Annotated in this window: 43 protein-coding genes and 1 other annotated feature (1 of these 44 only partly in view); of the genes, 17 read left to right on the top strand and 26 right to left on the bottom strand. The window is 45.1% G+C overall.

Annotated elements, in window-relative coordinates:
- Nucleotides 1–452: 452 nt before the first annotated feature.
- Nucleotides 453–731 carry an HPr family phosphocarrier protein gene (locus H8705_RS04150; RefSeq protein WP_262394592.1) on the bottom strand — a complete coding sequence of 93 codons (279 nt, stop codon included), beginning with the start codon at nt 729–731 and terminating at the stop codon, nt 453–455.
- A gap of 22 nt (nt 732–753) precedes the next feature.
- Nucleotides 754–2,460, bottom strand: coding sequence for a phosphoenolpyruvate--protein phosphotransferase (ptsP, locus tag H8705_RS04145; protein ID WP_262394591.1), 1,707 nt, complete (start codon nt 2,458–2,460; stop codon nt 754–756).
- Between the two features lie 370 nt (nt 2,461–2,830).
- Between ptsP and H8705_RS04140 the strand changes: the two genes are divergently transcribed.
- Entirely contained in the window at nt 2,831–3,592 is a 762-nt protein-coding gene (locus tag H8705_RS04140; RefSeq protein WP_262394590.1) for a DeoR/GlpR family DNA-binding transcription regulator, read from the top strand.
- Between the two features lie 83 nt (nt 3,593–3,675).
- Here the strand turns inward: H8705_RS04140 and H8705_RS04135 are convergent, their stop codons facing one another.
- From H8705_RS04135 to H8705_RS04115, 5 genes are all read right to left on the bottom strand, one after another.
- Nucleotides 3,676–4,641, bottom strand: coding sequence for a transketolase family protein (locus H8705_RS04135; protein ID WP_262394589.1), 966 nt, complete (start codon nt 4,639–4,641; stop codon nt 3,676–3,678).
- Nucleotides 4,642–4,645: 4 nt separating this feature from the next.
- Nucleotides 4,646–5,494, bottom strand: coding sequence for a transketolase (locus H8705_RS04130; RefSeq protein WP_262394588.1), 849 nt, complete (start codon nt 5,492–5,494; stop codon nt 4,646–4,648).
- 44 nt (nt 5,495–5,538) lie between these two features.
- Nucleotides 5,539–6,645, bottom strand: coding sequence for an SIS domain-containing protein (locus H8705_RS04125; protein WP_262394587.1), 1,107 nt, complete (start codon nt 6,643–6,645; stop codon nt 5,539–5,541).
- Nucleotides 6,646–6,672: 27 nt separating this feature from the next.
- Nucleotides 6,673–7,731 carry an SIS domain-containing protein gene (locus tag H8705_RS04120; RefSeq protein WP_262394586.1) on the bottom strand — a complete coding sequence of 353 codons (1,059 nt, stop codon included), beginning with the start codon at nt 7,729–7,731 and terminating at the stop codon, nt 6,673–6,675.
- A gap of 74 nt (nt 7,732–7,805) precedes the next feature.
- Nucleotides 7,806–8,264, bottom strand: coding sequence for a PTS sugar transporter subunit IIA (locus H8705_RS04115; RefSeq protein WP_262394605.1), 459 nt, complete (start codon nt 8,262–8,264; stop codon nt 7,806–7,808).
- A gap of 398 nt (nt 8,265–8,662) precedes the next feature.
- On the opposite strand from H8705_RS04115, the gene H8705_RS04110 reads away from it, so the two are divergent.
- The 4 genes from H8705_RS04110 to H8705_RS04095 all read left to right on the top strand — a co-directional run bounded on the left by H8705_RS04110 (nt 8,663) and on the right by H8705_RS04095 (nt 11,271).
- Nucleotides 8,663–8,953 carry a PTS sugar transporter subunit IIB gene (locus tag H8705_RS04110; RefSeq protein ID WP_262394585.1) on the top strand — a complete coding sequence of 97 codons (291 nt, stop codon included), beginning with the start codon at nt 8,663–8,665 and terminating at the stop codon, nt 8,951–8,953.
- Between the two features lie 79 nt (nt 8,954–9,032).
- Nucleotides 9,033–10,346, top strand: a complete 1,314-nt coding sequence (locus tag H8705_RS04105; RefSeq protein ID WP_262394584.1) for a PTS ascorbate transporter subunit IIC — start codon at nt 9,033–9,035, stop codon at nt 10,344–10,346.
- Between the two features lie 187 nt (nt 10,347–10,533).
- Complete coding sequence (locus tag H8705_RS04100) at nt 10,534–10,689, top strand: hypothetical protein (RefSeq protein ID WP_262394583.1); 156 nt, start codon at nt 10,534–10,536, stop codon at nt 10,687–10,689.
- 105 nt (nt 10,690–10,794) lie between these two features.
- On the top strand, nt 10,795–11,271 hold the full coding sequence (locus H8705_RS04095) for an acyl-CoA thioesterase (RefSeq protein WP_262394582.1): 477 nt from the start codon (nt 10,795–10,797) through the stop codon (nt 11,269–11,271).
- A gap of 112 nt (nt 11,272–11,383) precedes the next feature.
- Here H8705_RS04095 and H8705_RS04090 read toward each other — a convergent pair whose 3' ends face one another.
- From H8705_RS04090 to H8705_RS04070, 5 genes are all read right to left on the bottom strand, one after another.
- Complete coding sequence (locus tag H8705_RS04090; RefSeq protein WP_262394581.1) at nt 11,384–12,583, bottom strand: ABC transporter substrate-binding protein; 1,200 nt, start codon at nt 12,581–12,583, stop codon at nt 11,384–11,386.
- A gap of 118 nt (nt 12,584–12,701) precedes the next feature.
- Nucleotides 12,702–13,406 carry an ABC transporter ATP-binding protein gene (locus H8705_RS04085; protein WP_262394580.1) on the bottom strand — a complete coding sequence of 235 codons (705 nt, stop codon included), beginning with the start codon at nt 13,404–13,406 and terminating at the stop codon, nt 12,702–12,704.
- A complete protein-coding gene (locus tag H8705_RS04080; protein WP_262394579.1) occupies nt 13,396–14,190 on the bottom strand; it encodes an ABC transporter ATP-binding protein in 795 nt (264 codons plus the stop codon). Before H8705_RS04080 ends, H8705_RS04085 begins: the two co-directional genes overlap by 11 nt.
- Nucleotides 14,183–15,178 carry a branched-chain amino acid ABC transporter permease gene (locus tag H8705_RS04075; protein WP_262394578.1) on the bottom strand — a complete coding sequence of 332 codons (996 nt, stop codon included), beginning with the start codon at nt 15,176–15,178 and terminating at the stop codon, nt 14,183–14,185. The genes H8705_RS04080 and H8705_RS04075 overlap by 8 nt, the downstream gene beginning before the upstream one ends.
- A gap of 11 nt (nt 15,179–15,189) precedes the next feature.
- Nucleotides 15,190–16,062 carry a branched-chain amino acid ABC transporter permease gene (locus H8705_RS04070; protein ID WP_262394577.1) on the bottom strand — a complete coding sequence of 291 codons (873 nt, stop codon included), beginning with the start codon at nt 16,060–16,062 and terminating at the stop codon, nt 15,190–15,192.
- Nucleotides 16,063–16,390: 328 nt separating this feature from the next.
- Between H8705_RS04070 and H8705_RS04065 the strand changes: the two genes are divergently transcribed.
- From H8705_RS04065 to H8705_RS04050, 4 genes are all read left to right on the top strand, one after another.
- Nucleotides 16,391–17,071 carry a helix-turn-helix transcriptional regulator gene (locus H8705_RS04065; protein ID WP_262394576.1) on the top strand — a complete coding sequence of 227 codons (681 nt, stop codon included), beginning with the start codon at nt 16,391–16,393 and terminating at the stop codon, nt 17,069–17,071.
- A gap of 76 nt (nt 17,072–17,147) precedes the next feature.
- The gene (locus H8705_RS04060) at nt 17,148–17,618 is read left to right on the top strand and encodes a RidA family protein (protein ID WP_262394575.1); all 471 of its coding nucleotides are present in this window, start codon (nt 17,148–17,150) and stop codon (nt 17,616–17,618) included.
- A 21-nt stretch (nt 17,619–17,639) separates the two neighbouring features.
- Nucleotides 17,640–18,854 (top strand): threonine synthase, encoded by a 1,215-nt coding sequence (gene thrC, locus H8705_RS04055; RefSeq protein ID WP_262394574.1) that lies wholly within the window; start codon nt 17,640–17,642, stop codon nt 18,852–18,854.
- A gap of 100 nt (nt 18,855–18,954) precedes the next feature.
- Nucleotides 18,955–19,152 carry a hypothetical protein gene (locus H8705_RS04050; protein WP_262394573.1) on the top strand — a complete coding sequence of 66 codons (198 nt, stop codon included), beginning with the start codon at nt 18,955–18,957 and terminating at the stop codon, nt 19,150–19,152.
- A gap of 341 nt (nt 19,153–19,493) precedes the next feature.
- On the opposite strand, the gene H8705_RS04045 is transcribed toward H8705_RS04050, so the two are convergent.
- Nucleotides 19,494–22,163: a calcium-translocating P-type ATPase, PMCA-type gene (locus tag H8705_RS04045; protein ID WP_262394572.1), complete on the bottom strand. Its 2,670-nt coding sequence runs from the start codon at nt 22,161–22,163 to the stop codon at nt 19,494–19,496.
- A gap of 174 nt (nt 22,164–22,337) precedes the next feature.
- Here H8705_RS04045 and H8705_RS04040 point away from each other — a divergent pair, with 174 nt between their 5' ends.
- From H8705_RS04040 to gatB, 6 genes are all read left to right on the top strand, one after another.
- Complete coding sequence (locus tag H8705_RS04040; RefSeq protein ID WP_262394571.1) at nt 22,338–22,964, top strand: superoxide dismutase; 627 nt, start codon at nt 22,338–22,340, stop codon at nt 22,962–22,964.
- A gap of 54 nt (nt 22,965–23,018) precedes the next feature.
- Nucleotides 23,019–23,282 (top strand) — a binding site (T-box leader).
- A 162-nt stretch (nt 23,283–23,444) separates the two neighbouring features.
- A complete protein-coding gene (locus tag H8705_RS04035; protein WP_392392065.1) occupies nt 23,445–24,971 on the top strand; it encodes a sodium:solute symporter family transporter in 1,527 nt (508 codons plus the stop codon).
- A 233-nt stretch (nt 24,972–25,204) separates the two neighbouring features.
- Nucleotides 25,205–26,953 (top strand): aspartate--tRNA ligase, encoded by a 1,749-nt coding sequence (gene aspS, locus H8705_RS04030; protein WP_262394569.1) that lies wholly within the window; start codon nt 25,205–25,207, stop codon nt 26,951–26,953.
- 19 nt (nt 26,954–26,972) lie between these two features.
- On the top strand, nt 26,973–27,251 hold the full coding sequence (locus tag H8705_RS04025) for an Asp-tRNA(Asn)/Glu-tRNA(Gln) amidotransferase subunit GatC (protein ID WP_262394568.1): 279 nt from the start codon (nt 26,973–26,975) through the stop codon (nt 27,249–27,251).
- A gap of 7 nt (nt 27,252–27,258) precedes the next feature.
- Entirely contained in the window at nt 27,259–28,713 is a 1,455-nt protein-coding gene (gene gatA, locus H8705_RS04020; RefSeq protein ID WP_262394567.1) for an Asp-tRNA(Asn)/Glu-tRNA(Gln) amidotransferase subunit GatA, read from the top strand.
- On the top strand, nt 28,710–30,125 hold the full coding sequence (gatB, locus tag H8705_RS04015; RefSeq protein WP_262394566.1) for an Asp-tRNA(Asn)/Glu-tRNA(Gln) amidotransferase subunit GatB: 1,416 nt from the start codon (nt 28,710–28,712) through the stop codon (nt 30,123–30,125). Before gatA ends, gatB begins: the two co-directional genes overlap by 4 nt.
- Before the next feature lie 71 nt (nt 30,126–30,196).
- Here the strand turns inward: gatB and rbr are convergent, their stop codons facing one another.
- From rbr to H8705_RS03960, 11 genes are all read right to left on the bottom strand, one after another.
- Entirely contained in the window at nt 30,197–30,736 is a 540-nt protein-coding gene (gene rbr / locus H8705_RS04010; protein WP_262394565.1) for a rubrerythrin, read from the bottom strand.
- Between the two features lie 32 nt (nt 30,737–30,768).
- Nucleotides 30,769–31,149: a Fur family transcriptional regulator gene (locus tag H8705_RS04005; protein ID WP_262394564.1), complete on the bottom strand. Its 381-nt coding sequence runs from the start codon at nt 31,147–31,149 to the stop codon at nt 30,769–30,771.
- A 146-nt stretch (nt 31,150–31,295) separates the two neighbouring features.
- Nucleotides 31,296–32,888 (bottom strand): DUF1653 domain-containing protein, encoded by a 1,593-nt coding sequence (locus H8705_RS04000; RefSeq protein WP_262394563.1) that lies wholly within the window; start codon nt 32,886–32,888, stop codon nt 31,296–31,298.
- Nucleotides 32,889–32,900: 12 nt separating this feature from the next.
- Nucleotides 32,901–33,380 carry a Cys-tRNA(Pro) deacylase gene (gene ybaK / locus H8705_RS03995; protein WP_262394562.1) on the bottom strand — a complete coding sequence of 160 codons (480 nt, stop codon included), beginning with the start codon at nt 33,378–33,380 and terminating at the stop codon, nt 32,901–32,903.
- 81 nt (nt 33,381–33,461) lie between these two features.
- A complete protein-coding gene (locus tag H8705_RS03990) occupies nt 33,462–34,166 on the bottom strand; it encodes an ABC transporter ATP-binding protein (protein ID WP_262394561.1) in 705 nt (234 codons plus the stop codon).
- A gap of 12 nt (nt 34,167–34,178) precedes the next feature.
- Nucleotides 34,179–34,946: an ABC transporter ATP-binding protein gene (locus tag H8705_RS03985; RefSeq protein ID WP_262394604.1), complete on the bottom strand. Its 768-nt coding sequence runs from the start codon at nt 34,944–34,946 to the stop codon at nt 34,179–34,181.
- A gap of 1 nt (nt 34,947) precedes the next feature.
- Nucleotides 34,948–36,003 (bottom strand): branched-chain amino acid ABC transporter permease, encoded by a 1,056-nt coding sequence (locus H8705_RS03980; protein WP_262394560.1) that lies wholly within the window; start codon nt 36,001–36,003, stop codon nt 34,948–34,950.
- Nucleotides 36,004–36,012: 9 nt separating this feature from the next.
- Nucleotides 36,013–36,900, bottom strand: a complete 888-nt coding sequence (locus H8705_RS03975; RefSeq protein ID WP_262394559.1) for a branched-chain amino acid ABC transporter permease — start codon at nt 36,898–36,900, stop codon at nt 36,013–36,015.
- A 188-nt stretch (nt 36,901–37,088) separates the two neighbouring features.
- Nucleotides 37,089–38,312: an ABC transporter substrate-binding protein gene (locus tag H8705_RS03970; RefSeq protein WP_262394558.1), complete on the bottom strand. Its 1,224-nt coding sequence runs from the start codon at nt 38,310–38,312 to the stop codon at nt 37,089–37,091.
- Nucleotides 38,313–38,657: 345 nt separating this feature from the next.
- Complete coding sequence (locus H8705_RS03965; protein ID WP_262394557.1) at nt 38,658–39,224, bottom strand: NUDIX hydrolase; 567 nt, start codon at nt 39,222–39,224, stop codon at nt 38,658–38,660.
- A 12-nt stretch (nt 39,225–39,236) separates the two neighbouring features.
- On the bottom strand, nt 39,237–40,067 hold the full coding sequence (locus H8705_RS03960) for an L-ribulose-5-phosphate 3-epimerase (protein WP_392392066.1): 831 nt from the start codon (nt 40,065–40,067) through the stop codon (nt 39,237–39,239).
- Nucleotides 40,068–40,290: 223 nt separating this feature from the next.
- Here H8705_RS03960 and H8705_RS03955 point away from each other — a divergent pair, with 223 nt between their 5' ends.
- The gene (locus tag H8705_RS03955) at nt 40,291–41,481 is read left to right on the top strand and encodes a coenzyme F420-0:L-glutamate ligase (RefSeq protein WP_262394555.1); all 1,191 of its coding nucleotides are present in this window, start codon (nt 40,291–40,293) and stop codon (nt 41,479–41,481) included.
- A gap of 280 nt (nt 41,482–41,761) precedes the next feature.
- Nucleotides 41,762–43,351, top strand: a complete 1,590-nt coding sequence (locus tag H8705_RS03950; RefSeq protein ID WP_262394554.1) for a peptide chain release factor 3 — start codon at nt 41,762–41,764, stop codon at nt 43,349–43,351.
- Nucleotides 43,352–43,396: 45 nt separating this feature from the next.
- On the opposite strand, the gene H8705_RS03945 is transcribed toward H8705_RS03950, so the two are convergent.
- Nucleotides 43,397–44,164 (bottom strand): SDR family NAD(P)-dependent oxidoreductase, encoded by a 768-nt coding sequence (locus H8705_RS03945; RefSeq protein ID WP_262394553.1) that lies wholly within the window; start codon nt 44,162–44,164, stop codon nt 43,397–43,399.
- Between the two features lie 132 nt (nt 44,165–44,296).
- Nucleotides 44,297–45,501: the 3' portion of a BTAD domain-containing putative transcriptional regulator gene (locus tag H8705_RS03940; RefSeq protein WP_262394603.1), read on the bottom strand. 7 nt of this gene lie beyond the right edge of the window; 1,205 of the gene's 1,212 nt are visible here — the last part of the coding sequence; the start codon falls outside the window, past its right edge; it ends in the stop codon at nt 44,297–44,299.

The following is a 45,501-nucleotide window of genomic DNA, read 5'->3' as shown; positions in this document are numbered from 1 at the left end:
CGGATCTCTTGCCCCCTGCCGGATAGCATCCGCCTGCGCCTGGGTGATCACCTTTAAAGCTACATAGTTTTGGGCGGCGTATTTGCTTGTTTCTTCCGCCCCGGTTCCGTCCAGCTGCGGGTCGGTAATAAATCCTTCCCTATACCTTAATTGCAGCTCTTCGTATTTACTCATGCTATCCCTCCCGCTGCGATTAATTCTAATTCCTGTTCGGTGATCTTTTGTTCTGCCTCTATCCTACTCAAATCCATTTCTGTAATCTTCCTTTCCAGGGTTAAAACTTCCTCTTTTCTTAACTGCATGATTATTTCAGGAGACCTTAACCGCTGTTGAAAAAATAAGATTGTTCCATTTTTTATTTTTCCTATGACATATTCATAAGTTCGTCTGCTTTGCCGAACATTTCTATAAAAGGCAGCAACCGATTTTGGTTGCTGCCTTTTATAGAAAATTTATTCTCCAAATCCACTGTCCACCAGCGCGATTAAACTATCTACCGCTTCTTTTTCATCATCGCCTTCGGCAATGATTTCAATTTCACTTCCCTGTACCATCGCTAAGGTAAGGACGGAAATAATCGATTTGGCGTTAGCCAGGTTATCCTCTTCCTCCAAGCTCAGGTTACGGATATGGATCCTGCTGGTGAATTTCTTGGCCGCGTCAATAAACTGGCTGGCGGGCCTTGCATGGAGACCTGTACGATTGATGACTGTAGTTTTTCTGGAATACATATGAAACTTCACTCCTCTTTTATTAATCAGCGAAAGATTCTTTTAAATAGGCCGCAGTCTCTCCCGCGGATATGTTTTGTACTTGTTGGGCAATCGCTTCCATCTGGGGAAGAGTAAGCCTGGACAACGCCCTTTTTACGATCGGGACGCTTCCTATATTCATTGACAGTTTTCTTATCCCCAATCCTACGAGAACCGGCGCCGCCAAAGGATCGCCGCCCAATTCCCCGCATACGCTTAACGGTTTACCTGCCTGCTCAAACTGGCGGGCGGCATATCCTATCAGCCGGAACATAGAAGGATGATAACTTTGATAATACTCTGTAACCGCTGGATTCATCCGGTCGGTGGCTGTCAGGTACTGGCAAAGATCATTGGTCCCAATAGAAGCGAAATCTATCTCTTTTGCCACCAAATCGGCAATCATCGCTACTGCGGGAATTTCAATCATAATTCCTAATTTCACCTGGGGAGCATAGGGGATGTTTTCCCGGTCCAGTTCTTCTTTTACTTCCTCAAATATGGCTTTGTGTATATCCTCCAGACTCCCAACCATGGGAAGCATAATCCACAAATTCCCATATACAGAAGCCCGCAAAGCCGCCCGCAGCTGGGTGCGGAATACCTGCGGCTGGTCAAAGCACAACCGCAAAGCTCTCTTACCCAGAAACGGATTTTCCTCTTTGGGAAGAGTCAGGTAACTGAGCGTTTTGTCCCCTCCAATATCCAAGGTCCGCAGTACCACTGGGCGGGGAGCGTATTCCAACAATGCCTTTTTATATTGGACCATCTGCTCCTCTTCTGTAGGCAAGTGATCGCTTTCCATATAAAGAAATTCACTTCTAAACAGCCCAGCAAAGTCCGTATAGCGGGCCCCTTCCAACTCCTGAGGAGATACCGACCCAATATTCAGTCCGATGCTGATCCTCTCACCATCGGCGGTCAACGGTTCTTTATCCAGGTATTCTTTTACCTGATTTTGATAAACTGCGTAGCTTTCCTTCTTTGCCAGGTACTCTGTTTCCTGAGCCGCATCAGGATAAGTAATCAACTTTCCATCCACGGCGTCCAGGATTACCCTTTCTCCCTTTTTTACCTTTTCCATAAGCCCGGCAATGCCTAAAATTGCTGGGATTCCATAGCTTTTAGCAATAATCGCTGAATGGGAAGTTTCTCCGCCCACCTCGGTGAGAATCCCCAGGACATTTTTTCGATCCATGGTAGCGGTATCCGAAGGAAGCAGATCATGGGCCGCAATAATTACCGGTTTTTCCAGGGAGGAGATATTCTGCTCCGTCAGGCCGCAGGCAATGCGCAGCAACCGGTTTTTCACATCGTTTACATCCGCCGCTCTCTCCCGGATCATCTGGTCTTTGGCCTTTTGCAGTCTACGCATATATTTGGAAAAAATAGTTTCAATCGCCCATTCCGGAGTCATATGGTCATAAAGTATCCCGTCCCTGAGCTCCTCCGTGATATCCTCATCAAAAAGGATATCCCGGTGCGCGGTAAAGATATCCGCTTTTTCCGGATCAGAAGCTGTCAGCCGCTCACAAATCTCTTTAAGCTCTTTGTCCGCCGCGGCGCACAGCCGATCATAACGTTCCAAATGGCACTGGGGTTCCCCGCCGTCATAATAAGCTTCTTCCACATGCGGAATAAAAGCCTCATAAAGATAAATTTCACCGATGGCGATCCCTTTAGACACGCCGTTGCCTTGATAGATCATAACGCATAACCGTCCTCTCTCACTCAAGTAGGAGCTCCACCGTCAAGGCAGAATTGCCTATACAAAGATGCAGCTTTTTGAAATTAAATGCAATTATTTGTTACCATGATTATACCATGGGAATTTTCTGCAAGCAAATTAATATTTGAGGTCCGCTGAGGATATTTCGGAGTATTTTTGTGAAATAGTGCGTATTTTCCTGAAAAACCGCATTTTTTTTAAATAATAAAAGAAAAAATCATATAAAGTGTTGCTTTTTGCTGACATCATATTGTATTATAGTAAATGTAGAAAATATCAAATTTACAAAATAGATGCAAGCTTTGCTTCTATCTTTGCAAAAATATTGCATATTTCCAAGGAGTAGTCTATGATAGCGTCAGAAAGAGCGATTTATATTTTAAACCGGTTGAAAGAAAAAGAAACTGTCACCCTGAAAGAAATGTCGGATGAGTTAAACGTATCGGTGGCTACCGTACGCCGGGATTTTGAAAAATTGGATGAAAAGGGGCTTGCTATTAAAGTGCGCAGCGGCGCAACCAGAGCGACTGCGCCGGGAATCGTCTCTTCTCTTCCGCTGGTAACCAGCGAGAAGTCCAAAGAAAATATCGAGGATAAAATTGAGATCGCCCGAAAAGCCGCTTCTTATGTGCAGGACGGGGATTGTATCTTCCTGGACGGCGGTACTACCATCGCCCCCATGATCGATTTTATCCAGAATAAGAAAATTAAGATTATCACTCATAACCTGTTGGTACCGCAGCGGCTGCAAAATATGGATGTGGATATCTTTTTAATCGGCGGCCATTACAGCCATTTCCATGTAAGTACCGTAGGGGTATATGCGGAAAAGATGGTTTCCCAATTTCATTTTGACCATGCTTTTTTTGGCTGTTCCGGAATTGAACTGGTCCATCAAATGGCTTATAACGACGATATTGATACGATTCCGGTCAAGGAAGTCGCTATGAAGTACTCCAGCCACAATTATCTTCTGGCGGACGCCAGCAAGCTGGGAATTACTTCCTATTGCCGGTTTAGCCCCCTCTCTGCGTTTGATGTAATTATCAGTAACCGCAAGGCGAGCAATCACGCCAGTCTTCCTTCCAATCTGATCTTCGCCGATGAGTAACCCAAACGATCCGACTCATATCAATATTATAAGAACAAAGAGGCTTGGCGGCATGCGCTAAGCCTCTTTGTCTTGTGGGGAGTTTATTTTTCAAGCGCTTGCAAGATGTTATTTTCAAGATCTTGTGCTGTCAGTTTAAACTCTTTTTTCAACAGATCAATAATGCCAACCTGGCCAAATGTATCCTGGATACCAACCTTCAGCAGAGGTACGCCAATTCCGTTTTTCGCCAGGACATCCGCTACGGCAGAGCCTATTCCATTAATTACGCTGTGGTTTTCAAAAGTACAAACCAGTTTTTTGCCCTTGGCATGCTCAGCGATAATTTCTTCATCAAAAGGCTTAATGGTAACCGGGTCGATTACTTCTACAGATACGCCTTTTTCCCGCAGGGATTCTGCGGCGTCCAGAGCGTCGCTCATCAAATATCCGCTGGCTACCAGCAGTACGTCTGTTCCCTCCATCAACACCTGGCCTTTGCCCAACTGGAATTGGGAACCGGTTTCGTATACCTGGCGCACTCCCTTACGGTAAGCGCGGATGTAATGCACCGCTCCATCGTTGATTCCGGCAACCGTACGTACCATCCAGTCCAACTGTACCTGATCGCAGGGATCGCATACAATAGCGTTAGGAATTGCCCGCATAATGGCCAAATCCTCAAAAGCGCTGTGGGATCCGCCGTCAAAACCAGAGCAGAAGCCTGGGTCAGAAGCGTAAATATTAACGGTATTTTTGGAATAAGCACACGAGAGATAGAGCTGATCCAGCGCCCGGCGGGTAACGAAAGCCGCCATAGTGTGTACAAAGGGGGTATATCCTGCCAAAGACAGGCCCGCTGCTACTCCGAACATATTGGCCTCACAAATACCCACGTCGATAAAATGCTCCGGATGGGTTTTCTTAAAGCGGATAAAGAAGGAAGCTCCTCCCAAATCAGCATCTAAGATCATAATTTTCTTATTGGTTTTAAGAAGATCGCTCAGCGCCGCGCCATAGGCGTCCCTTAATTCCCCGCCTAATTCTTTGCTTCTTTCCTTTAACATCATAATCTTATTCCCCCTCCGTAATCTTCTTCAGCTCGGCGATAGCCGCGTCAATTACCGCTTTTCCTTCTTCAAAGACTTTAGGCGCGTGATTGTCAGGCATATCCTCATAGTATTTCACACCCTGGCCTTTGATCGTATCAAGGACAATACATACCGCCTGATCTTTCACTTTTTTGGCTAAATTAATCGCGTCGTCAATCGCTTCTTCATCTCCGCCGTCCACTGTGATAGTCCAGAAGCCGAAAGCTCTCATCTTATCCTCATAGCTGAATGGATTTAACACTTCCGTACAATAGCCGTCGTGCTGGCGTTTGTTGTTATCAATAAATACGATACAATTATTCAGTTTGTAGTGGGCTAAAAACTGGAAGGCTTCCCAGTTCTGGCCTTCATTAAGCTCACCGTCGCCAATACATACATAGACGTACTGGTCGTCACGGCCCATGTGACGAAGCCCAAAGGCGATCCCTGCCGCTACAGAACAGCCCTGTCCCAAAGAGCCGCCGGTCATGTCCACACCAGGGGTCAACAGCCGATCCACGTGAGAAGGGATATGGGTTCCAATGTCATCCATCGTAAGTAAAAGCTTTTTATCAAAAAAGCCTTTTTCCGCCAGCGCCGCGCATACGGTAGGCGCAGCATGAGCTTTGGACATTACCAAATAGTCTCTGCCTTCCCAACTGGGATTTTTAGGATCAAACTTCATCTGTTTTCCATATAGTACGGAGATCAATTCTGTTACGGACAGACAACCCCCGATATGCCCCATCCCCCGTTGTTTAAACATCTCCAGCTGATCGATTCTAAGCTGCGCTGAAAACTTTTTCAGTGCCTTTTGTTCCGTGTTTGTCATACTTTACCTCCTAATATTATTCTGCTCATCCGTGTGTATAGCTATCAGGTGCAATCATACGCCTGATAATTATCCGATTTTCCATACAGGATCGCTTTATATTCCTTCATAAGCGGGTGCTGTTTCCAGGTGGAATTGGTTTCTGAAACCGTGTATGCCATCATTTGTACAAACGCGAGAGTATACAAAGGAGAAATCATCTCTTCAATACGAACAGGTACCCTCATGACCTCATCCCCCTGGATATTGGGATTGTCTGTCAAAATAAATACCCGATCGGTGATAGCTTTTGCCGCATGATAGGATTGCTCAATCCTGGCGGAGGTTTCATCCCCTGGATCGATAAACACAAAATTATAATTGGGAGTCAGCTGGATCTGCGGACCATGAATCGCCTCGTCCACCTCGTACCCTACTGCGAGTATATGCACAGTTTCTCCAATTTTTACCGCCCCTTCCAAAGCGGTTCCATAGTTTGCGCCCGCTCCGATGAGATATACCTTTTCCATCGATAGGAGGGCCTTTTTATTTTTCTCAAAATATTCCTGGAAATGGTTGATGATATATTCATAATTTTCTACTGCCCTGCCCATTTCCTCTTTCTGCTGCTTTACCGTCTCCTGGCTGACGCTCCCCTTTTGGGCCGCGGCATGCAGCGCAAACAACATTAAGAAAGCGGCCTGGGTCACGACACCTTTTGTTACAAAATCCAGTTTTTCCCCGTACAGCCCAAAGTCAACTACAACATCCGCTTCTTTTTCAAAATCGCTGTGAAGATTGCCGGTAAGACCGATGGCCTGGATGCCCAGCCGTTTGCACAGACGCAGGGATTCTATGGTATTGGTGCTGCATCCGCTTTGGGAGATACAAACTACAAAGTCCTTGTCGGTGGCGTCGTGCTCATAATGATTAAAGGTAAAAGGAGTAACCACTTTTACCGGTACGCCTAAAAGTGTCTGCATATAGTACCGTGCGCAGTGGGCGGCATTGCAACTGGAGCCGCAGGCTACCAGCCAGATAGAGCGGTACTCTCTTTTTAAAAACAAATCTACCATAGGCTGAGTAAGCTGTTGACTTTCGGCAAGATTGCGCCGCACGGTATCCGGAGTTTCAAAGATATATTTCTTCATGGAGAGTTCTCTGGTGTCCATCCTATTCCATCCTTTCAGAGAATTCGTCTAAACAGTTACTGTTTTTTTGCTGACTCCCTTGGGAGAATCCGGGTTGAACCCACGGCTTAAAGAACACAGGCAGGAGAACATCTGACCAACTATCGCCCCTGCAAATACCCCGCGGATACCATCACAATTTTCCGGCAGCACAACCGAGGTATCTCCCATTTGAGCGATCTCCGGCTTATTAGAGACTACCGTACACCAAATATGGGTCTCCTCTTTCAAACGTTTGAGAAGGTCAATGGCACAATAATTAGTTTTTTCATCCGCAATAAAGAACATATAAGGTACAAAACGCATAGCGGTGGCAATGGGTCCGTGACGGTAGTCGGCTGAACCATAACATCTGGCGTCCAAATAACTGGTTTCCTGAATTTTTAGTTCCACCTCGTTTGCCAAAGCATCCATCAGGCCGCGTCCGCTGAGAATCATATGCTCGGTATTGCGGTAAAAACGCACTACGTCCCTTACCTGAGGTTCCAGCACTTTCAAAGAGGTTTCTACAATTTCTTCCAGTTCATCCAGCACCTGCAGCAGTTCCGGATCCTGGGATATGTAAGCGGCCAGCGCTGTGACGATAGTTACCTGAGTAAGATACGACTTGCCGGCGGTAATGCTCATTTCCGGGCCGCAGTGGTTATTGATTTTGTATTTCCCCGCCTGAGTCATCAAGGAGCCTTCTACATTGGTAACAGACACGCACAGGCCGCCTTGCTCGTCGCACTGCTTCATCACTTGATAGATGTCCTGTGCGCCTCCCGACTGGGAGACGGCGATCATAAGGACATTGGAATAGTCAATGTCGCTTTTGTAGGCAGTAACAACGCTGGGAGCACAAATACTTCCGATCATGCCGCAGCGTGTCTCAAACAGATAACGACCTACCAGATTGGCATGGTCGCTGGAACCGCGCCCAACAAAAACTACCGTCTTAATCCCGCGCCGCTTTACCTCCGCCGCAATCTCTTGAAATATCTCTCTGTTGGCTTTCAGACAATCTCTTACTGCAGTGGGCTGCTGGAAGATTTCTCTCCAAAAAATGGATGCGCTGGTATCGATCATGTTACATTCCTCCACTTAATTACTGATTTATTCTACTTTTTTAATATCAATAAGATCACAAAGGGCGGGACATACTACTTTAAATAAAGTTCATCCAGTGTCACAAGCTCCTGAGGAGATTTGACCTGCATCAATTTTTCAAGAAGTTCCTCGTCGGAAAGTATTTTAAAGAGCTGACGCATATTTTTAACGTGTTCATCCTCGTCTACCGCCGCAAGAGCAAAAAACAAAGAGGCGTCCTTTTCAGGATTTCCCGGCTCAAAAGACACGGGGTGCTCAAATTTCGCAAAAGCGATGGCGTTTTGAGAAACGCCCGGTGAACCTTTTGTGGAATGAGGAATGGCAAGACCCGGTATAATTACTATATAAGGGCCCAGTTCCTCCACACACTCGATTACCTTTTGGGTATATTCCTGAGTGGCGCATCCAGTTCTTACCAGAGGTTCACAGCTTTTTACGACAGCGTCCCTCCAGTCCTCGGCACTGTCATAAAAGGAAAATCTGTTTTTTTCTACAATCTCTTTTAACAGCATAGGCGTCACGCTCTTTTCTCCATTTTATTTGGTCCCCATGAAACTACAGTGATAGTATAACTCATTTTGCGACGAATTGCAATATCTTGCAGTAAATCTCTGCAATTTTTGAAATATTTTTACTAATTTGCAAAAATTAAAAGAAAAACTTAGACATATGTTACAAATTATCATATTTTTTGTTGCAATTAGCTCTGTTTTTTAATTTTTTGCCAATAAATTATTGACAAATCATTAAATCTATATTATGATTACAATGAAATCAACAGTTTTGGTGCAATATCTCGCTGTTTATTGTTGAATTAGCGAACTAAAACTTGCATATTTTATCAAAATATTGCATATTATTTATTTTGATTACCTTTTAATCGTAATAAATGAAAGGATGGTGTGTTCTAGTGCTTAGTATCCTAATGGTGTGTGGGAATGGATGCGGAAGCAGCCTGATTTGCCAGATGACAGTGGAGTCCGTTTTAAAAGATTTGGGGGTAAAAGCCCATATTGATCACAGCGATATGCTGTCGGCTTCCTCCAAGCAGGCGGATATCCTGATCGCAGGGATTAATTTCCAGCCTCATTTTGACAAATTCAAGGATTTTCCCAACAAAATCTATCTTAAATCCTTGGTGAGCAAGGATGAAATCCGTACGAAACTCGAGCCGCTTTTGAAGGAAAACGGCTGGTTATAATACTGGGGTTGTTTTGGAGAGTAGGTGTGGAATAACCAACGGCAAATAACAATGAAATAACAGACAAGGAGAGAGCTTTATGGGTATTTTGAATTTTATCATCGACAACATACTGATCAATGCATCGATGATACTCGGCCTGGTCGCCTTGATCGGCCTGCTTCTGCAACGGAAATCCGCCAGTGAGTGTATTAGCGGAACCTTTAAAACCATGATGGGATTTATGATCCTTTCTTCCGGCGCCGGCGTAATTGTTGGCTCCCTGGAAAACTTCAGCGTGTGGTTCGCCGCCGGCCTTGGCATAGACGGCGCGGTTGCATCGATCGAAGCCGTATTGGCGGTGGCGATGCAAGAGGCCACTATCGGGCGCGATATCGCCCTAGTATACGCTGGCATCTTTGTTGTAAATATTCTGATTGCCCGGTTTACTAAGTTCAAATATGTATTCCTCAACGGCGAGGCTCCTATTTATATGGCGATGATCAGCATTTTGTTCGGCGTGGGCCTGTGCGGATTAGGCCACACCGCCGCGGTTATTATCGGCGCCATCCTGGGCGGTATCTGCTGTATCATCTTCCCAGCAATGGCTCAGCCATTTGTTCGTAAAATCACAGGCAGCGACGATATCGCTCTGGGACATTTCTGTACGTTGGGTTACGTGCTTTCCGCCTGGGTTTCCAAACTGACTGGAGATCCGTCCAAATCTACGGAAGACACCAAGATCAGCACTAAGCTGTCCTTCCTTCAGGATACATATCTTGCTGTTGGTTCTGTAATGGTTCCTTTGTATATTCTTGTGGCTATCCTGGCCGGCCCGGAAGTATGTGCTGAAGCCGCCGGAAATAAAAACTATATTGTATACGCACTTTTACAGGGCATTACCTTCTGCGTAGGTTTGTTTATCCTTCTCACCGGTGTTCGTCTGCTGATCGCCGAGTTGGTTCCAGCATTTGCTGGTATTGCTCAGAAGATCGTACCAGGTGCTCGTCCGGCGTTGGACTGCCCGGTATTGTTCACCTATGCCCCTAATGCCATTGTATATGGTTTCGTATTTACCACCATCGGTACAGTAATCGGCATGTTCTTATGGCCTTTATTTGGTCTTCCTATGGTTATCCCTGGTATTATGAGTAACTTCTTCGCCGGTGGTACTGCCGCTATCTTTGCTAACGCTACCGGCGGCCGCCGTGGTACTATTATCGCCAGTATCGTACACGGCCTGTTTATTTCTCTTTTGCCTGCGTTGGTTGCTCCGTACCTGGGCCAGATCGTTATCGAAGGCCTGCCTTCCCTGGCCGCTTATACCATGACTGACGTAGACTGTGTTTCCATGGGACTGTTCTATAGCTGGCTGCTAAGACCAATCCTTGGATTTATGGGAATTTCTGTCTGAGTTTATTAATCGTTATCCCACTCTCTATGATCCAACCATATATATTTCCCCAGAAAAGCGTTCCGGAATGGTTATTCCGGAACGCTTTTATTTTAAGGTATCATCTGTCCGTTTTTTATTTTCTTCCGCTAGGCTCTCATGTATCTTTTCTTCCTGTTTTGCGAAAACTAAGTGGTGAGGTGATCATATGGCAATTAACTATTACGAAAACAATACGGATTTGAAGGATTATTTCCATACCCTTCCTCCCATGGTAAAAACACGAATTATCGAATCAGGAATCGAAGTTTCTACATTAGGGGAACTAATGCAGATAGCAGAGCATTTTAAAGAAAGTGACTAGTTTTGTTTGTACTGTGATAGAAATGTTGGTGTCATTTACTGTTTTCCCATTGAGGTTCCCATGGTATAATAAATATAATATTTGTTTTTAGGAGGCGTTTAGTTTATGGAACTTCAGCCGAAACGTGTTTCCGATTCCAAAACGGAACAGGTGCAAATTATTATGCCTGCCCAAATTAATGGATTTAAACGCCTTTTTGGAGGCCAGTTGGTCCAATGGATTGATATTGTGGCCGGGGTGGTGGCACGCCGTCACAGCAATCGAAACGTCACTACAGTATCTATTGACAACCTGCATTTTAAAGAAGCGGCCTATGTAAATAATACCATGCTTTTAGTGGGAAGAATTACCTATGTAGGCAATACCTCTATGGAGGTGCGGGTGGACACCTTTGTGGAATCTCTTTCCGGGGAAAAAAGGTTAGTAAACCGAGCATATCTTGTGCTGGTAGCTTTAGACGATACAGAGCGTCCCACCAAGGTCCCTGGGATCATTTTAGAAACAGAGGAAGAAAAAGCAGAATGGGAAGCGGGCGAAAAGCGTAACGCCCTGCGCAAACAGCGGATGATTGAACAGTATTAACGCCTGCCTTTTCTGTTTTTGAAAAAGTCTCGAGAGAAAAAACGGTTTCCAAATGAAAAACGGGAGATGAGCCTAAAGGCTCATCCCCCGTTTTATTTTAATTCTGTGAAAATTATTCCACTACGGTATACTGACCGTCTTTTACCTGAAGAATCAGAGCTTTGGCAGACGGGTTATCGCCTTTTTCGTCAAAAGAGATCATCCCGGTTACGCCCTGGTAATTGCAGTTTTCCCGAAGCCATTCAATCATGTTTTCTTTGGTTGCGCCCGCTTTGAACGCTTCCGCCGCTACATATACGGTGTCATATCCGCCCGCGCCCCATTCGCCAGGAACAATGTCGGAGAGTTCCTGATATTTCTTTACGAATTCTTGGACCTGTTCCCGGGGATTGGTAGCATCAAATGCAGACATGGTAATAAAGCCTTCGGAAGCTTCTTTCCCGGCAATTTCAATAAACTGAGGATTGCAGGTACCGCTTAAAGAGAACTGCTGAACATCATAGCCAAGAGCATACTGCTGTTTTACAAATAATGCGGAAGGGGCATACTCAGAGAAGCAGAAGATCGCATCCGCGCCCGCATCTTTGAAGTTGGCGATATGGGAATTGTAGTCTTTTTCAGTTTCCGCTTCAACGGCGGCGCTGGCTACTACTTCTATCCCTTTTTCCTTAAGCAGTTCTACGCAGGTTTCAAAGCTGCTGGTATCTACTTCCGCGGTAGTATAGAAAATCGCCGGAGCTTTGACGCCATAAGTATCTACTGCCAATTCTACCAGCTGAACCAAGTTTGCACCAGCGGTAGGACAAATTCTCAAGAAGTTTTTAAACCCTTGCTCGGTAAGATGGTCCGCAGTATTGGTTGCGGAAATTACAGGCAGACCCGCGCTTTCAAACATCGGATTAGAAGCCAGGGTACAACCGGAGGAGATCGGAGAAACTACGAAATCAAAATTGCCATCCGCAACTATTTTTTCTGCGCAGATAACCGCCTGGTTTGGGATCAGCTGATCATCGAATACTTCGTATTCCAGCATTCTTCCATTGATTCCGCCTGCGTCATTGATTTCTTGAACCGCCAGTTTAACGCCCCATTCCTGCTGAATACCGGTATTCGCAGAATCACCGGTCATTGCTCCCACAACCGCAAAGCGGATCGGGTCGCCGCTGTCCTGAGCAGGCGCTTGCCCATCTTCGGCAGGAGCTGCGTCAGAGGCCGGAGCCTGTGCGTCGGAGCCATTCTCCGCAGGCTGAGAACATGCGGCCAGTGAAAGAACCATAAGTACGGATAAAAATAGCGCAAGTAATCTTTTCATGACAAACCTCCAAATTAATATTTACATTTATTTCATAAGGGTTCTGCCCTTATGTATTAAAAATATCCTAAAGCGGATATCTTTAATTCCTTTTATTTTTGACATCCTTAAAACGGGATCAGCCTCCCAGGTAAGCCTTTTTGACGCTTTCGCTCTTGAGGAGCTCGGCAGCCGTATCTCCTGCCACAATATTACCCACTTCAATAATATAGCCGGTGTCCGCAATCTTCAGCGCCTGCTTTGCATTTTGCTCTATGAGAAGAATCGTCATTCCAGAATCCCGGAGTTCTTTAATAATATCGAACACCTCGCTTACCACAATCGGAGCCAGCCCCATAGACGGCTCATCCAGCAAAAGCAGTTTGGGACGGGCCATCAGCGCCCGGCAGATAACCAGCATCTGCTGCTCGCCGCCGGAGAGGGACCCGGATTTTTGATTTCTGCGTTCTTTCAGCCTTGGAAAACGTTCAAAAAAATTCTCTATATCTTTTTCTACTTCATTATCCTTACGGACAAATGCCCCCGCCTTTAAATTTTCATAGATTGTTTGCCGGGGAAATACCTTTCTCCCTTCCGGGCATTGGGAAATTCCCAGCCGGACAATCGCGTCCGTAGGCGTATTGGTAATATCTTTTCCATTAAAAATAATATTTCCGCTTACCGGGTGAAGCAGACCGGAAATTGTTTTTAACAGGGTAGTTTTCCCCGCGCCGTTAGCGCCGATTAAAGTGGTAAGCTCTCCTTCCTTGACATTGAGGGAAATACCTTTTAACGCGGAGATTTCTCCATATTTTACCGTTAAATTGTTAACTTCAAGAAGCATGGTCTTCCTCCTCTTCTTCCCTGCCAAGATAAGCCTGGATTACCTCTTCATTATTTTTTACCTTCTCCGGGGTATCTACTGTCAACAGGGTTCCGAAATTAAGCACTGCAATCCGGTCGCACAGGTTCATCATAAACTGCATGTTATGCTCGATTACGATAATATTGACTCCCCGCTTCATAATCCCTCGGATCAGTCCCATCAATTCAATGGTCTCGCTGTCGTTCATGCCGGCGCTGGGTTCATCCAACAAAATCAGTTTCGGATTGCTGGCCAGTGCCCGGCCGATTTCCACCTTCCTTTGGTAACCATAGGAAAGATTTCCGGCGGATTCCTGGGCAAACTCGTCGATTCCCAAATACTGGAGGATTTCATGGGCGTTTTTCACCGCCTGCGCTTCCTCTTGTTTTTCTTTTTTCGTGTTCATGCTGATATTCCAGATATTCGTTTTAATAACATTGTGCATTCCTACCATGATGTTATCAAGAACGCTCATCTCATTGAATACACGAATATTCTGGAAGGTCCGCGCCATCCCCTTCAGGCAGTATTGGGTGATATTCTTTCCTGTCATATCTGTTCCGCAGAAGATAACTTTCCCCTGGGTAGGACTGTCAAATCCGGAAATCACGTTAAAGAAGGTGGTTTTTCCTGCGCCGTTGGGACCGATAATTCCTAAAATTTCCCCTTCATACATGGTGAAACTTACGTCGTTGACCGCTTTCAACCCGCCGAACTGTTTAGTAATATTTGATACTTTTAAAAGTTCTTTTTTCTCAGACACCTGCATGTTCCCCCTTTCTGGCTCTTTTGCTCCAATTCTTTTTCACAAAAGCTACCAGCTGATCTTTCAGACCGCCGTCACCCATAATTCCCTTAGGGGCGAACAGCATCAATACCACCATCATAATTCCCATAAAGAGCAGGCGGTAATTGTAGAAGGAACGGGAGATTTCCGGAGCGATAATCAGGATCGCCGCGCCTACAATCGAACCAGGCAGGCTGCCAAGTCCGCCTAGAATCGCCATTTGAAGCATAATAATCGATTCATCCAGCGTATAGTTGGTGGGCGCCGTAAACATAGTATAATGAACCATCGCCGCCCCCGCCAGGCCGGTAAAAAAAGAGCCTATTACAAAGCAGAGCACTTTGTAGTTGGGAACATCGATGCCTGCGTAAGAGGCTGCGATACTGTCATCCCGGATCGCTTTAAACGCTCGTCCCACTTTGGAACGGGTAATTCTGCGAATAACAATATAACAAAGGATTAAAAGAATCAGGGAGAAATAAAACATGGATTGGTGGGAAGCCAAAGTAACTCCAAAAAAGCTTGGACGTTTGGTAGAAAGTCCAAACGCTCCATTGGTGATCGGGCGCCAGTTAATAAAGAATTTCCGGCAGATTTCACTGAATCCAATGGTGATTAATGTAAGATAGTCAAAGGAAGTATATCTGCACAAAATTCCTAACAAGCATCCGATCAGCGCTGCAAAAATCGCTCCGCCTAAAAAGCATACGATAAACGGAAGCCCCAGCCTATTAAAGGTTACTGCGGAAAAATAAGCCCCCAGCCCCGCAAATGCGGCGCGCCCAAAGTCCAGCTGACCGCAGAAGCCCACAATGAGGTTGACCGACAGTGCAATGATGGAATAAAGCATTACATTGCATATAATTTTCAAAGCGTATGTATTGGTAATATAAAATGGGATTAACAGCACCGCGACAGCAAATATCACTTTAATGATATTTACATAATTCTTCTGAATTTTCACAATGTACCCTCCTATATCTTCTCAGCAATTTCGGCAGGGAACATTCCCTTCGGTCTGATTAAAATGAACACGATAAAGATGAGCCATACAAATACGTCTTTATATGCCGATGATACATAAGCGGACACAAAAATTTCAGACAGTCCCAGCACCATCGCGCCGATGATGGAGCCTTTCAAGCTTCCGATACCGCCCCAGATCGCCGCCATCCACGCTTTCATCGTACCGTAGGAAAATCCGATCCCCATAAAAATGAACTGATAATAGGAGCAGAACAGGATGCCGCCAATTACGCCCAAGGCGGCGCCTATGCCATAAACCATAGCGATTACCTTATTGACCGGGATCCCCATCAAAGCGGCCGTGGGAATGCTTTGGGAAATACAAATAATGGATTGTCCCCATTTGGTGTATTTGAGCGCCATGCTGATCAGAACCATTAAAATAATTGCGATCGCCAAAATATACAGCTGCAGGGTACCGATCACCACGCCCCCTATGTTGATGGATTTTAATTCAAATCCCAAACTGAACGGATAGGTTTCCGCTCCCCAGATTGCCTGAATAAAGTTTCTCATAATATAGGCGATACCTACCGCCGAAATGGTAGGAACGATACGCCCCGCGTTTCTTACCGGCCGGTAAGCGAACCGCTCTACAATCAGGTTGAGGACAAAGCCTACTAGCATCCCCGCAAGAATCGCCAGCACCGGATGAATTTGCCACAACATAAGAGTATAGGTAACAAAGCAGCCCACCGCATACACATCGCCATGCGCGAAGTTGAGCTTTTCCAGGATACCGTATACCATATTGTAGCCGATAGCCAGAAGCGCGTACACGCTTCCTACACTTAATGCGTTAACTAGGTGTTGAAAAAACATCGTTAGATCTCTCCATCCTATCTTAATTGTGGCCCAAAAATATTTTTTGATTTGCTGTGATTATATCACATTATTTTTTAGATGTAAACTGTTAAATAAAACAAAATTTAATTAATAATATGTTAACATACCCCAATTTCAAACGAAAATTCTTTTCTTTTTCAATGTATTTTTTTGATTTTTTGGGGATTTTGGGGTAATTTTTCGAATTTATCAATTTTTTATCCCTATTTTTATAAAAATTTTTTTGATTTTCTACTTTACAGGTAAGATTTTTTTTGATACAATATCAAACATAAAGTAAGATTTTCTACAATGAGGTGAAAAGATGGACAACATCGTTTTTACAAAAGATGAATTTGAAAAACTCCTTACTCTTTTAGAGCTGCAGTTTGGTAAGAACTGCGAAATCGTCCTTCACGATTTGACAAAGCCCTATGACCATACGATTGAGGATATTAGAAACGGGCATATCACAGGAAGGAATATTGGAGATTGCGGAAGTAACCTTGGCCTGGAAGTAATCCGGGGCACGGTTAAGAATGGAGACAAATTTAATTACATCACCCATACCAAGGACGGAAAAATTCTGCGTTCCTCCAGTATTTATTTTCATAATAAGGAAGGCAACGCCATCGCCTCCTTGTGCATCAACTCGGATATTACCGAAACGGTAAAGTTCGAAAAATATCTTAATGATATGAATCAGTATTCCTGGGGGGAAAACGACCAAGCGGCTCACGAAGTGTTCGCCAGCAATGTAAACGAGCTGTTGGAACATTTTATTGAAGAAGCCCAGCTGGAGGTTGGAAAAGCCTTTGAAGATATGAACCGCGCGGATAAAATGGCCGTGGTCAATATCTTGGATAAAAAAGGCGCTTTCTTAATTACCAAATCCAGTGAAAAGGTCTGCGAGGTTTTGGGAATTTCCAAATTTACTCTTTACAATTATTTGGATATCCTTCGCAAATCCGATACCAGTGCAAATAGCGGTACGGAAAACGCATAAAAATTTTGCTTGCGCTTTCCGCCGACGGATATTTTATTTTTTAATTTTTATTTTATTAACAAACAGGAGGCTTCCCATGGATATTTATGAAAGACTGAGACAATTGGATTTAAAACTTCCCTCCCCTATTCCCGCACAGGGGATTTATACCCCTATTATGGAATTTCGGGATAATTTGCTGTATGGTTCTGGAATGGGGCCTAATAACGAGGGGCTTCCCCGCTATGAAGGAAAACTGGGCCAGGAGTTTAATATCGAACAGGGACAGGAAATTTCCCGGCAGGTAATTTTGAATATTCTTGCTAATATACATAGAGATATCGGTGATTTAAACAAAATTAAACGGTTTGTAAAGATGCTCGCCTTTGTTAACAGCACAGATGATTTCTGTGATCAGCCGGCCGTGGCCAATGGCGCTTCTTCCCTGCTTTGTGAGATTTTCGGCGAGGAGGCCGGTTTACCCGCTAGATCCGCTATCGGTGTAAACGTCCTTCCTGGAAATATTCCGGTAGAAATCGAATTGATCGCTGAATTAAAGGAAGAATAATATTTCAGGGGGGACCTTTTTATGTTCGCTACCCATCTTCGGTGCCGTGACTGTCAGGCCCAATATGATCTGAAAATGATGTATGCCTGTCCCAAATGCGGCGGACTGCTGGAGGTAGAATATGATCAGGCGAACTTACTAAACCCAGAACATATCCTGCATCCGGATAGTGATTTTTATGGACTTTGGAAGTTTCATCGTATGCTTCCCTTGAAGGATACAAAAAATATCGTCTCTTTAGGAGAGGGGGATACCCCTATTCTGCGGGCGGACCGAATTTCTCAGACATGGGAACTGCCTATCGATCTGTATTTAAAGGCGGAAATGCTCAATCCCAGCGGGTCTTTTAAAGACCGGCCTTCCACCATGGCGGTTTCTATGGCCAAGGAGCTGGGCCATAAAGCGGTGGTAGTGGCCTCTTCCGGAAACGCATCGGCGGCGGTGGCGTCTTATGCGGCAAGGGCTGGCATCCAATGTATTGTGTTTATTCCCAAAAGTACCGATCCGGGTAAAATCGTCCAAGCTCAGTCGTATGGCGCGAAAGTTTTTGCTGTAGACGGCACTTTCAGCGACGCTTATGACATGTCTATGAAGTGCGCTGTGGAATATGATTTTCCCAACTGTACCTCCACTTATGTTAATCCATATACTGTGGAGGCCAATAAAACAGTGGCCTATGAAATTTTTTACCAGTTGAAGGGGAATGTCCCTGATTATATTACCGTCCCCATTGGGACCGGTCCGCTGCTGGCAGGCACGTTCAAGGGATTTGAAGAGCTGCTGGCTATGGGGCTGATCACCAAACTTCCTAAAATGATAGGGGTCCAGGCCCAGCAGTGTATGCCAATTGTACGGGCTTTTACCGACGGTTCCCCTGTTTTGGCCTGGCAGGAGCCCATACATACCATTGCCGGCGGTATCGCCGATCCATTGGACGGTTATACCAAGGATGGAGAGACCACTTTAAAAGTCATCGACTTGTGCAGCGGCGCGATGGTATCTCTGACAGAAGAGGAAATCAAAAAATCTACCGACGCGGTAGAGCAATTGATCGGCCTGTATAGCGAGCCTACCGGGGCGGTATCCGTAGGAGCGGTTGAAAAGCTTTTCCATGAAAATGTTATTCCCGCCGGATCCAGCGTCGTCTGCCTTGTTACTGGTCATGGCTTTAAATTTACAAAACGCAGTTTTTCTTCTCCTAGTGTTATTCATACATTAACTGATCTTACCTTTTAATTGTTTTTGATTTTATATCTTTGCGGGGGCCTTTAAAAAGGCTCTCTATTTTTTTGTATTTTTATTTCCGTCCAAGAAATACTAAATACGAGGTGATTTTATGAAAAATTATGCCAATGGCCCCGAAATTCCTATGGGACTGGGAATGGCACTGGCGGAAAATCTACCGGCGATGGAGTATTTCTCTTCTCTATCCCCCCGCCAGCAGCAGGAGATCATCCACAAAACCCATCAAATCTCCTCTAAGGAGGAAATGCAGCAGTTTGTGGCTGGATTTACCAGCAGACCGCCTATGTAAACCAATGTATAACCCGATGAAAATTTCACATAGTAATAGCGGCAGGGTCATACCAAAGATTTTTCAAAACATGCATAACGCATGGGTATTAACCCTGTAAGGAAGGGACTAGACTCCCGTCCTTACATAGTAAGTTTGTAATTTTCATAGGACCTTGAATTTTACGTAATTATCCCAGCGCTACAACTATATTTTTTGAAGCTTTATTTGGAGACAAATCAGAGCGATGATATATAGGACGTTATGTCACAAAAAAGCAGAACAGTCTAGCGGTTCGCTAGACTGTTCTGCTTTTTCTTTGTTTCTTCCTTTTGCCGCCTATTTCATGGATACCCTTTTCTTTAAATTTCTCCCTGTTTTCCCTGAAAGCGCAGGACAAGCTTTCTTATCAGGTCCGCCGGAATCACCAAAAACGCGATCATTAGTACAACATGCAGTTCCGCTCTGGTCAAACTGGCAGTACGGAATAAGCTCCCTCCAAAATAGATCAGCAGTATCTGTACTGCGGAAACCGCCGCCATAATCACAATAAACGACCAGTTTTTCCACAAATGGGCAAATAAATTTAACCGATGCGTCCGAGCGTTAAAACTATTAAATACCCCGGAGAAAATAAATAGGGCAAAAAACGCTGTCATAAAATAAATGCTGTCCTCTTGATACCGGAAATATTCTTTTACCCATTCCAATTTTAAAAACAGTACGCACATGACGATAGTGAATAGTCCCATCCACACAATCTGGTGGATCATGGTGCTGTTGAGCACCGGTTCTTCCCTTCTCTTTGGTTTTTCCTTCATATATTCCTTCAGAGGAGGTTCCCCCGCGAAAGCAAGACCTGCTAAGGTATCCATAATAATATTAATCCATAGCATCTGTATTACTGTTACCGGTGTGTCTATCCCAATAAACGGACCGATAATAGACACCCCCACGGCGCACAGATTCATAGTCAGCTGAAAGACAATAAATTTTCGGATACTTTTAAAAATAGTCCTTCCATACAAAATCGCTTTTGCAATAGAGGCAAAGTTATTATCTAAAATCACAATATCTCCCGCCTCCTTGGCAACTTCCGTCCCGCTGCCCATAGCAAATCCCACATCCGCTTTTTTTAAGGCCGGGGCATCGTTGATCCCATCCCCAGTCATACCGGTGACCATATTCAATTCCTGCGCCAAGCGCACCAGCCTGCTTTTATCCGTGGGAAGCGCCCTGGCTACCACCCGAAGCCGTGGAAGTATTTGTTTGAGCTCCCCATCGCTCATCGAGGCCATTTCATTGCTGGTAATTACCGCATCCCCGGGACTGGAGGATGGCAAAATCCCGCTTTCTCGAGCAATTGCTACCGCTGTTTCCCGATTGTCCCCGGTGATCATAACCACCTGTACCCCTGCCTGCTGGGCCTGAGTCACGGATTTTTTCACCTGAGGGCGTATTTCGTCCCGTATTCCCACCAGTCCAATGAAGGTCATCCCTGTTAAGTCCGCAGCAGTTTTGACAGGTCCTGGAGCGGATGCAATAGCCAATACCCGAACTGCATTTTTTGTCATATCCTTCCATTTTTCATTAAGGAGAGCTTTCCCTGTGAAAGACTGTACTCTTCCTTTTTCGTCGTAATATCCTTTGCAGCCGGAAAGGATTTTTTCCGGAGCTCCTTTTACCAGATAAAGATCTTGTTCCCCTTTGATATGTACAGCGGAAAATTTCGCTTCGCTGGAGAAAGCAAGCATCTCCAGTTTTGTGTATTTTGGCGGCGCGCCGGGAAGCATATAGTCCATCAACGCCCGATCGGTGGCATTGCCTCCCAATGCGCAGCCCTGTGAAACTACGCTGGCAGTATTATAAAAACCGCTTAACTGCATCCACCGGTACAATTCCCGACAATGCCTAAAATCGCTCGCCCGTTTAAATTCTTTCCCGCTTCCTGTAATAAATCGGATAACTTCTAATTTGCCTTTGGTCAAGGTTCCGGTTTTATCAGTAAAAAGAATATTGATATTTCCGGAGGTTTCAATCCCTACCAATTTACGCACCAGCACATTGTCCTTAAGCATACGAAACATATTGGAGGAAAGTACTACGGTAATCATCATGGGAAGTCCTTCCGGTACCGCTACCACTACCACGGTAATCGCTAGAGTAGCTGCATGAAGAATATCCTCTATCAGCAGAGGCAGACATTGGATCTCTGAGAGGATTTCGCTGAGCACAAAACCATTATCAATGACAAGCGCATTAAATAAATCTGCCGCTGCTACCAGGGCCGCCGCCATATATCCCATTTTACTGATAGTGTCTGCAAGCTCTGCCAGACGTTTTTTCAAGGGGCTTTCCCGGGTTTCTTCCTGCATTTCCTGGGCCATATTCCCATAAAAGGTATGGTCCCCTACTCTGCGTACCACCATGGCGCCGTCCCCGGAACAAACTACGCTTCCACAGAATAATTGATTTTTTGCCATCAGGTCCTGCAAGGGAGCTTCCTGCAGGGAGGGAATTTTAATAGCTTCTTTGCTTTCTCCATTTAAGGCGGACTGATCCACCATCAATTCCCCGGAAATTAAAATACCGTCGGCAGGAACCTTTTCCCCCGACTGTAAAAGTACAATATCTCCTACTACAATCTCCCCTACCGGAAGTGATACAATGCCGGCGGCCCTCTTCACCCGGCAATGAATTTTTTCTGCGTCCTCCTGCAATTTTATAAAGGCGGATTCGCTTCCATATTCTGACAGGGTAGACACAAAGGTTGCCAGAAAAATAGCAATGGCAATTCCTACCGATTCGTACCAGTCAAAATTTCGAAACAGAAAAATTACATTGATCGCCAAAGCGCACAGCAAAACCTTAATAATCGGATCTCCAAAACTTGCTAAAAACTGATGGAAAAATCCGTTTCGTTTTTTCTTGGTAATATAATTTTCGCCGTGGCTGCGGCGGGAACTTTCTACCTGCGAAGGGGTCAAGCCCTTAATTGAATAGGATAGCATCCCATGGGGTTTTTCAGGCACAGGTTTCACTCCTTCATATCCGTAAAATTTTTCATCCTATACATTCTATTCCTAAAATGGGACAGTTATGTTTGTTTGTCCCGCAGCCTTCCTTTTGTTTTACTTTTTTCCGGTTCAGAGTACAAGCCGTTGCGGAATACAATTTAGTAAAAACAGAAAGGATGCGTTTAGAATATGTATGAGCATTATAAATTTCAGCTGGAACCTCTGCCTTATAATTACGACGCGCTGGAACCTTGGATTGATAGCCAAACAATGATGCTTCATCACGACCGTCACCTGCGCGCTTATGTGGAAAATCTTAACGCTGCTTTGGAAGGCTATGTACAATACCAGGGCCTTACATTGCAGCAGCTGTTGGTTTATCCTTTAAACCTGCCGCCTAAGGAATTATCCAAGGTACGCAACAATGCGGGGGGCGTGTTAAATCATCAGCTGTACTTTACCATGATGCGTCCTGGCGGCTCTTCTTCCCCCTGTCCCCGAACCCGCAGCGCCTTGGAGCGGACCTTCGGCTCCTTGGAAGCATTTCAGGATATTTTCATACAGACCGCTCTCGGACAATTTGGTTCCGGCTACGCTTGGCTGGTATGTGATCCCCAGGGGCGGCTGAAAGTCCTGCCCACCGCCAACCAGGATACCACATTGCCCATGAACCTGTATCCTATTCTGGGGGTGGACGTATGGGAGCACGCCTATTACTTAAAATATAAAAACAAACGGGCCGACTATCTTGAAAGCTGGATGCAAATCGTCAACTGGGACGTAGTGGAGCGATATTATAACGCTTACGCAAAATAAATTTCAAAACCCCCTTGACTTTAGCGATTTTACCTGTTAAAATATCACCAATGGCTAAAAGCGTTGACCAAAAACAAGTAAGGCTTACAACCCCTCTACAGAAAGCTGCCGGATGATGAGAGGCGCAGAGCTGGAGAAGCCCGAATACATTTTGAGAGCTGTGTACCCAACAGAACTGCGCGTTCCCAGTAGGCTGCATCGGGCGCGACCGTTATATCGCTGGAGTATCTGTGTTTTTCACATGTACTCGACGAGGTCCTCTGCCGTAAGGCATTGGATAAATTGAGGTGGTAACACGGAATATCGTCCGTCCTCTGAAGAAATTCAGAGGACGTTTTTTATATCCATGGAGCCAGAAGAAAGGTGCTTCTGCACCTTTACCAGGGATAGCGCGCTGGTTTCCTTCCTCTCCAAGTTTTATAAATAGGCGGAGTGATTGCAGAAACCTTTCCATGAGCAACAATAATAGTAAGGGGTTTGATGATTGTGTTTGAGAAAATTTTGATGATTGTGATCTTTTTTGCGGTGACGGTAGCCATCGGCCTATATTGCCGTAAAAATGCTTCTAATGTGGGGGACTTTGTATTGGGCGGCAGAAATGTAGGGCCCTGGGTGACTGCGTTCGCTTATGGGACTTCCTATTTTTCTTCTGTCGTGTTTGTAGGCTACGCAGGTCAGTTTGGCTGGAACTTCGGAGTGGCGGCCACCTGGATCGGCATTGGCAACGCATTAATTGGAAGCTTATTAGCCTGGGTGGTTATGGGACGGCGCACCCGGATTATGACAAAGCATTTCGAATCCGCTACTATGCCGGATTTCTTCGCCAAACGCTATGATTGTTCTTGGCTGAAAACAGTTTCTTCTGTCATTATCTTTATCTTTTTAGTGCCATATTCCGCTTCCGTATATAAAGGATTGTCCGGGTTATTTTCTATGGCCTTCGGAATCGATTTTGTATACTGTGTTATCGGAATTGCGCTCCTTACGGGCATCTATGTTGTGGTGGGCGGTTATATGGCCGCCGCTTTAAACGACTTATTCCAGGGATTTATTATGCTGGGCGGCATTGTGATGGTAGTGCTCACTGTATTAAACGGTCAAGGCGGTTTTTCCAGGGCTTTGGAGCAGCTTTCCCAAGTGCCGGTGGAGGCTGTCCCGGAGATGAACGGGGCGCTCACTTCCTTTTTTGGTCCTGATCCTATGGGGCTTCTGGGAGTTGTCATTCTCACCAGCCTTGGTACCTGGGGACTTCCTCAAATGGTACATAAATTCTATACAATCAAAAATGAAAAAGCTATTTATACGGGAACGATCATTTCTACCCTATTCGCTTTGGTGATTGCCGGAGGGTCCTATTTTATGGGGGCGTTTGGGCGGCTGTATTATACGCCCGGCCAAGATGGAAAGGTGATATTTGATTCCATTGTTCCACAGATGCTGGGGGATTGCCTGCCGGATATTTTGATCGGCGTAGTTATGATCTTGGTGCTTTCCGCTTCTATGTCTACTCTATCCTCTTTGGTCATCGCGTCTAGCTCTACCTTTACCCTGGACTTTATCAAGGGTATTTGGATAAAGGATATGAAAGCCAAAACCCAGGTAGCAATGATCAAAGTGCTGTGTGGATTTTTTATAGTGCTTTCTGTGCTCATCGCTCTCAATCCCAATAATCTGATTACTTCCCTGATGTCCCTCTCCTGGGGCGCTTTGGCAGGATCTTTTTTAGGACCGTTTATCTACGGGCTGTTTTGGAAGGGCACTACCAAATTGGGTGTTTGGGCCAGCTTTATTACTGGTATTGGCATCAATGTGGTCAATCTTCTTTCCCCATTTACTGCACCCACTTCTGCAGGCGCGCTGTCTATGATCGTATCTTTGTTGATTGTACCGCTGGTTAGCCTGATCACGCCAAAGCTGTCCAAAAATCATATCCAGGAAACATTCTCCTGTTATGATGAAAAAATTCCGGTATCTCACAAGTTTGCGCTGGACGAAGTTTCTGAATAAAAAACAAAAGAGATTAGACAAAAAAAGGTCTAATCTCTTTTTGTATTTTATGGAAAATAACAGACAACTTCTTATTGAATTGTTACAAAAACCATGATATAATTTTGTACAAATAAAATACTAATTACTGATCTCAGATATTTGCCCAAAGACGTGTGAATATTTGATAGTTGACTGTGCGGCTTTATGTCTGCCGTCTACTTTCTATAATACGTGTGAAGGGTTGTGTTTTTATGTTATCAGTAAATAAGTATCGTTCCCATACTTGTGGTGAACTAAGTGAAAAAGAAATTGGGAAAATGGCACGTGTAGCAGGCTGGGTGGATACCATCCGTGATCATGGCGGCGTGCTGTTTATCGATATAAGAGATCAATATGGTACCGTTCAGTTAGTGCTCAAAGATGACACTATGCTGGACGGTATTTCTAAAGAGTGCGTTATTTCTGCTTATGGCAAGGTAGTTCTCCGGGATGAGGAAACAATTAATCCTAAAATCTCCACCGGTACTATTGAAATTCGGGTGGAGGAAATTGCTGTACTAGGAAAGGTAACCTCCCCTTTGCCTTTTGAGGTTTCTTCCTCCCCCCAAACCAAGGAAGAGGTCCGGCTGAAATATCGTTACCTGGATTTAAGAAACAAAAAAGTACACGATAATATTGTGAAGCGCTCTCAGATTATCCGCTTTTTACGCAACAAGATGGCTGATCTTGGCTTTTTAGAAATTCAAACCCCTATCTTGACCGCGTCCTCCCCCGAGGGAGCAAGAGACTACCTGATTCCCAGCAGAAAACACCAGGGAAAATTTTACGCGCTGCCCCAGGCGCCCCAGCAGTTTAAGCAGCTGCTTATGGTGGGCGGATTTGACAGGTACTTTCAGATTGCGCCTTGTTTTCGTGATGAAGACGCCAGGGCGGACCGTTCCCCTGGAGAATTTTATCAGCTGGATTTTGAAATGGCCTTCGCTACCCAGGAGGATGTTTTCCAGGTAGCGGAACAGGTGCTATCAGAAACTTTCAAAAAGTTTTCCGACCGAACCGTATCCGAAGCCCCTTTTCCTCGGATTACCTATGAAGAAGCCATGGAAAAATACGGTACAGACAAGCCGGATCTTCGCAATCCGCTGACGATCATTGATATCAGCGATATGTTCGTGGAAAGCGATTTTGCCCCTTTTCGCAAAAAGACCGTCCGGGCGATTAATGTTCCCGACTGTGCCTGCCAGCCTAAAAGCTTTTTTGAAAGCATGTTTGATTATGCCACCGCTATAGGTATGAAAGGCCTGGGATACATTAAAGTAGATGAACAGATGAAATACAACGGCCCTATTGATAAATTTCTTACTCCGGAAGATCGTATTGAGCTGGCCCGCCGCGCAGGACTAAAACCCGGCTGTGTGCTGTATTTTATCGCCGACAATAAAACACAGGCGGCAAAGTTTGCCGGCCATATCCGTACGGAACTGGCCCGCCGCTTGGATCTTTTGGAAAAGGACGCTTATCGCATGTGTTTTATTGTGGATTTCCCTATGTATGAAATTGAAGAGAACAGCGGAGAGCTTATTTTTACCCACAACCCTTTTTCCATGCCCCAAGGCGGCCTGGAAGCTCTCAGCGGTAAGGACCCGTTGGAGGTGCTGGCTTATCAGTACGATATTGTCTGTAACGGTGTGGAGCTTTCCTCCGGCGCGGTAAGAAACCACGACCTCGAAACTATGATAAAAGCGTTCGAAATTGCGGGTTATACACAGGAGGAATTAAAAAACAAATTTGGAGCTTTGTATCAGGCATTTCAATTCGGCGCACCGCCTCATGCGGGAATGGCTCCTGGGATTGACCGCATGGTAATGCTCTTAACGGATGAGGAAAACATCCGGGAGGTTATTGCGTTCCCTATGAACAGCAATGCACAGGATGTTATGATGAACGCTCCCTGCCCAGTGAGCGAACAACAGCTGCGTGAGGACCATATAAAGCTACGATAATAAAAAGGAGGGAATTTTCATGGTTACACGGGATGAAATTATGGAGATCGCACTGCTTTCCAAGCTATATGTACCACAGGAAGAACTGGATCAGCTTACGGAAGATATGGCTAATATCATCGCTTTCGCCGATACCATCAATACTGCCGGCAGCGATACGCAGGAGTTTGACAATATCAATCATCTTTCAAATGTATTCCGTGAAGATGCGGTGGTTCCCTCTTATGAGAGGGAGCTGATCTTAAAAAATGTGGACGGCGGAGAAAATGGCTATTTCCCCGTCAAAAAAAGAGGTTAGTTTCAAAATGAGTATAAAAAAATTACATTCCATGCTCTTATCTAAAGAGTTTTCCTGCAAAGAGCTGACCCAGGCATATTTGGACGCGGTACAAAGAGAAAACAGCCATATTAACGCTTATATAAAAGCAACTCCCGAAACTGCTCTGTCCGCCGCCAAAAAGGTGGATGAAAAGCTTGCCAGAGGCGAGGAGCTTCTTCCTTTAGAGGGCATTCCCATGACTCTCAAAGACAATATTTCCACGAAAGATATTGAAACCACCTGTTGTTCCAATATTTTAAAGGGGTATATCCCCATCTATGACGCTACCGTTTGGCAGATCCTTCAAAAGCAAAATGCTGTACTTCTTGGAAAAACCAATATGGATGAATTTGCAATGGGGTCTTCCTGTGAAACTTCCTGTTTTGGCGGAGCAAAAAATCCACACAATATCTCTCATGTAGCCGGCGGCAGTTCCGGAGGAGCCGCCGCTGCGGTTGCCGGCAATCTAGCGGTGTACGGGCTTGGTTCGGATACCGGCGGTTCTATCCGCCAGCCGGCCAGTTTCTGCGGCATCGTAGGAATGAAACCTACCTATGGTACAGTATCCCGTTACGGATTGATTGCCTACGCATCCAGCTTGGATCAAATCGGGCCAATCGCCTCCTGTGTAGAAGACGCAGCGCTGGTCTATGACGCTATCGCCCAATATGATCCTATGGACAGCACCTCTCAAGGAAAAAAAGCGCCTGTATCCGGCAATCTGGGCCAGAGCCTGAAAGGTAAAAAAATAGGGGTTCCCCGGGAATACTTTGACGGTGTGCGAAAAGAGGTATCCTTTGCTTTGCAGCAAGCGCTTAAAGTATATGAAAGTTTAGGCGTCCAAATGGTCTATTTCGATCTGCCTGTGCTGAAATACGCTCTGCCTGTATATTATATCCTCGCCTGCGCGGAAGCCTCCTCCAATCTGGGACGGTATGACGGCATCCGGTACGGATATAAAACCCAACACTATAATGGGATTCATGAAATGATCTGTAAAACTAGAAGCGAAGGGTTTGGTGCGGAAGTGAAACGCAGGATTTTGCTGGGGAACTATGTGCTTAGTTCCGGGTATTACGATGCTTATTATAAAAAAGCACAAAACCTGCGGGGTTCTATCATTCAGGCATTTAAAAATGCTTTTGCACAATGCGACGTTATTTTATCCCCAACTGTCCCTATGACCGCTTTTAAGGAAGGCTTTTCTTCTCAGGATCAAGTGGAAACCTATCTAACCGATATCTGCACCGTACCGGTAAATATCGCCGGCCTGCCTGCGATTTCCATTCCCTGCGGATTTGACGGCAGTGGGTTGCCTATTGGTATGCAGTTAATTGGAGATACCTTCTGCGAAGAAACTATTTTAAACGCCGCCTACTGCTTTGAGCAGGAAACCAAAACAGAAACTTTAAAACAGGTTCCGATGGGGGTGCGGTTATGAAATATGAAATGGTTGCCGGTCTGGAAACCCATGTGGAGCTTTCCACTAAAACAAAAATTTTCTGCGGCTGTACCACACAGTTCGGCAGTGAACCCAATACCCACTGCTGTCCTATTTGCATCGGTCTGCCAGGCACCTTGCCCAAACTGAACAAAACCGCGGTGGATTATGCCATTTTAGCGGGACTCGCCACCAACTGCAAAATCAACTCTATTTCAAAAATGGACCGAAAAAATTATGTCTATCCTGATCTTTCTAAAGCGTATCAGGTTTCTCAATACGACAAACCTCTGTGCTATGGGGGATATATCACCCTTTCCAACGGCAGAACCATACGCATTACTCGTATCCACATTGAAGAAGACGCAGGTAAGTTGGTCCATGAGCGGGGAGACACTTATGTGGATTATAACCGGGCGGGAGTCCCGCTGATTGAAATCGTTACCGAGCCGGATATACGCAGTGTAGACGAAGTCCGGGAATATGTGGAAAAGCTTCAACTGATCATGAAATACATTGGAATCTCCGATTGTAAAATGCAGGAAGGTTCTTTGCGATGTGATGTGAATATTTCTGTGCGTCCCCAAGGAAGCGAAACTTTGGGTACCCGTACAGAAATTAAAAACATGAACTCTTTTACCTTTATGGAAAAGGCCATCAGGTATGAGTTTGAGCGGCAGGTAGATCTGGTGGAAAATGGTGAAAAAATAATTCAGGAAACTCGCCGCTTCGATGAATCCCAAGGGATAACCGAAAGTATGCGAAGCAAAGAGGACGCCCATGACTACCGGTATTTTCGGGAGCCGGATCTGGTGACAATCATCACCAGCCAGCAGGAGGTGTCGCGCCTGGAGGGTCTCTTACCGGAACTGCCCGACGCAAAGCTTTCCCGGTATATAGAAGTGTATGCCCTTTCTCCCAAAGACGCGGTCTTGCTTACGAAATACCGCAGAGTGGCGCAATTTTTTGATCGGGCGGTAGACGGTATTGCCAATCCCAAGTTTGCCGTTAACTTGATCCTAGGCCAGATTTTCTCTCGCCTGCCTTCGGACAGCGACAAGGAAAACTTTGATATTAAAGTTTCCCCAGAAAACTTTCATGAGCTGTTGATGCTTCTGGACAGTGGAAAAATAAGAATGAACCTGGCCAAAACCGTTTTAGACTCCATGTTGGATACAGGCGGAAAAGCAGAGGAATTGATTTCCGAGGAAGACCTTGCCGGGTTGGAGGAAAGCGCTCTGCAGGAGGTTTGCCAGAAGATAATCGATGAAAATCCAGCGGCGGTGTCTGACTATCTTTCCGGTAAAGAGAAAGCGGTAAAATCCTTGGTAGGAGGCGTGATGAAAGCTACCAAAGGCCGAGCGGACGCCGCGGCTGCCCAGGAAGTTTTAATAAAACTGATGAAAAATTAAAGTATTACCTTGAAAAAACCCCCGGTCGACGGATGCCGACCGGGGGCTTTTTAAAAAGAAAACTATGAAAATTAGTAGTTTCTGGCAAGCAACTGGAAGTATGCCTGAGGATGTTCGCAGACCGGGCAGACTTGCGGAGCATTTTTACCGATGACAATATGTCCGCAGTTGGAACACTGCCAGATCATGTCGCCGTCTCTGGAGAATACCAAACCGCCTTCTACATTGGCCAGAAGTTTGCGGTATCTTTCTTCGTGTTCTTTTTCAATTTTCGCTACTTCTTCAAACAGGAAAGCAATTTTATCAAAGCCTTCTTCTTTCGCTTCTTTCGCGAATCCAGCATACATATCGGTCCATTCGTAATTTTCGCCTTCTGCAGCGTCCTTCAGATTCGCAGCAGTATCAGGCATGCCGTCATGGAGAAGTTTAAACCAAAGTTCTGCATGCTCTTTTTCATTAGCAGCAGTTTCCAGGAACAGATTGGAAATCTGGACATAACCTTCTTTTTTCGCTTTGGAAGCGTAGAAGGTATATTTGTTTCTTGCCTGGGATTCCCCAGCAAATGCGGTCATTAAGTTGGCTTCTGTTTTGGTCCCTTTTAAACTTTTCATAGATATCTACCTCTTTCTTTTATTTAATAAAATTATTTTTCTTTACTGCATTCTTTACAAATTCCTTCAATCAGAAGCTGATGGCGGCTTACACAAAATCCCGTTTTCGCCCTGATCTGCCTGTCAAAATCACGGAAAATATCAAGCTCTACATCATATACCTTCCCGCAGTGAGTACACAGCATATGATAATGTTCATCGAGTCTGCCATCAAACCGGTCGCTTCCTCCCGGCATTGTCAATTTTGTGAGAATACCATTTTCCGCCAACAGATTGAGATTGCGGTAAACGGTCCCCAGGCTAATCGTCGGATTTTTGGCCCGAACCAGGCTGTAAACATCGTCGGCCGTTGGATGTATCGGATGTGCCATCACCGTGTCCTGGATCATCTCGCGCTGTTTAGAGTATTTCAAAACGCATCACTAATCCTTACTGGTGGATTTGATTTAAATAATAGTAATTGTTACTATTATTATTTCTGTAAATATATTATCACTTCCTTCTGAGAATGTCAAGAGCAAAAATAAAAAAACCAGGATAAAATTTATCCTGGTTTTCTTCACTGCCCTAAATATAAAAATCTGGGCGTCCTTTTGCCCTCAAACTCCACATCTTCCAAAAACATTTCTACCGGCCGTATCCATAGCTCTTTTTCTCCGTAAAGCTGCCTGTATACCACCAATTCTTCTAAGGTTTCGCTGTGCCGGGCAATCCCCAGCACCTCATATTCTTTTCCCTTAAAATGGCGGTATCTCCCCAGACGCAGCTCCCTCTTTTCTGGTTGTACACTTTTCTGCGCTTTTGGCGCCGTTGCCTGCACCAATATTCTGGCGCTATAGCCGGGGATGGCCATACTGATTAGCCCATTGTTTGGAGCAAACACATCCTCCGGATGAAGAGTATCATATAGTTTTTCTTCCCCCGTCACTTTAAACTCTACCCGCTCTTCTCCATTGTCTAAATTAAGAGCCACATATACTGTCTGAGTGCCGTCATACCGCTTAAATACCAGCTGGCGGTTCTTAACCAGTATCTGCTCATATTCCCCATATTTCAAGGCGGGATAATCCCGGCGAATTTCTCCCAGCCGGGACAGATGCTCCAGCAGACGGTAATTGGCGTCCGGGATGCCACCTAACTCCAGGCAAGGCCGCAGAGGGGCGTCCGACCCGCCTTGTTTTACCCCCTTAATCCCCCACTCACTTCCGTAATAAAGGGAAGGAACTCCCGGAATAGTATAAAGCAGTGTGTAAGTGTTATAAATATGCTCCGGGGTTTTTAACATACTTGCAAGCCGGTTGACATCATGGTTATCCACAAAATTATAGGTATAAATATTACGGTATATTCCGCCGCTGCCAAACTGCCGGTTCAAAGAATAGGCAATCTCAAAATAATTGTAATCGTTGTGAGAGGAATACAGCCCTTTAGCACATTCGTAGTTGGTGACGGAATCCAGCATCTCTGGATTGGCCCATTGGTTGTAGTCCCCATGGATCACTTCTCCCATCAGCCAAAAATCATCTTTTTTACCTTTGGCAAACGTGCGCAAACATTTAAAAAATTCCGGATCTACACAATCCGCCGCATCCAGACGCAAGCCGTCGATTTTGAACTCTTCTATCCAAGCACCTACCGCCCCCAGCAAATGTTCTACCACTTGGGAGTTTTTTAGATTTAACTTCACCAGATTAAAATGCCCTTGCCAGCTTTCGTACCAGAAAGGGTCCCCCATAGGGTTCCCGCTTCCAAAGTTCAAATTGGCAAACCAATCGCAATAAGGCGAGCTCTGTCCGTATTTACGTACTTCTTCAAAAGCCCAAAATTTTCGGCCTACATGATTAAATACCCCATCCAGTACAATACGGATACCGTTTTCATGGAGAACGTCGCATACGCGCTTAAAATCTTCATTTGTTCCAAGCCGACGGTCGATTTTATAATAGTCGACGGTATCGTAGCCATGTTCTACCGATTCAAATACCGGCCCGAAATAGATCGCGTTCACTCCCAGATTTTTTAAATGGGGAAGCCAGCTTAACACCTTATCGATCCGACATATCGTATCCCCCTGACTATTTTCCTGCGGCGCGCCACAAAATCCCAGCGGGTAAATATGATAAAAAATCGTCTCTTTTACCCAATCGCTCATAATAATCTCCTTTTACTCCAACGTAATTTGTGCATATCTTCCCTGTACCGCTGTCAATAAATCGTTGGGCGCCAGCTCTATCTGGCATCCAATTTTCCCCCCGCTGACAATTATTTTCTCTAACTCCTGTGCATCCTGAGAAAACACAGTAGCAAACAGTTTTTTCATTCCTACCGGGGAACATCCGCCCCGGATATATCCGGTAATTTTGTTAATCTCGTTGACATGGAGCATCTCTACGGATTTTTCCCCTACCGCTTTTGCCGCTTTTTTTAAATTCAACTCTTTGGCCACCGGGATGACAAAAACATAAAATTCCCCGCTGTTCCCCCGGGTAACCAGCGTTTTATATACCCGTGTGATATCTTTCCCGATTTTTTTCGCTGCACTAATGCCGTCAATTTTTCCATCTCCGGCATCATAATAATAAACTTCATAGGAAATTTTTTCTTTTTCCAACATCCGCATAGCATTTGTTTTTACCTGCGTCATTTATCCTCACTCCCTTTATTCTTTCCATGAGACAATAACAAACAAAGGAGACGTGCCACGCACATCTCCCCTATTTTTTCTTTAAAGTCCCAAATACGCTTTTTTCACTTTGTCATCCGCCAACATATCCTGGGCGTTTCCTTCCATTACCACATTACCGGTTTCCAGCACATACGCCCGGTTAGCGATAGAAAGAGCCATTTTTGCGTTCTGCTCCACTAGCAGGATAGTCATGCCGTTGTGGTTAAGTTCCTGAATAATATGAAAAATTTCTTTTACCAGCAGAGGAGAAAGCCCCATAGACGGCTCATCCATCAGCATAATTTGGGGCTTGGACATCATGGCCCGGCCAATAGCCAGCATCTGCTGCTCGCCACCAGAGAGGGTTCCCGCCGCTTGTTTATACCGCTCTTTCAGCCGCGGAAAATGGGAGTATACTTGCTCAATATCCTGAGCAATCTGCTCGTTATCCCCACGGATAAACGCCCCTATTTCCAAGTTTTCTTTTACTGTCATTTGAGAAAAAATCCGTCGTCCTTCCGGTACATGAGCCATCCCAAGGGTGACAATCTTCGCCGGATCAGTAGTAAGCAGGTTTGTCCCTTCCAAAAACACCTCTCCGGATGTAGCCTTTTTCAGTCCGGTGATGGTGTGAAGGATCGTCGTTTTTCCTGCGCCATTGGCGCCAATCAGAGATACAATTTCTCCCTGATGCACCTCTAAGCTGACATTATGAATCGCATGGATCGCTCCATAGGACACATTTAAATTAGTTACCTTCAGCATCGGTCTGCCCTCCTATTCTCCAAGATATGCTCCTATAACCTTCGGATTATTTGCTACCTCTTTTGGAGTGCCTTTCGCGATAATCATGCCATAATCGATTACCACGATTCGCTCACAGATGCTCATAACCAGGCTCATATCATGTTCGATCAGCAAAATAGCGATATTAAACTTATCCCGGATAATACGAATGGCTTCCATCAGTTCTGCCGTTTCCGTGGGATTCATTCCCGCCGCCGGCTCATCTAAAAGCAAAATCTTCGGATTCGTAGCTAACGCCCGGGCAATCTCCAGTTTTCTTTGCTGACCATAAGGAAGATTACAGGCAATCTTATCTGCCGCATCCTGCATATTGAAAACCGACAACAGTTCCCGCGCCTTTTGGTCAATTTCCTCTTCTTCCCTCCAGTAGCCGCCGGTGCGAAGTATTGCCTGGAAAATACCATACTTCATATTCTGATTAAACGCCACTTTTACATTTCCCAGTACTGTCAGATTCTTAAATAACCGAATATTCTGAAAAGTCCGGGCAATTCCCGCTTTAGCCATCTGATGGGGTTTTTTATCCTTCATCTCTTGGCCATCCAGCTCTATACGGCCTTCCGTAGGCTGATAAACGCCGGTAAGAAGATTAAAAACAGTGGTCTTTCCCGCACCGTTAGGTCCAATCAGGCCAACCAGCTCATTGGGAGCAATGGAAATATTAAAATCCTCTACCGCTTTCAGTCCCCCGAAAGTAATGCCGAGATGTTCTGTTTTTAAAACAGGCGTGGTATCAATATTACTCAATTTCGGCACCTTCTTTCTTCATGGTTGAGGCCTTTTTATGTTTCCCCGGATGAACAATTCTATCAATCAGCCGGGTAAGGGAAAATTCATAGGTGCCAAGAAGTCCGGAAGGTTTAAAGATCATTACGATAATCAGCACTACCGAATAGATCAACATACGGTAATCAGAAAACGACCGCAGCATTTCCGGAAGGGCAGTAAGTCCGACAGCCGAAAGAATAGAGCCGGTTAAGGAACCCATACCGCCCAAAACCACCATTACCAGGATATCAATGGATTTCATAAAACCAAAGCTGGAGGCGCCTAATACGCCCAGATACTGCGCATAAATCCCCCCTGCAACTCCTGCGAAAAACGCGGCGATAGTGAATGCCATTACCTTATAATGGGTATTGGGAATACCAGAAGCTTCCGAAGCGATATCGTCCTCCCGGATCGCGGTGATCGCCCGCCCGTGACGGGAACGAACAAACGCAAACATAATCACCACGCATACAATCATAATAATATAGACTACATTTAACGAAGACGCCAATTTGGGGATCTTTTTCAGCCCTTGAGCTCCGCCGGTAAATGGAAAGTATTCAATCAGGGAGCGAATAATTTCTCCAAATCCTAAGGTAATAATCGCCAGATAGTCCCCCTTCAGCCGAAGGGCCGGAATGCCTACAATCAAACCGAATACAGCGGCGATACCTCCGCCGATAAGCAGCGACAGCAGAAAAAATCCTAACCCTGCAGAAGTGAGACCGTTTTCCTGCAGAAGAGTAATTCCCATGGTATCCTGGGCATATTTTACAAACAGAGCGGCAGAATAAGCTCCGATGGACATAAACCCAGCATGCCCCAAAGCGATCTGCCCCAAAAAGCCAGTGGTCAGGTTCAAGGAGATCGCAAGAATAATATTAATAAAAATTGTCATCAAAATACCCCGGACATAACGATTAATCAGACCGGCGTCCGTCGCTATCATCAAAATAACAAACATCAACGCGATAGCGATAAAGTTGATGAGATAAGACTTGATTATTTCTTTTTTATTTTTCAATATTATCCCCTACACTTTCTCGCCCACGTTCTTGCCAAGGATACCAGTAGGTTTCACCAGCAAAACTAAAATCAAAATTCCAAATACTACCGCATCCGCCAGCTGAGTAGAAATATACCCCTTGGTCATACTTTCCACAAGGCCGATGATAATACCGCCCAGCATAGCCCCTGGAATATTGCCGATACCACCCAATACTGCAGCAATAAACGCTTTAAGCCCCAACATGGATCCCATATAAGGCTGCACCTGAGGATAAGCGGAACAATACATTACTGCCGCCACACCTGCAAGACCGGAGCCAATAGCAAAAGTTAAGGAAATTGTCCGATTGGTGCTAATTCCCATCAAAATTGCTGCCTGTCCGTCTTCGGAGACAGCCCGCATAGCCTTGCCCATACGGGTACTTTTGATAAATATTTGAAGCCCTATCATAATTATCACAGAAAATACAATGGTAATTACCGTCACGCCAGAAAACTGAATATTTCCAATAGTAACCGGCGGCATATTAAAAATATTGTTTACCGGGCGGGGAGAAGAACTAAATAAAATCAGGGCCAAATTTTCTAAAAACAAGCTCATAGCGATGGCCGTAATCAAAACAGAAAGGCTGGGGGCCCCGCGCAAAGGCTTATAGGCGATCTTTTCGGTGGCGATACCGATAATAGTACAAACGGCCACCGCCGCCAGGATACATAGCCACGCAGGAAGTCCGGCATTCATTAATAGCGGTATCGAAAAGACAGCCATATAACCTCCTACCATGATAAAATCACCATGGGCGAAGTTAATGAGTTTTACGATTCCGTATACCATTGTGTAGCCTAACGCAACCAGCGCGTAAACGCTGCCAACTTGGATACCAGTAATTACCTGTTTAATAAATAATTCCATGTTTTCCTAGCCTTTCTTTGCACAAAAGAAGGATATATTAACTATCAGCTTCTGCCTGGTTGATACTTACTATATCCCTGACCCCTTTTGCCGCAATAATTTTTCCACGCCCTGAAAAATCCCTAAAAGGGCAGAGCGATATACGCTCTGCCCCAATACGAATGTTCTATCGAACTGAGACGGGGAGATTAAGCTGTAATTTTGCTGTCCAGTTCCGCTTTGCCGTCTACAAATTTGGTAACCGCAACACTCTTGATCGGGTCGCCGTTTTCATCGAAGGTGATATGTCCGGTAACGCCGTCAAATTCAACCGCCGCAAGAGCGTCAATAATCGCCTGGCTGTCGGTAGAACCAGCAGCTTCAATGGCCTGCGCCATAATATAAGCAGAGTCATAACCCAACGCAGCAAAAGCATTGCCTTCCAGTCCGAACAGTTCCTGATATTTGCTCAGGAAGTCCGCTGCTACTGTATCAGCTGCAGAATAGTGGTTAGAGAAATAACCGTTGTTCGCAGCGGAAAGCTTGTCTTCCGGCAGGGTAGTAAGAACACCGTCCCAGCCGTCGCCGCCCAGCATAGCGCCAGTATAGCCGGCGGTACGAGCCTGATCTAAGACCAAAGAAACATCGCCATAGTAATCCGGTACGAAGATCGCATCTGGAGAGGTAGCGATAATTTTATTCAATAAGGTAGTGAAGTCAATATCTGCAGTGGCATAGCCTTCAAACGCGGTAACTTCCATACCTTTTTCTTCCGCCTGCGCTTTAAAGCTGTCAGCTAAGCCTTTGGAGTAGTCGGAGCCGTTGTCGAACATAACCGCAACTTTTTTTGCCTTGAGATTGTCAGCCGCGAAAGTAGCCATAATTTTGCCCTGGAACGGATCCATGAAGCAGGTTCTGAACACATTAGGACCAACTTTAGTGATGTCTTCCGCAGTACCAGTAGCAGTCAACATAGGCATATTGTCTTCTAACGCAACTTCTGCGACAGCCAGACAAGGTTTAGACGTAACATCGCCAATCAACGCTACTATACCCTGGTCAACCAAGCTGTTATAAGCGTTTACCGCTTCTGTAGGATCGCCTTTTTCATCCATAGTAATCAATTCAATCTGCTTGCCCAGGATGCCGCCTTTTTCGTTGATCTCGTCAACACCCATTTTAATTCCGTTGGAAGTAGCGATACCGTAAACGGAAACTTCTCCGGTAAGCGGGGCAAGAACGCCAATTTTAATGGTATCGCCTTCCGCCGCGGGTTGTTCGCTATCCGCAGGGGCTTCATCTTCCGCAGGCGCGTCGCCAGTCTCAGAAGCTGGAGCATCGCCCGCCGCGTCCGGAGCCGCTGTATCGCCGCAAGCGGTGAAAACAGTAGCGATCATCAATGTCGCTAATACTAAAGCCAAGATTTTTTTCATTTTATTTTCTCCTCCTTGAATTACAGGCTACACATTGCAACCAATGTACGGAATAATACTTTAAGAAAATCGTACAGTCTTTCCCAATCTCCCAATTTTTGACTGTATCACTTTAAATCAACATTATCCCGTACCAAAAAGTATATTGCAAATTTCGAGTAAAATCCATTGATTTTTTCGCCAATCCTGCCTTAAGAAACCCATCTAGTTTTAGAATTATTCATAAAATTTTGGAATTTATTTTTATTATCTCAACATATTGGCTAATTTTATTCAATAATTTTGTTCATTTTTCTTACAATAATTCTAATTTATCAAGAAGTGACGTATATTTTTGTTTAACTTTTATATTATTTTTTCGACCCTTTGTATCAATTTTTTATATACTGGCAGCATCCATTTCTCCCGGACCATTTTCTCCAAATCCTTTAGCGGTATCCACTGTACGCCGCTGTTTTCCTGCGGGTGGATAAAAATGGGGGCATCTTCCCTCGCAGCTAATACAAATCCTGCCGAAAGGTGCAAATGGGCCCCCACATAGCTTTCTCTTTTCCTGTGCCCCTGTACCGCCAATATGTCCAGCGAGGCAATTTTTTCGCTCAGTGGAGCCACATATTTCAGTCCGGTTTCTTCCCTGGCTTCCCGCATCGCTACGCGCAAAAGATCTTTCTCGCCGTCTGCATGACCGCCGGTCCAGGACCAGCTCTGGTAGAGGTTGTGATAAACCATAAGCGTTTTGTTTCGTGCCTCATTCAAAATAAAGCCGGAAGCCACAAAATGAAACAGCGTATTTTCCCGGGTAAAAATGGTATCCGGATATTCATTTAACAGCCAAAGCATTTGCAGCCGGTCCTTTTCTTCCTGCTCGCAGCAAGGAAGATACTCTTCTATACACAATTTTAATTCTATCATATATTCACCGCATTATAAATACTGCCGCAGAAATGCATTGGCCTGTTTGAGATACTCCAGGGGCTCCTGCCCCTGCTTATACCAAAATTCTGCTACATACATCCCCACGCCGTTCTCCCGCAGCCAGCCAGCAATAAGCGGAAAATCCACATGGCCTTCTCCAAACAGCATGTCCCGGTAAACGCCTGGACGGGTTGCCTTTAAATGGGCGGCAACGATATTCCCCCTGCCCTTTTCAAAATCTGTCAATATCTCCTGATGGTATTTTACCATAGCGTTTGTTACATTCCCCACATCGGGATAAATTTTTAAATAAGGGGAGTTTATCTTTTCCACATAATATTCCGCTTTACCCACCGTATCCATAAACTCTGTTTCCATCGTTTCAAACGCCAAAATTACCCCGTGTTTGGCGGCGATCTCTACAGACTTTCTCAGATTAACCTCAAAGTTTTCTCGGGTTTTCTCGGTAGACGGACGGTAATATTCGTCGTATCCCGCCAGTTGGATCACCCTCACTCCAAGTTCACCTGCAAGAACCACCGCTTTCTCCATAATTTCCAGGGAACGCCGGGCGGTATCCTGTTCCAAACTTCCCAAAGGATATTTGCGATGTCCGCTCAGACACATCGACTTAATGGGCAATCCTATCTCCCACATGGCGTCGACCAGCTCCCGCCGGACAGCATTATCCCAGTCTAAGCGGCTTAATTTTTCGTCTGTTTCATCAATGCTGATCTCCATATAATCAAATCCCGCCGCTTTAGCACAGGCAAGCTTCTCTTTTAAGGTAAACGTTCCTGGCATAGATTTTTCATAGACGCCCAATAGATATCCCATTATTTCTCCTCCAGGTTGCTAATAAAATTCATTATAGCGGAAATTTGGCCAGTTGTCACCAAATACTTGAAATTTATCCTCCTTTTTATTCCTATAGTTACAAATAGTTGTATCAAGTGTAATTTTATTGTATAATAAAGAATGGTCTGTATTTATTTATTGTATTTCTTCGGAAATACCCAATCTGAACGGTTTGTGTCGTACCGTTTAATGGAGGTTTAATTGTATGGCATCAAGAGCAATCGGTACAGTATCCAGAGGTATCCGCGCCCCAATTATCCGCGAAGGCGATCATTTGGCGGAAATCGTCGTCAATTCTGTTTTGGAGGCCGCCGATGGAAATTTCACTATAAACGACCGGGATATTATCGGCGTTACAGAAGCAGTCGTTGCCCGTGCTCAGGGAAATTATGCTTCTACGGATGATATTGCCGCTGATATTAAAGCAAAATATGGGGATCACACCATTGGCGTTATTTTCCCTATTTTAAGCCGTAACCGTTTTGCCATCTGTCTGCGGGGAATTGCTAGAGGGGCCAAAAAAATCGTCCTCATGTTAAGCTATCCCAGCGATGAGGTGGGAAATCACTTGGTAGATCTTGACGCTTTGGATGAAAAAGGCATCAATCCCTGGGAAGACGTACTTACAGAAAAGCAATACCGGGAACTGTTTGGAGAAAATAAACATCCCTTTACTGGGGTGGATTATGTGGAATACTATTCTTCCTTAATCCAGCAGGAAGGCGCACAGGTAGAAATTATTTTCGCCAATCAGGCCACCACGATTTTAAAATATACCAAACATGTGCTTTGTTGTGATATTCATTCCCGTCAGCGGTCCAAGCGCTTACTGACGGCTGCTGGGGCGCAAACGGTGTATGGCCTGGATGAAATTTTAACCTCGCCCATAGAAAACAGCGGCTATAATTCGGATTTCGGCCTTTTGGGTTCCAACAAGGCAACTGAAACTACCATAAAACTGTTTCCAAGAGACTGCGACAAATTTGTATACACAGTACAGAAAATGATGAAAGAACGCACCGGAAAAACAGTAGAGGTCATGGTATACGGCGACGGCGCTTTTAAAGATCCGGTAGGAAAAATCTGGGAGCTTGCCGACCCAGTGGTTAGTCCGGGCTATACAGAAGGTTTGATAGGTATGCCCAACGAGCTAAAACTAAAATATTTGGCGGACAATCAGTTTAAAGATCTCTGCGGAGATGAGCTGAAAAACGCTATGACAGAATATATCCATAAAAAAAGCGCTAATCTGAAAGGTACTATGGAAACCCAGGGGACCACCCCGCGCCGCCTGACCGATCTGATCGGGAGCTTGTGCGACTTAACTTCCGGCAGCGGGGACAAGGGTACTCCTATTATCTATATTCAAGGATATTTTGACAATTACGCGGACTAGAATAGAAATGACTGGCCTTGAATATCACAGATTTTGCCCTCTTAGGGGAGAGGCTTCTCTTTAAATCATAAAAAGCGTCCGGAAACTCCGGACGCTTTTTTCTTCTATAAACTCCTGTCGGCGGGTAAATTTTTTCAGATTTTACAGGGAGGCTACCCTTGGGAATGCTGCCTTAAAATTATTTTTTATGCAATGGGTAAAATATAGTTGCAGATATTTAGTGAAAATGGTAAAATTTAAAGGTTGAATTTGCAGCATAGCAGTGGTGGAGGAATTAACTTTGTCCGATTTAAAACATGAAATTGAACGGCGGCGTACTTTTGCGATTATTTCCCATCCGGACGCCGGTAAAACTACTTTGACCGAAAAATTCCTGCTATACGGAGGAGCAATCGCGTTAGCGGGCTCTGTAAAGGGAAAGAAAACTGCCAAACACGCGGTTTCCGATTGGATGGAGATCGAAAAGCAAAGAGGTATTTCCGTTACCTCTTCCGTAATGCAGTTTAATTATGAGGGCTTTTGTATTAATATTTTGGATACTCCGGGACATCAGGACTTCTCGGAGGACACCTATCGCACATTGATGGCGGCAGATTCCGCCGTCATGGTAATCGACGCTTCCAAAGGCGTGGAAAACCAAACCCGGAAACTGTTTAAAGTTTGTCTTCTGCGCGATATCCCAATATTTACCTTTATTAATAAAATGGACCGGGAGGCCCGGGATCCGTTTGAGCTGATGGAAGAGATTGAAAACGAACTGGGGATTCAAACCTATCCTGTCAATTGGCCTATCGGCTGCGGCCGTGAGTTTAAAGGGGTATACGACCGTAATAAAAAGGAGATTATCTCTTTCACCGCCAACGGCGGTCAGCGGGAAGTGGAAAAGGTAGAGCTGAATATTAACGACGACCGGCTGGAACAGCTTATCGGAAAGGATAAACGGCAAATTCTGGTGGATGACATTGAGCTGCTGGACGGCGCCAGCTATGATTTTGATATGGATGCAGTGCGCCATGGAAAATTATCCCCGGTGTTTTTTGGCTCTGCCCTTACCAATTTTGGTGTAGAGCCCTTCCTGGAGGACTTTCTGAAGATGACCACCTCTCCTCTTCCCCGGCACAGCGACCAAGGGGAGATTGATCCTTTTGATCCAGCATTCTCCGCTTTTGTGTTTAAAATCCAAGCGAATATGAATAAAGCGCACCGGGACCGGATCGCTTTTATGCGGATCTGTTCTGGTAAATTTGAAAAAGGCATGGAAGTAACTCATATCCAGGGCGGCGGAAAAAAGATTAAGCTTTCCCAGCCTCAACAGCTGATGGCTCAGGACCGGGAGATTATTGATCAGGCTTATGCCGGCGATATTATTGGCGTATTTGATCCTGGAATTTTCTCCATTGGAGACACCCTATGCGCTCCAGGCAAGAAATTCCAGTTTGAGGGAATCCCTACCTTTGCTCCCGAACATTTTGCCCGGGTCAGCCAAAAGGATACTTTAAAGCGCAAACAGTTTGTAAAAGGGACCACCCAGATCGCTCAGGAAGGCGCTATTCAGATGTTCCAGGAGCCAAACAAGGGCATGGAGGAAGTGATTGTTGGAGTGGTTGGCGCTTTGCAGTTCGATGTACTGGAATACCGGCTCAATAACGAATACAATGTGGAAATTCGCATGGAATCCCTGCCCTTCCAGTATATCCGCTGGATTGAAAACAAGGAGATCGACCTGAAGTCTTTAAACCTTAGCTCGGATACGAAAATTGTGCAGGATTTTAAAGGCAATTATCTTCTCCTGTTTACGGATATTTGGAATATTAAGTGGGCGGTGGAGCGAAATCCCGACCTGGTGTTATCCGAATTTGGCAGAGAATAGATTAAAAAAAGCCTGACGGCGACACCGTCAGGCTTTTTAATCTGCTTATTCCATAAAGTTTACGCCGCCGCCGTCAATAGAGACCGGCAGGCCATTAATACATGCGGATTCATCCGATGCTAAGAATACCACCAAATTGGCGATATCATCCACCTGGACCACCCGTCCCATTGGGGTGACATATCCCGCTACTTTGGTGGGGTCCTCTCCTTCTGTCAGCTCCCTTACCATATTGGTGTCGGTAAAGCTGGGGTTAATACAGTTGACCCGTACATTTCTTTTGGCATACTCACAGGCTACATCCTTTGTCATCATAAGCACCGCGCCCTTGCTGGCGCCGTATAAGACATAATCTACATAACCCATTAGTCCCGCGTCGGACGATACATTGATAACGCTTCCAAATTCTTTGCTGCTGGAGCTTTTCTCAATAAGAGGAATAATATGCTTCATCCCTAAGAAAGTACCGGTAACATTAATTGCCATCAACCGGTTCCATTCTTCCAAGGTCGTCTCCACCAAGGGCTTCGAGATGAGTATTCCCGCGCTGTTGAACAGGATATTTATTTTCCCAAATCTTTCAGCGGCTTTCTTGGCGACAGACTGCCACTGTTCTTCCTTGGTCACATCCAAATGAAGGGCAAGAATTTCCCCTCCCGCTTCTTTCACCTGCTTCTCGGTCTGGGCAAGGCCCTCATCGTTAATATCACAGGCAATAATCTTTGCCCCTTCCTTGGCAAAACGGATCGAGCAAGCCCTCCCCATTCCGGAAGCGGCTCCAGTAATAAACGCAACTTTTCCTTGCAAACGCATAGATTTTACCTCCTCGAATGATTAGAATAAAACCCATATACCTTGCGTTTAGTATATACCCTGGCAACGTTCAATGTCAACTTGTATATAACAAAACCGCCGCCTGCGAAACAGGCGGCGGAAAGCTTGTCATTACCCTATGGGATCCAGCGGCTGCAAGGTGGTATGCACTTTAATGTCCTTGCCGTGATAAGCGGCAGAAAATTTCTTTAATATACGAGAAAGCACCATCTGTCCGTTTTCAAAAGTAAGAGTAGGCAGCATCAACACATACTGTGTGGAACTAAAACGGGAAACCACATCTCCTTTTCGCAGACTTTTCTGGACAGATTGGAGAAGCACATCCATCACCTTTCCCAAAATTTTAGTTTCCGGCACTTGATTTGTATGGTCCGTCACAGTAAACAAAGCGATAAATATACTCTGTCCGGAGCAAACGGCGGTCCTTGCCTCCATCCGGTACATATTTCTGAAAACCTCATAGTCACAGTAAAAAGCCCCGTCGATCATGCTGTGTTCGCTCAGATCTTCTTTTATTACGCCCAAGTCAGTTTCCACACTATTGACCGCTTTTACAATCTCTCGGTAAAGATTGCGCATAGATTCCGAAGGTTTTACTCCCAATTCCCGATAGAACAGATCTGTCACCCGGTTATAATGTTCCAGCGCAGCAGCCTGCTTATCCTGTTTTATCAACGAGTAGATTAAATATTTATGGGCCCGTTCCTCAAAAGGATCAATAATAATCGCTCTTTCGCAAATCGAACGAATTTCATCAAACCGTTCTTTCTTCATTAAAAGATCAATGGCGTCATACACACATTTAAAATACATGGAACGGTAATAGCTATTCAGGGAAATTACCCATTCTTCATAGCCGGAACTAGGCAGGAAATCTCCCTCGTACAATTTAAGCGATTCAAGATAAAGTGCGATACGCTCTTCTTCAGGCAGCGTCTGGTCGCCGGCCTTTTGTATCAACTGCTCAAATTCTTCCACATCCACGACACAATCCAAATTCTTATTCCAAGCGTAGGTTCCGCCAATCATCACAATGCTTTCTTTGGCAAAAGAAAACCCTTTCTCTTTCAAAAGATTGCGCGCTCGGTACACTAAGTTTTTTAACGCACTAGATGGATTTTCTGCGCTGTCGTCCGGCCATAGAACAGAAATAAGCTCCTCCTGTGATACCGTCTTGCGCCTGGAGGCAATCAAATATTCCAACAAATTCCACAACTGACGCTGTCGGCTCCCTCTGTCGTCAATAGTGATTCCTTCACTGGACAGAGAAAAGCCTCCAAACATTTTAACCTGGATTTGATCCGTGGTTACTGCCT

Origin of the sequence: Youxingia wuxianensis (genome assembly GCF_014385085.1) — a bacterium.
GTDB classification, from domain to species: domain Bacteria; phylum Bacillota; class Clostridia; order Oscillospirales; family Ruminococcaceae; genus Youxingia; species Youxingia wuxianensis.
This window is presented reverse-complemented; position numbering and strand designations above follow the sequence as displayed.

Bases quoted from the DNA above. Each gene is read 5' to 3' on its own strand.
- H8705_RS04150 (WP_262394592.1), bottom strand. From the start codon at position 731: ATGTATTCCAGAAAAACTACAGTCATCAATCGTACAGGTCTCCATGCA.
- ptsP (WP_262394591.1), bottom strand. From the start codon at position 2,460: ATGATCTATCAAGGCAACGGCGTGTCTAAAGGGATCGCCATCGGTGAA.
- H8705_RS04140 (WP_262394590.1), top strand. From the start codon at position 2,831: ATGATAGCGTCAGAAAGAGCGATTTATATTTTAAACCGGTTGAAAGAA.
- H8705_RS04135 (WP_262394589.1), bottom strand. From the start codon at position 4,641: ATGATGTTAAAGGAAAGAAGCAAAGAATTAGGCGGGGAATTAAGGGAC.
- H8705_RS04130 (WP_262394588.1), bottom strand. From the start codon at position 5,494: ATGACAAACACGGAACAAAAGGCACTGAAAAAGTTTTCAGCGCAGCTT.
- H8705_RS04125 (WP_262394587.1), bottom strand. From the start codon at position 6,645: ATGGACACCAGAGAACTCTCCATGAAGAAATATATCTTTGAAACTCCG.
- H8705_RS04120 (WP_262394586.1), bottom strand. From the start codon at position 7,731: ATGATCGATACCAGCGCATCCATTTTTTGGAGAGAAATCTTCCAGCAG.
- H8705_RS04115 (WP_262394605.1), bottom strand. From the start codon at position 8,264: ATGCTGTTAAAAGAGATTGTAGAAAAAAACAGATTTTCCTTTTATGAC.
- H8705_RS04105 (WP_262394584.1), top strand. From the start codon at position 9,033: ATGGGTATTTTGAATTTTATCATCGACAACATACTGATCAATGCATCG.
- H8705_RS04100 (WP_262394583.1), top strand. From the start codon at position 10,534: ATGGCAATTAACTATTACGAAAACAATACGGATTTGAAGGATTATTTC.
- H8705_RS04095 (WP_262394582.1), top strand. From the start codon at position 10,795: ATGGAACTTCAGCCGAAACGTGTTTCCGATTCCAAAACGGAACAGGTG.
- H8705_RS04090 (WP_262394581.1), bottom strand. From the start codon at position 12,583: ATGAAAAGATTACTTGCGCTATTTTTATCCGTACTTATGGTTCTTTCA.
- H8705_RS04085 (WP_262394580.1), bottom strand. From the start codon at position 13,406: ATGCTTCTTGAAGTTAACAATTTAACGGTAAAATATGGAGAAATCTCC.
- H8705_RS04070 (WP_262394577.1), bottom strand. From the start codon at position 16,062: ATGTTTTTTCAACACCTAGTTAACGCATTAAGTGTAGGAAGCGTGTAC.
- H8705_RS04065 (WP_262394576.1), top strand. From the start codon at position 16,391: ATGGACAACATCGTTTTTACAAAAGATGAATTTGAAAAACTCCTTACT.
- H8705_RS04060 (WP_262394575.1), top strand. From the start codon at position 17,148: ATGGATATTTATGAAAGACTGAGACAATTGGATTTAAAACTTCCCTCC.
- thrC (WP_262394574.1), top strand. From the start codon at position 17,640: ATGTTCGCTACCCATCTTCGGTGCCGTGACTGTCAGGCCCAATATGAT.
- H8705_RS04050 (WP_262394573.1), top strand. From the start codon at position 18,955: ATGAAAAATTATGCCAATGGCCCCGAAATTCCTATGGGACTGGGAATG.
- H8705_RS04040 (WP_262394571.1), top strand. From the start codon at position 22,338: ATGTATGAGCATTATAAATTTCAGCTGGAACCTCTGCCTTATAATTAC.
- H8705_RS04035 (WP_392392065.1), top strand. From the start codon at position 23,445: ATGATTGTGTTTGAGAAAATTTTGATGATTGTGATCTTTTTTGCGGTG.
- aspS (WP_262394569.1), top strand. From the start codon at position 25,205: ATGTTATCAGTAAATAAGTATCGTTCCCATACTTGTGGTGAACTAAGT.
- H8705_RS04025 (WP_262394568.1), top strand. From the start codon at position 26,973: ATGGTTACACGGGATGAAATTATGGAGATCGCACTGCTTTCCAAGCTA.
- gatA (WP_262394567.1), top strand. From the start codon at position 27,259: ATGAGTATAAAAAAATTACATTCCATGCTCTTATCTAAAGAGTTTTCC.
- gatB (WP_262394566.1), top strand. From the start codon at position 28,710: ATGAAATATGAAATGGTTGCCGGTCTGGAAACCCATGTGGAGCTTTCC.
- rbr (WP_262394565.1), bottom strand. From the start codon at position 30,736: ATGAAAAGTTTAAAAGGGACCAAAACAGAAGCCAACTTAATGACCGCA.
- H8705_RS04000 (WP_262394563.1), bottom strand. From the start codon at position 32,888: ATGAGCGATTGGGTAAAAGAGACGATTTTTTATCATATTTACCCGCTG.
- ybaK (WP_262394562.1), bottom strand. From the start codon at position 33,380: ATGACGCAGGTAAAAACAAATGCTATGCGGATGTTGGAAAAAGAAAAA.
- H8705_RS03990 (WP_262394561.1), bottom strand. From the start codon at position 34,166: ATGCTGAAGGTAACTAATTTAAATGTGTCCTATGGAGCGATCCATGCG.
- H8705_RS03975 (WP_262394559.1), bottom strand. From the start codon at position 36,900: ATGGAATTATTTATTAAACAGGTAATTACTGGTATCCAAGTTGGCAGC.
- H8705_RS03970 (WP_262394558.1), bottom strand. From the start codon at position 38,312: ATGAAAAAAATCTTGGCTTTAGTATTAGCGACATTGATGATCGCTACT.
- H8705_RS03965 (WP_262394557.1), bottom strand. From the start codon at position 39,224: ATGATAGAATTAAAATTGTGTATAGAAGAGTATCTTCCTTGCTGCGAG.
- H8705_RS03955 (WP_262394555.1), top strand. From the start codon at position 40,291: ATGGCATCAAGAGCAATCGGTACAGTATCCAGAGGTATCCGCGCCCCA.
- H8705_RS03945 (WP_262394553.1), bottom strand. From the start codon at position 44,164: ATGCGTTTGCAAGGAAAAGTTGCGTTTATTACTGGAGCCGCTTCCGGA.